Source organism: Pseudomonas sp. 10C3 (genome assembly GCF_036346185.1).
In the GTDB taxonomy this organism is placed as follows: domain Bacteria; phylum Pseudomonadota; class Gammaproteobacteria; order Pseudomonadales; family Pseudomonadaceae; genus Aquipseudomonas.
On the sequence record NZ_JASJVE010000005.1, the window covers coordinates 57,672 to 115,342 of the forward strand.

Genomic DNA, 57,671 nt, shown 5'->3' on the forward strand with positions numbered 1-57,671 from the left:
TACGGTCGTCGCTGGGTCCAGAGCATGCCCTGGCATCCAGGCTTTTAGTGCGTCGACCACCATGGGAACGAACTGATCCTTGATCGACCGCTCAACCAGCAACCGTGAACCCGCCGTACAGACTTCGCCCTGGTTGAAGGCAATAGCACTGGCCGCCGCCTGCGCTGCAGCGTGCAAATCGGGAGCATCGGCAAAGACGATGTTAGGGCTTTTGCCACCCGCCTCGAGCCACACCCGTTTCAGGTTGCTTTGCCCGGCATAGATCAGCAGCTGCTTGGCGACAGCGGTGGAGCCGGTAAACGCCAGTACATCAACATCCGCATGCAACGCCAGCGCCTTGCCGACCGTATGACCGAACCCCGGCAATACGTTGAAGACACCCTTGGGTATCCCCGCTTCCAGCGCCAACTGGGCAATCCTGATCGCCGACAGTGGCGACTTCTCAGACGGTTTGAGAATAAAGGAGTTACCTGCAGCCAGCGCCGGCGCAAACTTCCAGCTGGCCATGATCAACGGAAAGTTCCATGGCACGATGGCCGCGACGACTCCCGTCGGCTCACGGGTGATCAGCCCAAGTTGGTCCGCCGAGGTAGGTGCGACCTCGTCGTAAATCTTGTCGATTGCCTCTGCGTTCCATCGGATCGCGTTAGCAGTCGCGGGCACATCGATCGCCAGGGCGTCGCTGATGGGTTTACCCATATCAAGGGTTTCCAGCAGCGCCAGTTCCTCTCGATGGGCGAGGATCAGGTCGGCGAAACGGATAAGAATCCGCTTGCGCTCTACCGGCGCGAGCCGTGACCACACGCCCGATTCGAACGCCCGACGAGCGGCCTGTACCGCGATGTCGGCATCGGCCACGTCGGTGCTGGCGACGTTCGCCAGAAAGCGCCCGTCGACCGGGCTGTTACTGGCGAACGTTTGGCCGCTGGCGGCCCAGCAGTATTGGCCGTCAATGAATGCCCGACCTTCAAGGGTGAGTGACTGGAAGTACTGCTCCCAGTCGCTACGATTTTTGACCATATTTAAAACTCAACGCAGAGAATGTTGGCGAGCGTCAGACCGTGTGCAAGTACCAGTTGTACTCAAGGTCTGAAATGGAGTTCTCAAACTCGGCAAGCTCGCTCTCCTTGCACGCAACAAAAACGTCGATGTACTTGGGGTCGATGTAGCGCGCCAAAATCTCGCTGTCATCCAGCTCGCGCAACGCATCGCGCAGGTTGTTGGGCAGGCTTTGCTCGTTCTGTTCGTAGGAGTTGCCTGCAACAGGCTCCCCCGGCTCGATCTTGTTGGTCAGGCCGTGATGCACACCGGCGAGGACCGCCGCCATCAACAGATACGGGTTGGCGTCCGCGCCCGCCACCCGGTGTTCGATACGCACCGCATCCGGGGACCCGGTCGGTACTCGAATCGCCACCGTCCGGTTATCGATCCCCCAGCTAGGAGAGTTCGGTACATAGAACTGCGCGCCGAAGCGACGGTACGAGTTTACGTTCGGGCAGAGGAAAGCCATCGAGGCCGGTAAGGTTTCCAGCACACCACCAATGGCATGGCGCAGGATCTCGCTTTTTTCCGGGTCGTCGCAGGTAAAAATGTTTTTGCCGTCTTTGTCCAAAATAGAAATATGCACGTGCAGCCCGTTACCCGCTTGTCCGGGATACGGTTTGGCCATGAAGGTGGTGTCCATTTCATGGTCATAAGCGATGTTCTTGATCAGGCGCTTGAGCAAGACCGCGTAATCGCACGCCTTGATCGGATCAGCGACGTGATGCAGGTTCACCTCGAATTGCGCGGGCGCACTTTCCTTGACGATGGCATCCGCGGGGATACCTTGCTCCTTGGCACCTTCAAGAATGTCTTGCAGGCAATCGACGTATTCGTCCAGATCATCGATCAGGTACACCTGAGTCGAATGCGGACGTTTGCCGGAGATTGGCGAGCGTGGAGACTGCGGACGACCGTTCACGTTCTCCTGGTCAATCAGGTAGAACTCCAGCTCGAAGGCGGCGCAGATGGTCAGCCCCATCTCATCGAATTTGCTGACGACCTGACGCAATACTTCGCGAGGGTCGGCGAAAAACGGCTGCCCTTCGAGTTCGTGCATGGTCATGAGCAGTTGAGCAGTCGGACGTTTTTGCCAAGGTTCGTCGCAGAGGGTGTCAGGGATCGGATAACAGATTCGGTCGGAATCACCGATATCCAGACCCAAGCCTGTGCTTTCCACTGTAGAGCCGTTGATGTCCAGGGCAAACAGGGAGGCAGGCAGGTTGATACCTTTCTCGTAGACCTTGTGGAGACTGGTGCGCTCGATGCGTTTACCACGCACCACGCCGTTCATGTCCGCAATCAGCAGGTCAACGTACAAAACCTCAGGATGTTTCTTAAGGAATGCGTTCGCTTCATTGAGCTGAACGGCACGCAGGGGTACCGACATGTTGGAAGACCTTTATTGTTAATAATAATATTCACCGCCCTTTCACACCCCCAGTCAATCCGAAAGGATTTAGGAAGTCAACGGGTATTATTTGCGCAATATCGAACAGTAAGGATCTTTTGTGCGAAATCTTTTACAGAACGGTTGTTAATTAAAATCAACATGGCTAAGCTCCGGAAAAGCTCGTTCAAGTGCATTTTTCGAGGTGATAAAAATGGCAATCAAGCCATTGGTTGGTGTGACTGCGTGCGTCAAAGACATTGGGTTGCATACCTACCATGTGAGCGGGGACAAGTACTTGCGTGCTGTGTGCGTCGCCGCGCAAGGGATTCCCGTCGTTATTCCGTCCCTGGCGGAACTGACTGATATAGACGGGTTGCTGGAACATTTGGACGGCCTGTTGTTTACCGGTTCGCCCTCAAATGTTGAGCCGTTCCACTATCAGGGCGCGGCAAGCGAAGCGGGCACCGCCCACGACCCCCAGCGTGATAGCACCACCCTTCCCCTGTTACGCGCAGCGGTGGCTGCTGGCGTTCCAGTGCTCGGCATTTGTCGGGGTTTCCAGGAAATGAACGTGGCGTTCGGCGGCAGCCTTCACCAGAAAGTGCATGAGACCGGCACGTTCATGGATCATCGCGAAGCCGACGATTCAAGCCTGGAAATCCAATATGGTGCCGCCCATACCGTGCATGTGCAGCCTGGCGGCGTATTCGAAGCACTCGATCTGCCTCCTGTTATCCAGGTCAATTCAATTCATTCCCAAGGCATTGAACGGCTGGCACCCGGCTTACGGGTCGAAGCCACCGCCAGCGATGGACTGATCGAGGCGATCTCAATCGAGGGCAGCAAGACCTTTGCCGTCGGCGTGCAATGGCACCCTGAATGGCAGGTGCTATCGAACCCTCCTTACTTGAGTATTTTCCAGGCGTTTGGCGACGCGTGTCGGCAGCGTGCTGCGCGTCGAAGCGTGCGCTGACGGCTCGATTTCAAGCGCACACGACAATATCCAATGATCCAGACGTCACTGTGAAGTGGACTGTGCATCTGCACGTCCCTCACAGCGGCCACCCCGGTATTAACGACAAAACAAGATGCAGCATTGGGCGGCAGGGACAGCTGCGCCGGATAAACCCGCCTCAAGCGGGTTTGTCATCAACCCATTAAGTCCGGCCGTATTGGCCAGGCTACTAACACCTGTTGGGAGTTTCACATGGCTAACGCCTCCAGCATTTACAGGAAGGCTCTTGAAGGCAATCCGCGCCCTAAAAAGGTGCTGGTTAAAATTGATCGCGTAACCAAGAAGTTTGACGAAACGATTGCGGTGGACGATGTGTCCCTGGAAATCCATCAGGGTGAAATTTTCGCCTTGCTAGGCGGTTCAGGCTCAGGCAAATCAACGCTCTTGCGCATGCTGGCAGGCTTTGAGCGACCGACTGAAGGGCGAATCCACCTTGATGGTGTGGACATCACTGACATGCCGCCCTACGAGCGGCCAATCAACATGATGTTTCAGTCTTACGCGCTGTTCCCGCACATGACGGTGGCGCAGAACATTGCCTTTGGGCTTAAGCAGGACCGACTTCCCGCAGTTGAAATCGAAGCCCGCGTAGAAGAAATGCTCAAACTGGTTCATATGAGCCAATACGCCAAACGCAAGCCCCACCAGCTCTCGGGGGGACAACGTCAGCGTGTTGCCTTGGCTCGCTCACTGGCTAAAAGGCCCAAACTGCTGTTGCTCGACGAGCCAATGGGCGCGTTGGACAAGAAGCTGCGCTCGCACATGCAACTGGAGCTGGTTGAAATCATTGAGCGGGTCGGCGTGACCTGCATCATGGTGACCCACGATCAGGAAGAGGCCATGACCATGGCCCAACGTATCTCCATCATGCACCTGGGCTGGATCGCTCAGACCGGTAGCCCGATCGACATCTACGAAGCACCCGCCAGCCGCCTGGTGTGCGAATTCATTGGCAACGTGAATGCGTTCGACGGCGTCGTAATTGAAGACCAGGAAGGCTACGCGGTCATCCAGTGCCCGGATCTTGCGCAGAACATATACGTCGGCCATGGGATCAGTACATCGGTCGAAGACAAGACCATCACCTATGCCCTTCGCCCGGAGAAGCTCCTGGTGACGACGATAAAACCCGACGCCCGGTATAACTGGTCCGAAGGCAAGGTTCACGACATCGCCTATTTGGGCGGGCACTCGGTGTTTTACGTAGAACTGCCCAGTGGCAAGATCGTTCAGGCATTCATGGCCAATGCTGAACGCAGAGGCGCGCGTCCGACCTGGGATGATTCGGTCTATGTCTGGTGGGAGGATGACAGCGGCGTGGTATTGCGCTCATGAGCACTATCAAGCGGCTAATACCCAGCGGACGCCAAATGGTTATCGGCGTCCCCTTCATATGGCTATGCCTGTTTTTTGCGCTGCCGTTCTTCATCGTGATGAAGATCAGCTTTTCCGAAGCAGCGTTGGCCATTCCACCCTACACAGATATTTACACCTTCGCCGAGCAGAAGTTTCAACTGCTCCTGAACATGGGCAACTATGCCCTGTTGACCAATGATGAGTTGTACCTCTCGGCGTACCTGGGCTCATTGAAAGTGGCCTTTTTCAGTACGCTGATGTGCCTGTTGATCGGCTTCCCAATGGCCTATGCCATCTCCAAAGCCCGAAAGGAAGCACAGACCGTATTGTTGCTGCTGATCATGATGCCTACCTGGACGGCGATCCTGATCAGGGTTTACGCCTGGATGGGCATCCTGAGCAATAACGGTCTGTTGAATGCGTTTTTGCTTTGGACCGGTCTGATTCAAGAGCCGATAGAAATATTGAACACCAATATCGCTGTGTACATAGGCGTGGTGTACGCCTACCTGCCCTTCATGGTCCTGCCGCTGTTTGCCAACCTGGTCAAGCATGACCAGAGCCTGCTCGAAGCCGCCTCGGACCTGGGCTCAAGCACGCTCAACAGCTTCTGGAAAATCACCCTGCCCTTGGCCAGGAACGGCATCATCGCCGGCTGTATGTTGGTGTTCATTCCTGTGGTCGGTGAGTTCGTCATTCCCGAACTACTGGGCGGGCCGGAAACCCTGATGATCGGCCGTGTGTTGTGGCAGGAGTTTTTCAACAACCGTGACTGGCCTGTCGCCTCTGCACTCGCAGTGATCATGCTCGCCATCCTGATCGTGCCCATCGTGCTCTTCAACCGTAGCCAAGCCAAAGAGATGGAGGGACGGGCATGAACCGTTTCGGATTTTCAAGACTGATGCTGGTGCTTGGCCTGATGTTCATTTATCTGCCAATGCTGATTCTGGTGATCTTCTCGTTCAACGCCTCCAAGCTCGTCACTGTCTGGGGTGGATGGTCCATTCATTGGTACGCGGGCCTGCTCGACAACAAGCAATTGATGGGGTCCGTCGCCCGGTCCCTTGAAATTGCCTGCTACACCGCAGTCGCCGCCGTGATCCTCGGAACCCTGGCCGCCTTTGTCCTGACGCGAGTGACTCGCTTCAAGGGCCGCACGCTGTTTGGTGGTCTGGTAACGGCGCCACTGGTCATGCCGGAGGTGATCACCGGCCTGTCGTTGCTGCTGCTGTTCATCGCGATGGCCCAGATACTGGGGTGGCCGCAGGAGCGCGGCCTGATGACAATCTGGATCGCCCACACCACCTTCTGCTCCGCTTATGTAGCGGTGGTGGTTTCGTCACGTCTGCGTGAGTTGGACCTGTCGATCGAGGAAGCGGCCATGGACCTGGGCGCGCGTCCCTGGAAGGTGTTTGCGCTGATCACCATCCCCATGATCGCGCCGTCACTGGCAGCAGGCGGCATGATGTCCTTCGCCTTATCGCTGGACGACCTGGTACTCGCCAGTTTCGTTTCCGGCCCAGGCTCGACAACGTTGCCAATGGAGGTTTTCTCTGCGGTACGCCTTGGGGTCAAGCCCGAGATCAACGCCATTGCGAGTCTGATTCTGCTGACGGTCTCTTTCGCCACGTTCCTGGTCTGGTATTTCGGTCGCAGGGCCGAAGCCAACCGCAAAGTCGCGATTCAGGAAGCCATGGAGCAGACCGCGAGCGAATCGTGGAAACAACCGGAACAGAAAATGGCAGAAGCGGTTGCCTAGGCAGCCGCAGTTCTATGAACCGCCGCTGGACACGCGTAAAACCCGGTAAGTAAATAGAACGCCACCTTGAATACAACCATAGGCGCCTTCGGGTGCCTTTTTTTTGAGGTGGATGTCGACCTGAGGAGTAAAACAACAGAGGGGCGATGATTCAAGCCAGATTAAAACGCCAGCTTGTAACCAATGAAAACCAGCATTATTGCCAGGCAAGGACGCAGTGCCTCGTCAGACACTCGACCCGTTAAATGGCTCCCCATGTAAATCCCTGGAAGTGAACCTATCAACAGGAAACCTAATACGTGCCAATCCATATTACCCATACTCGCATGCCCCAAACCCGCAACCAGCGTCAGCGGGACCGCGTGTGCGATTTCGGTACCGACTAAGCGCTTGGTGGCCAGAAAAGGGTACAGGATAAAGAGTGCTACGGTGCCTAATGCGCCAGCGCCAATGGAGGTCAATGCCACCATGGTGCCCAGTATCAACCCCGTGAGTACCGTCAGCAGATTCAAGCGCGAGCCGCTGAGGTTATAGCTGCCGCCAGCACGTTTGCGGGCAAATTCAAGCAGCCTTTTCTTGAAGAAAACGGCGAGTGCTGTCACCAGCAAAACAAAGCCCAATGTTTGCTTAATCACCGCATTCATTGCTTCAGGGGCATGCAGACTGCTCAAAAACCACAGCGTCAGCGCCACCGCCGGCACACTACCAAGTGTCAGCCAGCCGGTGATGGCCCAGTCAATATTTTTGTTCTTTCGGTGAACCAGTACGCCGCCCGACTTCGTGATGGCCGCATACAGTAAGTCCGTGCCTACTGCGGTGGCCGGGTTAATTCCAAACCAAAGTAAAATCGGCGTCATTAAAGAGCCGCCACCCACGCCTGTCATCCCTACAACAAACCCGACAACCAAGCCTGCAACGACCAATCCAGCACTGCCAAAATCCATTACCACATCCCACAAATCAAGCGCGACTGCATGAAAAATATGGCCCGCAGCATAGCGACCTTTCTTAATAACCAGTTATATCGATATGGTCTATCTTTATGCTTTTCTCTACTGAATGGACTACACCTACACGTCCTTGCGCCAGGCCATGATTCGTTCAAGACTCATGGCCGCCAGATCGTCCCGCGCCCTCTAGCGCAGTAGATGCACGACCATACCAATAAGCGCACAGGCCATCAGTACCTGAATGACCCCGCGTTTGAAGCGAAACAAGGCAATAGCCGCTGCAATCGCGATCAGCGCAGAGGGCCAATCGAGATTGCCATTGAACCCTTTGGGCCAAAGCACGTGGTAACCGAAGAAACATGCCAGATTGAGAATCACACCAACCACCGCTGCTGTAATCCCGGTGAGCGGCGCGGTGAACTTGAGTTCGTTGTGAGTCGACTCCACTAGCGGGCCGCCAGCGAGGATGAACAGAAACGAAGGCAGGAAGGTAAACCACGTCACCAGTGTGGCCGCGACGGCGCCCGCAAGAAACACATGATCGGCACCGAAAACCTGCAGGACATAAGCACCGATGAAACCGACAAAGGCCACCACCATGATCAGCGGCCCAGGCGTGGTTTCCCCCAGCGCCAGACCATCGATCATCTGTGTCGGGGTCAGCCACCCAAAGTGACCGACCGCACCCTGGTAGACATAGGGAAGCACTGCATAGGCGCCGCCAAACGTCAGCAACGCGGCCTTGGTAAAGAACCAACCCATCTGGGTCAAGGTGCCTTCCCAGCCAAAGAGCACAGTCAATACCCCCATCGGCAACGACCACAGTACAGCCCCTACGAGCATCAGCATTGCCAGTTTAGACCAGCGAAATCGGGCATGGTCAGGGGATGGGGTGTAGTCATCAATCAATGCCGGGCCGAAGGACTTTTGAGCTGCGCTATGGCCTCCGGTCCTGAAGGTCTCGGGAGCCAGGCGTCCACCGATATAGCCGAGCAACGCAGCACCCAGCACGATCAACGGGAACGGGACATTGAACGCAAATATGGCGATGAATGAAGCTGCCGCTATGGCCCACAGCCAATTGTTGTTTAGCGCTCGCGAGCCGATTCGATGAGCAGCCTGTACCACGATGGCCGTCACGGCGGGCTTGATGCCATAGAAAAGCCCAGCCACCACGGATACTTCGCCAAAGGCGATATACAGCCAGGATAATGCGATCAGGATGAACAGCGAGGGCAACACAAACAGCACACCTGCGATCACGCCTCCCCAGGTTCGATGCATCAGCCAACCAATGTAGATCGCCAACTGCTGCGCCTCGGGTCCTGGAAGCAACATGCAGTAGTTAAGGGCATGTAGAAATCGCCTTTCTGAAATCCAGCGCCGACGCTCTACCAGCTCCTGGTGCATGATCGATATCTGCCCCGCAGGCCCACCGAAGCTGATGAAACCTAATTTCAACCAGAACCAGAACGCCTCACGGAAACTGATGGCGTCAGGCCGTGGCAGCTCCTGTTCAACGGCTGAGGGGGTGACGTCACTCATGGGGATGTTCCTTTTTCACACGCTCGGCGAGCGTGAGCAATAGCCTTCAGGGGAAACGGATTCGCGTAAGGCCGCCAGTATACGTTCGATGCCAGCAGGTTCTACCGGTTGAATGGCCCTCTCATTGGCGAGCCTGCTTATTGACTGAACCCGACCAAACAATTTGACATTTATCAAGAAAATCCATGTCTCATGACCTATGTTTTAGCCATTCGAGCAAACGGGGACAGTCTCAACTAGCCTCTCTTTATTGCAAGAAAAAAGACCTCGGGACAAGCATAAAATCCCGGGTTCTATAGCTACAACTCGCGCTTAATAGCGCCCTTGAAGAGCGATGACTCATGAGCCTATTCCGCACATTGACCGTTGGTGTTGCCATGAGCTGCTGGTTAGTGGCTGGCTGCACCTCCAAGATTACAGAAAAGGAACAATATTCCGGTTTTATTTCGAATTACGACGGGTTGCAGGAAACAACCTTGCCCAGCGGTCAAACGGTGTTGCGTTGGGTAGCGCCCAGTTTTAAACCTTCGGCTTACTCTGTTGTTGTTTTTCGCCAACTCGAATTGTACCCAGCTCCCAAACCGAATGAACGCGTGAGCATGCAGACGTTGCAGTCATTGCAGTCGTTCGCCAGCTCTAGCGTAAAAACCGCTTTGGCTCAAAAGTACCGCGTCGTCACGACCCTGAAAGAAGCGCCTGCAGGTTCTCGCGCAATGATCTTGCGCTCGGCCATCACCGGAGTAACAGCGTCCAACGAAGGCATGCATTGGTACGAAGTGGTACCTGTGGCTGCTGTGGTAGGCGGTGTCACCGCAGCCTCTGGGAGTCGTGATCAAGATACGGAACTGTACGTCGAGTCCGAGCTTATCGATGCAACGACAGGTGCTCCCTTGGTGAAGGCGGTGCGAAAGGTGTTTGGTAAAACCCTCGAAAATAATCGCCAGGCTGTGAGTGCAGATGACTTCAAAGCCGCGATCAAGATTGTCACTGATGATATGAAGGCCTTTATCAAGTGATCGTCGTAATGGCTATCCTTTATGACCTGTAACTTCTGAAGTGAGTGGTCAGCACAACGGATACCGTGCCCGTTCTACAGACAACGGGCACGCATAAAGAATGACGGCGGTTGAGTATCGGCATTCAAGCTCAGGGACTGACAACGCAATCAACCCATGGGGTTGCTCATGAGTATTCGCTCAGCCAGACATTCGCGCCGGACACTAGCGGCTTTAACCATGGCCTTGGTGGCCGGTGTTCTCAGTCTGCTCTTCGGCTGTGGTAAAGAACCTGTTTCATCCTCTCGCCCCCCCACGGATGTAACCGTCATGACGGTTACTGCTCGCGACACGCCCGTGGTATTCGAATTCGTTGCTCAAACACAGAGTTCTCGCGAAGTCGAAATTCGTGCGCGAGTCGCCGGCTTTCTGGAAAAAAGGCTGTATACCGAAGGTCAGCTGGTAAAGGCCGGGCAAGTGTTGTTCCAGATGGACCGTCGGCCTTTCGAAGCAGCATTGCTGTCGGCCCAGGGACAATTGGCTCAGCAGCAAGCGCGTTGGGAAGTCGCCAAAGCCACGTTGGCGCGTGTCCGTCCACTGGCACAACAAAATGCAGTCAGCAAGATGGACCTGGACAATGCCGTCGGCAACGAGCGACAGACCCAGGCCGCCGTACTTGCCGCGCAAGGGCAGGTGCGCACCGAGCAACTGAATCTGGGTTACACCACAATTGCGTCGCCCCTTACCGGCCTGTCGAGCTTTGCCAAGAAACAGGAGGGCAGTTATGTGACGCCTGGGGAATCAGGGCTCTTGACCTCGGTATCACAGATGGACCCGATCTATGTCAATTTCAGCCTTTCGGAAAACGAAACGCTGAAACACCGTAGCGAAATTGCCGCGGGTCAGCTCAAGTTCCCACCCAACAGTAACTTTGAAGTCGAAGTGGTACTGGCGGACGGTTCGATCGTGCCCGATAGAGGTCGCCTTGACTTTGCTGCCCCCTCCTTCAGCCCGGAAACCGGTACATTTTTAGTCCGTGCGGTGGTGGCTAATCCAAAAGGCATGCTGCGCCCCGGCCAGTTCGTTCGCGCGCTGGCGATAGGCGCGTCTCGACCAAACGCCATTCTGGTCCCGCAGCGTGCAGTTCTGGAAGGCGCACGAAGTCACTACGTGTGGGTCCTCAATGGAGAAGGAAAGCCCGAGCAGCGCATTGTCGAAGTCGGCGACTGGCATGATGCCGACTGGTTTATTACCCAAGGCTTGCGGGTGGGCGAACGAATCGTGGTCGACGGCGCGCTCCGGGTAGCCCCTGGCGCGCCGTTGAATATCGTCGACAACACTAATACGGCACCACCCAACACCGCCGTGGCGGCCGAGCGTCCCAAGGCTGCATCTTTACCGGTTCAAAAAGACCCGCAGAAAGCTGACCTGCCAGGCAATGAAAGTCGGCGGCAACCATGAGCATTTCTCATTACTGCATCGACCGGCCGATCTTCGCTTCGGTGATTTCCATCGTCATCACCCTGGCGGGGGCTGTCGCGATGTTGAACCTGCCGGTGGCCCAGTATCCGGAGATCACGCCACCACAGATCACCGTGTCGGCTACTTACCCGGGAGCTGATGCTCTGGTCGTTGCCAACAATGTGGCTGCGCCCATCGAGCAGCAGGTGAACGGCGCCGACAACATGATCTACATGAACTCGTCGAGTTCTGCGACGGGCAACATGACCCTGAACGTGTTCTTCGAAATCGGTACTGATCCTTCCCTGGCACAGGTCGACGTGCAAAACAGGGTCAACCTCGCCCTCCCCCAACTGCCCTCTGCGGTCCAGTCGCAGGGCATACAGGTTCAGAAAAAATCATCGGCCTTCATGATGGTCATCGCGGTGTATTCCCCCGATAACCGCTACGACGCCACCTACATAGCCAACTACGCCAACCTCTATGTGCTGGATGCGATCAAGCGCATTCCCGGCGCCAACCAGGCCAGTATTTTCGGGACACCCGACTATGCCATGCGGATCTGGCTGAAACCCGACCGGATGGCCCAGCTGGGGATCACGGCTGCCGATGTACAGAAAGCGGTGGCCAACCAGAACCAACAGTTCGCGGTTGGCCGCATAGGCCAATCCCCCACGGGCAAATCGGTGGAGCAGTCCTTTGCAGTCACGACCAAGGGCAGACTGACCGAACCCGCGGAGTTCGAGAACATCATCCTGCGGGCCAGTGGCGAAGGCGCCGCGATTGTTCACCTCAAGGACATCGGGCGGGCTGAGCTTGGACAAAAAGATTACTCATTGCGCAGCACGTACCAGGGAAGGCCCGCGACTTTGATGGCTGTTTATCAGCAGCCCGGCGCCAATGCGCTGGATGTCTCCAATGCGGTCACGGCGACCTTGGCGCAGATGAAGAAAACCTTTCCGGAGGGCATCGAATACAAGGTTGTGATGGACACAACCGCCTTCACCCGAGCCTCCATTACGGAGGTGGTGCGCACCTTCTTCGAGGCGCTGGTACTGGTCGTGATTGTGGTTTACGCCTTCCTGCAAAGTCTGCGCGCCACCCTGATCCCGGTGCTGGCTGTGCCTGTTTCCATCGTGGGTACATTCATCGGCATGACCGCGCTGGGCTTCTCGGTCAACATGCTGACCCTGTTCGGCATGGTCCTGGCTATCGGTATCGTGGTGGACGATGCGATCGTGGTGATCGAAAACGTCGAGCGCAACATGCACGTCCACAAAATGAACCCCAAAGATGCCGCCAAGCGAGCCATGGACGAGGTGGCCGGACCCGTGGTGGCAATTGTGTTGGTGCTGTGTGCGGTGTTCGTTCCCGTAGCGTTCATGGGCGGCATCACGGGCCAACTCTACAAACAGTTTGCAATCACGATTGCTATCTCCGTCGTGATCTCCGGTCTGGTGGCCCTCACCTTGTCACCCGCCCTGGCGGCCCTCCTGCTCAAACCCCACGTGGGAGAAAAGCGCGGATTCTTCCGTTGGTTCGATCGTAGCTTCGAGCGAGTGACCGAAGGTTACTCCCGCGCAGTCGCCTTCATGATCAAGCGCTTCATACTCGCGCTACTGCTCTTTGCCGGCATGATTGTACTGATCGTATTGATCATGCAAAGGGTACCAGGCGCCTTCCTGCCCCCGGAAGATCAAGGTTACTTGCTCGGCGCGGTGATCATGCCTGACGCTGCCAGCCTGGATCGCACGGGTGAGGTCGGTAAGGTTGCCAGTGACTACTTCATGAACAACGAGGCTGTCGAGGGCGTGGCCATCGTAAACGGCTACAGCTTGCTGGACAGTCAGAACAAGAACAATGCGGGCGTTTTCTTCGTCGGCTTCAAGGATTTTGAAGAACGTTACAAGAATTCAAAAACCATCGAAGCCCAGAGCGCCCCTGCCGTGATCAAGGCTGCGACCAAAGCATTCTCCCAAGTGCAGGAAGGCATCATCCTGCCAGTCAATCCGCCCTCCATTCCTGGTCTGGGGACTACCGGCGGTATGGAACTGTGGATTCAAAGCAAGGGGGACGCCACCATCAGCCAATTGGCCGAGGTAGTGAGTAGCTTCAAAGCCAAGGCTGAACAGCGCCCGGAAATCGGCAGCATGACCAGCACGTTCAATGCGTTTTCTCGGCAGTTGCTCGCTGACGTTGACCGCGAAAAGGCCGAGACGTTGGGCGTGCCGGTGGAAGATGTGTACAGCACCATGCAAACCATGTTCGGCTCGCTGTACGTTTCCCAGTTCAACAAGTTCAGTCGTCTGTGGCAGGTGATTCTCCAGGCCGAGCCCACTTACCGCCTCAGGGTCGAGGACTTGCAGCAGATCTATGTGCGTAGCACCAACGGTCAGATGGTTCCCCTCAAGGCCCTGCTGACCACCCGCTACGTGACGGGCCCCGACCTGCTGACGCGCTTCAACAACTTTCCGGCGGTCAAGATGACGGCCAATGCCGCACCGGGATTCAGCTCCGGCCAGGCACTCAAAGCGCTTGAGGAAGTCGCCGCGCAAAGCATGACCGGGGACTATGGCGTGGCCTGGAGCGGCGAGGCTTTCGAGGAGAAAAAGAGCGGAGGTACGTCTTCCAAGGTTTTCGCCTTCGGTCTGATTATGGTGTTCCTGATTCTCGCGGCCCAGTATGAAAAATGGTCGCTGCCTGTGGGTGTACTGCTGGCGGTCCCGTTCGCATTGTTCGGTGCTTTGCTGGCGGTCCTGATGCGTGGTTTGGCGAACGACGTCTACTTCCAGATCGGCCTGACCATGCTTGTCGCGCTGGCGGCCAAGAATGCCATTTTGATCTTCGAGTTTGCCGTACTGAACCGTGAGTCCGGCATGTCCGTCTTCGACGCCGCGATGACCGCCGCCAAGGAGCGTCTGCGGCCCATCGTGATGACCTCTTTGGCGTTCATCCTCGGCTGCGTACCGCTGGCGATTGCCGTCGGCGCCTCCGAGAACAGTCGCCACTCCATTGGTACCGGTGTGATCGGCGGGATGCTCGCGGCGACGGTGATCGCAGTTTTTTTCATCCCGCTTTTCTATTACCTGGTGGAGCGTATTTCCGAGAAAAGCGGAAAATCCAAAGAGGCTGCGCAGCCTGATGACGGGGCACCTGTGGGCGGCGGCCCCGTTCATGCCCCGCAACAACGACATGAGGGGGATTAAGGTGCTCAGACCCCCGCTATTTCTGCTGCTCGGCCTCGCCCTCGGTAGCTGCACCGTGGGCCCCGACTATGAGCGCCCCAAGGTCGAGATACCCGCGACTTTCAGGTACGCGGACCAAGAGGCCAGACAGGTATCCAACACACTGTGGTGGGAACAGTTTCAGGATTCGGTGCTAAACGACTTGATTCGCACGGCGCTTAACGAAAACAAGGATGTCAAGATCGCCGCCGCACGGGTCGAGGAGTATCAGGGGCGCTACGGCGAAACGCATTCACGTCGGTTTCCTCAGATAGGGAGCGGGCTCCAGGGACAGCGGGCCAAGGCCCCGTTGAACAGTGGACCGGTACCTCTGACATCCGGTACCAACCCCATCTATGAGAACTATCAGGCCGTTCTTGGGGTGAGCTGGGAGCTTGATATATGGGGACGTCTACGTCGCCTCGACGAAGCTGCCCGCGCCGAGCTTCTGGCAACGGAAGAAGGCCGGCGCGCAGTCATCTTGAGCTTGGTATCGGCAGTGGCCACAAGCTACGTGAACTTGCGGGATCTGGACCGGGAGCTGGAGATTGCCCGGGCAACTGTCAAACTGCGCAGCGATTCCTACGAAATATTCAAGCTACGCTACACCGCCAGTGTCGTTTCCGAAATGGAGCTGGCACAGAGTCAATCCGAATACGAACGTGCTCTGTCTACCGTACCGAGACTCGAATCGCTGGCTGCTCAACAGGAAAATGCGCTGGCCGTACTCCTGGGACGTAATCCGGGGCCGCTGGTGCGCGGGCGTGCGTTAGGGCAATTAACCCTGCCGTCGGTCCCCAGCGGATTACCCTCAGCCGTACTGGAACAGCGGCCGGACCTGCGCCAGGCCGAATTGAACCTGATTGCAGCGAATGCGCGTATCGGTGCAGCCAAAGCCCTCTACTTTCCGACGATTTCCCTCACGGGGCTGGTGGGTTCAGTCAGCAATCAACTCTCCGACCTGTTTACCGGGCCAGCTGAAACCTGGTCTTACGCTGCAGCGGCCTCCCTTCCGATCTTTACCGCTGGGGGCATCGCCGGGCAGGTGCAACAAGCAAGAGCCATCCAGCAACAATATCTGCTGACCTACCAGCAGGCGATTCAGTCGGCGTTCAAGGATGTTGAAAATGCCTTGATCGCCTCGCAAAAGTCTCGTGAGCAGTTGGCCACACAGGCACGCCAGATAGACGCGCTGCGTACCTATGCAAGGCTGGCGAATCTGCGCTACGACAATGGCTACACCAGTTATATCGAGGTACTGGATGCCGAGCGCACCTTGTTCGATGTCGAATTAAGCTACGCCAATACTCAGGGCGCGGTACTCACCGCAATGATCGATCTGTACAAGGCCACCGGAGGCGGCTGGGTGGATGAGGCGGATAAGCTGACCAGGCTTGAGCCCACCCCGTTAGCCGATAAAGACAAGGGCGCGCCATGAGCCAGGCACAAAGTGGCCTGATCGCGTGCCATGAGTGCGATCTTCTGCAACGAGAACCCCGCCTGCCCAATGGTGGGGTTGCTCGCTGTTGTCGCTGCGGTGCAACACTGTTCCGCCGTCATCCACAAGGCTCGGAGCGTGCCCTGGCCTTTTGCCTGGGCGCGCTGATCTTGTTTGTGATTGCCAATGTGTTCCCCATCGTCGGTCTCACGATCAATGGCGAGTTTATTCAGACCACCCTCGTGGGGTCTGCGCGAGTCATGTATCGCGACGACATGGCCATGGTTGCCGGGCTCGTGCTGGTGACCACCTTCATTGCCCCGCTGATCCAGATGCTGACCATGATCTATCTTCTGCTACCGGCGTACTTCAGGCGTTGTCCGCCCCACGCGCAGCTGGCATTTCGCAGCATGGTCATGGTCCAGCCCTGGGGCATGGTGGAGGTTTTTGTCCTCGGCGTGCTGGTGTCCCTGGTCAAGCTTGCCCACCTCGCTACCGTGATTCCAGGAGTAGCGTTGTGGTGCTTTGGCGGCGTGATGCTGCTGATGGCGGCAGCGGCTTCGTCATTCGACACTCATGACCTATGGGCACGGCTGGGGTCGCTGCGGTGAAGGGCCCGAAGACCGCAGTTCGCTTCGGTCTGGTGACCTGCCATGGCTGCGGGCTGTTGCTGAAGTCGGACCACGGTGGAGGGGCTCGCTGCTCGCGTTGCGGCTGTACGCTGCATGATCGAAAACCCAACAGCCTGGCGTCCTCCTGGGCCTTTGTGATCGCCGCGGTGATCCTTTATATACCCGCCAACCTGCTGCCTATCATGGAAACCAGCTCTCTGTTCGGCTCCCAGGCCGACACCATCATGAGTGGCGTGGTGTATTTGTGGCGGTCCGGTTCATGGTACCTGGCGTTGGTGGTGTTCATTGCCAGCATCCTCGTACCGATGGCCAAACTGATCGCATTGATCCTCCTTCTGGTGTCGGTGCAACTGCATTCCCGCTGGCAGCCCCTGCAACGCGCAAAACTCTACCGAATGGTTGAACTGGTGGGCCGCTGGTCGATGCTCGATGTGTATGTGGTGACCCTGTTGGTGGCCCTGGTGCAGCTCGATGCACTGGCGACTATCAGACCAGGCCCCGGGGCGCTGGCCTTTGGTGCGGTGGTCGTCTTGACCCTGTTTGCGGCAATGAGTTTCGATCCACGCCTGATCTGGGATTCCTTGGAGCAAGACCATGACTGAAACGTCCCTGCCCTCCGATCTATCCACCGTGCCTGAAGCCGAAACAGCCCGAAAATCGCGATGGTCGCTGCAGTTAGTGTGGCTCGTGCCCTTGATCGCGGCGCTGATCGGGGGCTGGCTGATGGTCTCGTCGATTCTCAATCAAGGCCCTGTCATCAGCATTGTCTTCAAGAACGCTGAGGGTCTTGAGGCCGGCAAAACCAAGCTCAGGTACAAGGATGTGGAGATTGGAAAGGTCACTGAGGTGACCTTGTCGCGTGATCTCAAGCAAGTGGTCGCCACTGCCGAACTGACCAAGGATTTCAAACCCTATCTGGTTAAGGACACTGCATTTTGGCTGGTGACGCCACGAATTTCCGGCGGCAACGTTTCAGGGCTGAGCACGGTTCTATCTGGCGCGTTCATCGGGGTCGGTGTGGGCAAGTCCGATCAGGCGCAGCGGTCTTTCAATGCATTGGATGTGCCGCCGGTCATTCAGGTCGATACCCCCGGTCGTGAGTTCGTTCTGCGCAGCAACGACTTGGGTTCACTGAGCGCAGGGTCACCTATTTTCTTTCGTCGGGTACAGGTAGGTCAGGTGGTAGCGTTTGATCTCGACAAGGATGGTCAGGGATTGAGTATGCGAATCTTCGTAAATGCCCCCTACGACCAGTTTGTCACCGACAACACGCGCTTCTGGAATGCCAGTGGCATAGATATCAAGCTCGGCGCCAGCGGCATTGAGGTGAACACGCAATCGCTCGCCTCAATCCTCCTGGGCGGCATTGCCTTCGAGACGCCTGCGGATTCAGTCGAACGCCCCGCTGCCGCTGCAGACAGCCTTTTTGAATTGTTCAACGGGCGCACGACGGCGATGCACAATCCTGAACGTGACGTCTTGAAGATGGTCATGCTGTTCAACGAGTCCCTTAGAGGCCTGACGCCAGGATCGCCGATCGACTTTCAAGGCGTTACGCTGGGTGAAGTCTCGGATATCCGGGTGGAGATGGACCCGAGCAGCCACAGTATTGTCATGCCCGTCGAAGTGAGCCTGTATCCGGAACGCCTGAGGTTGCGCTCCCGAGACAAGAACAGGGCCAAGCTTTCAGATGAGGCGCGCAAACAGTTCTTGGAGGGGATGGTGGCAAACGGTATGCGTGCTCAGATGCGCACCGGAAATCTGCTCACAGGGCAGCTCTATATCGCTCTGGATTTCTTCCCGGACGTGGACAAGGCCACCATCAACTGGGGTAGCGACCTGCCCGAGCTGCCCACCGTGCCCGGGCGAATGGAAGAAATACAAGCTTCCCTGAAAAGCATCGCCAGCAGGCTGGAGAAACTACCTATCGAACAGATTGGCACTGACCTGCGCCAGACATTGCAGGCGGCCAGCGGTTTGTTGAATCGACTGAATACGCAGGTAACGCCGCAAATCGTGGCGGCCCTGACCGAAGCGCGTCAAGCGGTGGGTTCAGCCCAAGGACTTATATCGGCCAATAAACCCTTGTTACAGGACACTCACGAAGCCATTCGGGAATTAGGGCGCACGGCAAAGTCGTTACGCAGCCTGGCCGATTATCTTGAGCGCCATCCCGAAGCGCTGATTCGGGGCAAGCAGGAGGATCAACGATGAAACTGAGCTCGATAGCGCTTCTGGCCAGCTTGATAGCTGCGGCCCTCAGCGGCTGTGGCAGCGCACCAAAAGAGCATTTCTATACGCTACGGGCGGTTGCCGAGCGCGACCCGGCGGCATCCAATACGGCGTATTCAGTCAACGTTGGCCCGGTGACCGTACCCGAGCTGGTAGAGCGGCAGCAGTTAGTGTTGACGCGTAACGACAATCAGGTTGAGATTCTGGAGCAGACGCGCTGGGCGGCCTCGCTGCAAAGCATCATCGGCCATGTTATCGCGAGCAATCTGACACAGTTGACTGGCAACCCACGGATGGCGGTCTATTCCCCAGACACAACGGTCGATGCCGATTATCACGTGGCCGTGGACGTTCTGCGTTTCGAGTCGGTCCTGGGTACAGCGGCGAGTCTGGATGCCCGGTGGACAATCCGTACCGCCGATGAACAGGTGCTGAAATCGGGTCGAACGATCATCAGCGAACCCACCCGTGGTCAGGACCTGACTGCCTTGCTTGCGGCCCATGATCGCCTCCTGGCAACACTGAGCCGCGACATTGCCCACGTGCTCATCAATCGTAAGCCATCTCGATGAGTCCCCATGGGGCAGCGAGCGCTCAGCGCGGGCTGCCCCGATATGTTTCATGGGAGTGCATAGAGTTTGAAGAGCATGGCATTGACTTCGTTCGTCCCTCCAAAGTACTTGGCGTAGATATTCAATATCTCCCCTGATCGATACACACTGCTCAAGGCACTGTCTACCATGAGGCGAAAGTCTTCATCTTGCCGATCTACAGCCATGGCGATTGGCGCGAAGTCGTACAGGGTATCGAGCACTTGCAACTCATTGGCGGCGTTACTTTTCGCCGCGTAGCTGAGCAACACCCTTCGGTCCGCAAAAAACGCACTGGCTTTTTTCCGCGCAATCAAATCAATACCTTCGGCAAAGTTCTTCACTGTAATCACGTCGGCAATCACGCCGAGGGTTTTGATCCGCTCATGTATCCACTGTTCGGTAACACCTCCTACCATGACCACGTAGGTGTGATGAGACAGTCCCTGATTGATCGTTCCGCGCCAAGTGGGACCCGAATGGGCGACTTCACCATTGAGTACGCGTATTAAATCATTCGGGGCGTCCTTGCGAACCACCGCCGTCAGGCCTGCAGTAAATACAGGCACCGAAAAACTGACGGACTTGCGTGCTGCCAGGGTTTCAACGCCAGGTGTACACAGCAGATCGATCTTGCCCTGGCGCACGTCGTCAAGCCCGTTGCCCTCAGCGACTTCGACATAGTGAACGGCCAGACTGCTCAGTTGGGTCTGGGCTTTGACACGCTCGGCAATCAGGTTGCACAACTCAATCGCATAGCCACTGGCTTTCCCGTCCACGTTGGACGTGAAGGGGGACGCGTTTGGCAGGTACCCCAAGTTGATGGCCGAGCTGCCGCGAATCCGCGACAGCGTGTCGGCACTGCTCTGTAGGGGTGTCATTCCTGCCAGACACAGGAGGGTGATGGTGACGCCATTCAACAGTCGCTGCTTCATATTCTGCTCCCCGCATTATTCCGAATTCCGAGACCCATGTTTCATCTGCAATGGCTCACGCCTGGCCGGAACCCGGTGAGCTGACCGGTTGCGCTTTGACGAAGCCCTTGGCAATGAAGCCGTAGACCAGATAGCCGATGGCCAAAACGATGAACGCGCCGAATACCGCGTCTTTACCGGAGGCGTAAATGGCGTAGAACGAATAAGCCATCGCAACCATCAACACCGCGATATTTCGGACATAGATGCTGTGGCTGACTTGAGCCTTGAACATGATCACCAGCAGGCCGGACAGGGCCGTCACGTAGGGCAATAAGTTGGTCACCGCCGCCAGGTTAACCAGCTTGCCAAACTGCTCGCTGGCATTGGGTGAGATCGTCGATAACGCTAATAACGTCTGCAATACCCCACAGGCGATCATGCCAACCACCGGCGCGTCTGCGGCCGTCACCCTGCAGAACAGCTTCGGAAACATGCCCTGATCAGCAGTGACCTTGGCGGTTTGTGCCAGTGTGAACTGCCACCCCAGCAGTGAACCTATACACGCCATCACCGCCAACGCCATGATGATCTTGCCGATTAACGGGTTGAACATATGTGCATAGACAAAGGCGAAGGGTGCACTTGAGCTAGCCAACTCCGCATTCGGAATGATCCCCTGGATAACCGTGGTCGACAGCACATACACAACGGCGGCACCCAGCGTGCCAAAAAGGCAGGCCAAAGGCACGTTGCGTTTAGGGTCATCCACGGCATCCGAGTTTTGCGCGGCAGACTCCATCCCCAGAAACGCCCACAGCGTCAGCGGAATACTCTGTGTGATTGCGTCTTTTACCGGGATAGCATTCGGATTCCAGGCGTCCGAGAACACCTTCGGCTCGAACCAGAACCAACCAATAACGCTCAGTCCCGCGACCGGAATAATCACGCCCCAAACCGTAATAGCCCCCAACCGTCCCGTGATGCTCGCGCCACCGAAGTTGGCCGCAGTGGTCAACCAGATCAAACCCACACAACCGATGAATAGCGGGATAGCGCCAGAACCGAGCCAGGGGAAAAATGGCGTCAGGTAACCTACCGCCGAGATGCCAATGGCAACGTTACCGATGGCCAAGGAGAGAAAATAAAGGAATGAACAGAGGAAGAACGCCGATTTGCCATGCGCCTCCTCGGTATAGGCTGACATGCCTCCCGAACGCGGACAGTAGACGCCGCACTGAGCAAAACAATACGCGATGGCCATGGACCCAATGGCCGTGATGATCCAGGACAGCAAGGAGACAGCACCCAGGCGCGCCATGCTGGAAGGAAGCATGATGATTCCCGAGCCCATCATGTTCACCGCTACTAGGGTGGTGAGGCCCATGAGACTCATTTTTTTGTTTGACTCAGCCATTGCAGACTCCTCGTGCCCGATCTGCGCACGGAGCATTCTCCGAACGCGGGAGAATGAAGCATCATTGTTTGACAACATAAACCTTGTAGGTCAGCCCGTGATGAGCGTCGCGCTCGATCTCGATGCCATGGTTGTCATGCTCGAAGCCCGGAAAGCAGACGTCGAACTGCTCCATCGCCAACAGGTAGTCGATGATCGCCCTCTTGTCGGCGCCGACGGCTTCACCCGGCATCATCAACGGAATGCCGGGTGGATAGGGCACGACCTGTACGGCCACGGTTCGGTCTTGCAAATCGCGCACGGCAATTTGCTCTACGTTGCCTTTGACCAGTTTGGCGTAGGTGGCGCGTGGCGTACTCACCGGGTCCGGCAACAAAGTGAAGGCCTTGTCCATGTTGCGCAGCAGGCCACTTCTAACGATTTCGTCGTGCATGCGCTGCGCAAGATCCTGCAGCCCCAACCCCTCATAACTGTCAGGATACGCTGCGACCAGATCGGGCATTACCTCTTCCAGTGCGGTGTTGGCGTCGTAGTGCTTCTTGAATTCCATCATTGCGGCGACTAATGAACCCCATTTGCCTTTGGTCACGCCGATGCTGAACAGCACCAGGATGGAATAGGGCTCGGTCTTTTCCACGACAGTGCCGCAGCTGGACAAGAAGGAAGACACCAACGGTGCAGGAATCCCCCAGGCCTGTAGCTGACCTTGCGAATCCAGACCGGGCGTCAAAAGGGTGACTTTGATCGGATCGAGCATGCAGTAGTCATTGCCCAAATCACCGAAACCGTGCCATTGAGCACCGGGTTTGAGCACCCAGGCATCACTTTGATGCAGGCGTTGCCGATCGACCTCGGCAAAGGGCGTGCCGTCTACGTCGTCCGGTTGCCAGACGCCAAACCACCAATCGGTCGCGTTGCGCTGCACCACTTGCTGAGTCAAGCGAACCATGGCCTGGCGAAAGGTGATCGCCTCGTCGATCGATTCATCGGTGAGGTATTCGCCAGCGTCATCCATCATTTTTGCTGACACATCCGTGGAGGCGATGATGCTGTATTGCGGCGACGTCGAGGTGTGCATCATGAATGCTTCATTGAACAGTGCCGGCTTGACCGGCACTTTTCCTGAACGAATATGAATCATCGATGCTTGTGACAGGGCCGCCAGCAACTTGTGGGTGGAATGGGTCACGGTCACGGTGGCATCGTCGGCGTGCCGCTCACCCCGGTGCATGCCGTAACGATTTTCGTAAAGCGAGTTGAAGCGGGCATAGGCATACCACGCCTCGTCGTAATGGATGCGATCCACGCTTTGGCTCAGTTCGCGCGTGGTGGTCTGTACGTGGTAGCAAAGACCGTCATAGGTGGAGTTGGTCAACACTGCAAGCACGGGCCGGATCTGTTTATCCGTAATCAGCGGGCTGGCGGATATCTTCCCCGCGATGGCTTCTGGCGTCAGCTCACTGAGCGGCACAGGGCCAATCAAACCCCGCGTATTACGGCGAGGCAGCAGGTACAACGGAATAGCGCCAGACATGTTCAGCGCGTAATTCAGTGATTTATGGCAATTGCGGTCAACTAACACGGCATCGCCATCGGTCACTGCTGAATGCAGAATGATTTCGTTACTCGCCGAGCTGCCTCCGACGGAGAAGAATGTGTAGTCCGCCCCAAACACCCGCGCCGCATTTTTTTCTGCCGCCGCTACAGGTCCGGAATGATCGTTTAGCGAACCTAGCTGACCGACTGAAACGCTCAGGTCGGACCGGAGCATTTGCTCACCGTAAAAATCGAGAAAGGTACGGCCCACGGCAGTTTTCATGAAGGCGGTGCCGCCGGTATGGCCTGGGGTGTGCCATGAATATTCATGGGTCTCGGCGAAGTTCACCATCGCACCGAAGAATGGCGGCAGGATCGTGTCGAGGTAACGACGTGCTGCGGCCTCAATCCTGCCGGCAATGAATGCCGGACTGTCTTCAGGTTGCCAGATGAAACCATCGATTTCCTCTACGAACGCCAGCGGAACATGACTGCTGTTCTCACTGGTCATTCCCAGCATGATCGGCAACTTGCTGGTTCGGCGACGGATCAGGCGAATCACTTTTTCAGCCTGCTCAATATTCGCGATACACAATCCCCAACCCAAGATCACGCAACAATAAGCAGGGTCTGCAGTAAACGCGATTTCGGCATCTTCAAGCGACATTACTGTTTCTATTTCAAGGTCCAGCGCCCTTAGTGCGTCAGAAACTTCCAAGGCGCTGCGAACAACGACGCTGTGGTCCGACAGCTGAGGGTTGACCACAATCATGACGGGATAGCGGTGGGCGAGATAGGCAGGTAGAGGGTTTCGAACCGTACTCATTGCACACTCCATTTCAAGTCGTGAAACGGGTTATAAGCGCTAGTTAACGCCCTTGATAAGGGGCGCGCAGCAAGGAGTGCAGCCGGTCGCCGACTTCAACTAATAACAATAAAAACGCGGTTTTTTTTGATTTAGGTCAGATAACTCAGGTTATTGAAATAACTCGTTCGCGGGTGACATCGGCGCCCTCTTCTTTTATTTAATGGAAGTCCCGACTGCGCACATCGAGTCCGGTCAGTAAGGGCGTCAAGTCTTGCAGGCGACCGGCGATCAAATGACGCACTCCGTCTTTGGATTCCAGACGTCCATAGACCTGCAGCAGTTGCGCTCCCACCAGCACCCGGCGTTGGCGCTCGGCCAGATCACGCCAAACCACCACGTTGATCATCCCGTGTTCGTCCTCCAGCGTAACGAAGGTCACGCCGCTGGCTGTCTGCGGACGTTGTCTGCCGGTGACCAGACCAGCAACGCTTACGTTGCGCCCGTGTTCGATACCGACCAGCTCCTTTGAACTTCGGCAGCGCCGGGCATTGAGCTGACGACGCAACAATGCCAGCGGATGCGGACCCAGGGTCGTGCCGACGGTTGCGTAATCGGCATACAGGTCTTCGCCTACGGTGGGCAGTGGCAATGCCACGTAAGGTTCCTCGGTTGCGGACTGATCCGCGAACAATGGCCGTTGTGCCTCGACGCCGGCCACTTCCCAACGTGCGCGGTGTCGATGCCCGAGCAGGCCGCGCAAAGCACCGGAATCGGCAAGTAACCCTCGGGCCCGTGCATCCAGTTGTCCGCGCAGGCTGAGGTCGCTGGCATCGACAAACGCGCTGAGCGCTCTGGCTTTTTCGATGTGCAGCGCGTCCTCCTCGCGAAACCCACGCACCATGCGCAAGCCCAAACGGATCGCAAAAGCATCGATGCCACACGGTTCTAGCGAGCAGTCCCACTCGCTGTAGCGCACATCCACCGGACGAATCTCGATGTGATGACGACGAGCGTCCTGCAAAAGTTGGTCGGGGCTGTAGAAACCCATCGGCCAGCTATTGATCAGGGCGCAGGCAAAAGCTGCGGGCTCATGGCATTTGAGCCAGCAACTGGCATAAGTCAACAGGGCGAAGCTGGCAGCGTGGGACTCAGGGAAACCATAGCTGCCAAACCCTTTGATCTGCTCAAAAATCTGCTGGGCGAATTCAGCGGTGTAGCCGTTTTTGAGCATGCCTTGGGTCAGGCGCACTTGGTGAGGTTCCAGGCCGCCGTGACGTTTCCAGGCGGCCATCGAACGGCGCAACTGATCAGCCTCCCCCGGCGTGTAATCGGCAGCCACCACCGCCAGGTGCATCACTTGCTCCTGAAACAACGGCACGCCCAATGTGCGCTCGAAGACCGCCTTTAGTGCTTCGGAGGGATACGTCACCGGTTCTTCTTTGTTACGCCGACGCAGGTAGGGATGCACCATATCTCCCTGAATGGGGCCGGGACGGACGATAGCGACCTCGATCACCAGGTCATAGAAGTTCGTGGGTTTCAGGCGTGGCAGCATCGCCATTTGCGCCCGTGATTCGATCTGGAAGACGCCTACGGTGTCGGCGCGGCTGATCATTTCATAGGTCTGTTTATCCTCGGAGGGCACCGTAGCCAGAGTCAGGTCGTAACCCCGATAGCGGCGCACCAGATCGAAAGTCCTGCGCAGTGCGCTGAGCATGCCCAGCGCAAGGATATCGACCTTGAGCAGCCCGACCATGTCCAGATCGTCCTTGTCCCACTGGATGATGGTGCGATCAGCCATGGCGGCGTTTTCTACCGGGACCAACGTGTCCAGCGGCTGTTCGGAGATGACGAAGCCCCCCGGATGCTGTGACAGGTGCCGAGGAAAGCCGATCAGTTCGCCAGTCAAGGTCAAGACCCTATGCAGTATCGGGCTGTCCGGCTCAAAACCGCACTCACGCAGGCGCTCTTGCGGTGGCAGTTTATCGCTCCAGCGGCCAAAACAATCGGCCAACGCGTTGATCTGATCCGTTGGCAAACCCAGTACTTTGGCCACATCCCGTACCGCGCCTGCACCGTGATAGGTGCTGGCCACCGCAGTAATCGCTGCCCTGCCCCGGCCATAACGCTGAAACACGTACTGCAACACCTCTTCCCTGCGTTCATGCTCGAAATCCACGTCGATATCCGGCGGTTCGTTGCGCTCCCTGGAAATAAAACGCTCGAACAACATGTTCATGCGTGCCGGATCGAGCTCAGTAATACCCAAGGCATAACACACCGCCGAGTTGGCCGCCGAACCGCGACCCTGGCAAAGAATATGGCGGCTACGGGCAAATTGGACGATGTCATGAACCGTCAGGAAATAGCTTTCGTAACCCAGTTCGGCAATCAACCCCAGTTCGCGTTCGATCAGCTCTCGTGCCTTGTCGGGGGCACCTTTGGGCCAGCGTCGGCCCAGGCCCTGTTCGGTCATGTGGCGTAACCAGGACGTAGCGGTTTGCCCCTTGGGCACCAGTTCGTGAGGGTACTCGTAGCGCAACTGGCCCAGATCGAAAGTACATCGCTGGGCTATGTGCACGGATTCCGCCAACAGCGCTGGCGGGTAAAGCTCAGTCAGCGTCGCTACAGGCCGAAGATGGCGCTCACCGTTGGCGAACAATCGATGCCCTGCCTCCGCCACCGTGGTGTGATGACGGATCGCAGTCATGGTGTCTTGCAACGCGCGACGGCCACGGGCATGCATGTGCACATCGCCGCAGGCCACGGTCGGGATGCTCAATGAGTGGGCCAATGCCTGAAGACTTATCAGCCGTTGGCTATCATCGGGACCACGATGCAGCTCGACGGCAAGCCACAGACGCTCCGGGAACAGGCCGCGTAACCATAACCCCTGCTCATGATGGGTAACGGACTCGCTTGATGGCTCTGGCAGCCACAGCGCCAGCAACCCGGCCAGCGGCTCGCAAAAATCCTCACGCAGCAGGCGGTATTCGCCTTTCTTCGCTCGGCGTCGGCCCAGAGTTATCAGTCGACACAACGCCTGATAACCGCAGAGATTTTCTGCCAGCAGTACGATATTCGGGCCGTCTTCAATCCTCATTTCACTGCCGACGATCATGGGCAATCCCACCTCGCGGGACGCCTGCCAAGCACGTACGATACCGGCCAGGGTGCACTCGTCAGTGATCGCCAGCGCGTGATAACCCTGGCGTTTGGCGCGCTCGAACAGCTCCCGCGCGCTGGATGCCCCGCGTTGGAAGCTGAAGTTGGACAGGCAATGCAATTCTGCATAGCCAGCATCGTTGGCAGACGCGCAAGGGGTCATGCAAACCACCCCTGTAGCAGTAGACTGTCGCCCTCTCCAACCGTTTGATAAGCCCAGGCCCGCTGACCTGAGCGGGTTTCGATCAAGTAATAGTCACGTCGCACGTCGCCGCCGTCCCACCAGCCTGATTCAATGCGTTCAGGCCCGGCGAGGATGCGCATGCCTGATTCGTGCATAGGGACAGGCTCGCGCAACAACCAGCCGGGGCGCGGAGACAGAGACAACGGGCTACCAGACGTTTGTCCATTGCCCGTTTGCCAGGCGCATTCGGGACGGTGGTCCGCATGGGCGTATACGCCATTGACCGCCTCATCGCCAAGACGGGCACGCAGGCGTTCACGCAGTTGCTCCCAAGGCAGCGCCTGGTGCGGACGCTCCTCGAACAATTCGCGGTGGGTCGGGACGAACCGGGGCAGATCGCGGGCTAACAAGCGCACCGCTCGCACTGGAGAAGGAACCTGAATCTGCTCCAGCCGTCCACGCGCCAACTCAAACAACATGGCAGCATCGCGCTCGGCGCTGAGCAGTCCGACCGGCAGCAGCGTGTCCTTGCCTTCCATGTGTTCCAGATGAATAGTAAAGCGCTGGACACCACTGTCGCGCCCGGCCAGAAATGCTGCCAGGTCCGAGATCAAGCGCTTGAGTGGGAACAGCAATGCCTGATGAGATTCGACGTCGAAATTCAGCTCAATGCGCAGATCGAAATAATCAGGCGGCAGATAACAATCCAGCGCCAAGGCACGCTCGCCGAGCAGAGAGTCCAGATGCTGCAACACTTGTGCAGGGAACCGCCGGGCCAAGGTGTTGCGCGGCAACGCCAACACGGAGTGCAGGGTATGCAGGCCCATGCGCGAAAAAGCAGTGGCCACCTCGCGGCTCAGCCCCACACGATCAATGGGCATCTGTTGCAGTGCCTCGCGTAAAGTTTCGCGGCACGTCACCGCGAGACCGTCGTGCACGTTCACCAACACTCGCGCCGCCGCAGGATTAGGCGCGACCACGATCCGATGACTAAATCCCAAGGCGGTCAATTCTTCGCGCAGGCGGGCTTCAAATACGGGCCAAGGCCCGAACAGGCTGAGGCTGGATCCGACTTCCATCATCAGTACCCGGGGGTATTTCAAGCTGACCTGGGAGCTGAATCGATAAGCCCAGGCCGCCAATAAACGATGCCAGCGTTCGACCTCGGCCGGATCGTATTCGACCGTTGCAAACTGGCGTACCAGGGCTTGTGCTGCCGTGAGCGATTGACCGGGACGCAGACCGAGGGCGCGTGCAGCCGGGTTGACCGTCTGCACTACACGGCGGTGTGCGGTGCCCGTCAGCAACGCCAAGGGTTCATCGGGATCAGGACGACGACGCATGACGCCATCAAGCGCCAATTGCGGCAGCACTACACAGGCCCAGAGCATACGAACCTCAAGACCCGAAGGGAAACGGGATCGGTGCCGGCGGTACCAGACCACCCCGGCATTTGAGCACGCGTAACTGCCGGGGACGCACATCAATGGCGATACGCAGCGCAGCTGGCGAAGGATTGATCGCCGCTTGCGCGGGGCGGCAGGCGAAAGCTAGGGTCTGGCCGGTTTCGGCAGCGACTTGCAGGCGACGCAACGCCCGGTCATCCACGTGCTTCGGCCAGCACAATACCGCGCCACAATTGCCAGAGCGCAAACATTGCTCGGTCGCCCACAAGGCATCCCGAGCGCTCGCATCGACCATCACCAGCCAACGCAGATCGATGCCTGCGGCCTGCCAGGCTTGCGGGTAGGGAACATAAGGCGGCGCGACCAACACGATGCGTTCGCCGCTGTCAGCCAGTCGGACCAAGGCCGGCCAGAGCAACTGCAACTCGCCACTGCCGTCGGCAGCCACCAGAATTTCACTCAATGCCGCCGCTGGCCAACCGCCCGTAGGCAATGCTGCATCCAGCGCCGCGTGCCCGGTAGGGTGCGCGCTGACGGGCTGCGCCGCTGGTCGGCCTTTCCAGACCCGGCGCTCATCAAGCAGCGCGTCCAGGCTGACGACCGCGCCCATCATCCGCGCCTGACCAAACCACAGAAGACACCTTCGATGGCAAAGTCCTGATCAGGATGAACGATGATCGGCGCATAAGCCGGATTTCGCGGCAGCAGACGGAATTCGCCCGGCCGGGTTTCCAGACGCTTGATGGTGACCTCGCCGTCGAGACGCGCGACGACGATTTGCCCGTCCTGGGCCTCGGCACTGCGGTGCACGCCGACCAGATCGCCGTCGAGAATACCGTCTTCGATCATTGAATCGCCCTGCACACGCAGCAGGTAATCCGGCACCCGGGAGAACGTTGCGCGATCCAGCAGCAAAGTGTCATGCGTACCGACATCAGGACCAATCGGCGCACCGGCGGCGACACGCCCCAGCACGGGAATTTCTAGCAGTTCGGGTTTTCGTACGGCGTCCATCAGACGAATACCGCGAGCCTGATTAGGCGTGACCTCAATCAGCCCGGCCTCGGTCAAGGCCAAAATGTGTTTGCGCGCCACACTGCGCGAAGCAAAACCAAAGGCCTCGGCGATTTCAGCCAGGCTCGGCGGTTGGCCTTGCTGCGCGATACGGTCGCGGATGAAGGTCAGGATGGCAGCACGTCGGGGGCTTAATAGGCTCATGGAGTACATTTGTACTCCTTTCAGGCTTTTCTGACCAGCGCCTCTTGTCGGGCCTGGCTATCGCCGATGCGGTATTAGCTCAAGACGGGCACGTTGACGAGCCGCCATCCAGGCCCTGCCTGGATTTTTTGTAATGGAGGGTGGCCCTGCCGTCATGCCAGAGCACGGTCAGCACGTAGATAGAATCGAAGTCTTCCTTGTCCCAGTCATCCGCAATGGTCTGCTTTTGCCCGGTTGCCTCCTCGGCGACCTGATTGATCAGTTCTGGCAGATAGCCATTGGACCAGACGGTGTAGACCGTTGCGCCGTGGTACTTGTCGCGCAACAACTCATCTGCCAGCTCATGAATATCATTAGCGCCAAAGTCGATATTGATCGGCAGCCCCAACTTGATTGCAGTAGGACCGACAGTCAGCAGCGGACGCAGGTAACCGTAGGACTCATCGTTATCACCTTCCTCGACATGACGGCTGGGGTCTGCAGCGAAGATGAAGTTGGCGTTGCCGAACTCCCGGGGCAACAACGTGGACAGGGCAATGGCCCGGTTCAACCCTTGGCAATTGAGTTGCCCGAGACCCATGGCAGGCTTTTCAGCGTGACGAAGGAATACCAGGGTTTGCATTCTGTCTTCTGCTTGCGCTTGCGCTTGCGCACCCATGGAAACCCAGAAAACAGCAGAAATGATCAATAACGCGGGCAATAAAAAAAGTACGAAGGGCCGGACGTATTTGAAGGCAGCGATACGGTTGTAGTTATTCATTATTCTCAATCAGAGCCTGATGGCCGTAGGTTTCGTGTCGGCATGACGGTGCCAATCTGATTCGGTTTCAGTGTGAAGGCTGCGCAGTTGACCTTGATTTATTCATTTAATCGATCACGAGTGTGTAAGAGGATTTGTCTGACAAGAAAATCAGACATTACTTTCACCATAAACAGAAAATTGCACACAGCGCGATGGCAAATACCGCAAGGCGTACACCCGACGCACGCCTGGAGCGGCAGTGCGCAACGCTGCGGCATGGTGTTTCTAGAGCGACACTGATTCAGCAGAGTGTTGCGTGACAGGCAGACCCAATCACCGATAGACGCTCTTATCGCAGCATTACTGGAGGCCCCAACCGGCGGCGCAGCGGCGAAGATGGGGCGAAATCTCGTACATGAGATGAGCTTTAACCATGTTGCTCGACGAACCGTTCAGCGCGGTGGATGCCTTCACCCGCATGAAGCTGCAAGACCTGCTGCTGCAGTTGGCAGAACATCATGCGATTGCCTTGCTCCTGGTCACTCACGATGTCGACGAGGCGCTTTATCTGAGTGATCGCGTGATGGTGATGGACAATCGGCCGAGCAGCATTCGTCTGGAGCTATGCGTCGATCTTGAGCGTCCTCGAGATCGACGCGACCCGGCCTTGGCGTTGCTGAAAGCCCAGGCATTGACCGAGCTGCATTTGGCTCACGTTATCTAGCTGATTAGCGTTCGCTACGACCTTCACCGACACAAATCCCCACCGCTCATGCCATCAAAGGTTGACGGATGCAACGCTTTGGTGTTTTCTGAAACCGTTTTCAGAGCCTTTGCCTCAGCACCTGCTGATAACCCCTATAACTATAATCAGGGTCCAGGTCGTGAATAGTTTTCCTACTCCTATGCGGTCCCGCGTAACGATGAATGACGTGGCCACACTGGCTGGCGTGTCCAAAGCCAGCGTGTCGCGCTTTATTGGCGAGGATCGACAACTGCTTTCCGACGCCATCGCACTGCGTATCGAACACGCCATCGACACCCTCGGTTATCGCCCCAATCAAATGGCGCGCGGGCTCAAGCGTGGTCGCACCCGACTGATCGGCATGCTGGTCGCCGATATTCGCAATCCCTATTCCGTGGCCGTCATGCATGGCGTCGAAACCGCTTGCCGCCTACACGGTTATAGCCTGGTGGTGTGCAATACCGATCGCAACGACGAGCAAGAACGTGTGCATCTGGCTGCGTTGCGCTCCTACAACATCGAAGGCCTGATCGTGAATACGCTAGGTCATCACCTTGATGAGCTGCGCCAATTGCATCAGGAACTGCCCATGGTGCTGGTCGATCGCAAGGTCGAGCAACTGCACAGCGATCTGGTCGGGCTGAACAATGCCGACGCGGTGCTGCAAGCCATCAATCACCTCGATGAGCGCGGTTATCGCGACATTGTGTTGGTCAGTGAGCAACAGGACGGCACCAGCTCTCGTCTCGAACGTGTGACCGCGTTCAATAGCCTGATCGCCGAGCGTACGCATCTGCGAGGACAGGTTCTGGAAACCAGCGATCAACTGGGTCTACAGTTACAGGCCTTCCTCGCCGCGCCCGGCCCGGGGCCCAAAGCGCTGTTCACCGGTAACGGTGTCGCGACCTTGACCTGCACGCGCCTGCTCCGAGAGTTGGGTTGCCCGCTGTTCGATGACATCGGCCTGATCGCCCTCGATGAGCTGGACTGGTACCCCTTGGTGGGCAGCGGTATTACCTCACTCGCCCAGCCAACCCATGAAATCGGCGTCACCGCGTTCGAGTGTTTGCTCAACCGCTTGCGTGGCGAGCAGGAGCCGGTACGGTCGTTCGATTTCACCGCGCAGCTGATCGTGCGTGGCTCGACCCGGCCCAGGCCCTGACTCTGCAACTTCCCCCTTGATGGCGAGTACAGCGGCCTTGATGGCCGCTTTTTTTGAATCAAAATGAAACCGGTTTCAGAGGACGATAACAATGAACCTTTACCCTGTCTCCATCAGCCTTTCCAGCTACGGTGCCGACGTGGTCCGTGAACGTGGTCAGGCCAGTTTTATTCCGTTGCTGGCCCGTGCTGGCGCCTCGCGCATTGAGTTGCGTGAAGAATTGTTTACCGTAGAAAACCACGAGGCATTGTCGCTGGCCATCGAAGCACAGGGGCTTGAGTGCCTGTACTCGTCACCACTGGAGCTGTGGAATGAAGGCCAGACTCAACCGAACGCCAACCTTGAGGCTACGCTGCTGCGGGCCACGGCCTGCGGTGCGACGTGGCTTAAAGTGTCCCTTGGGCATTTCAACCAAAACTGTGACATGAACGCCTTGGCCAGTTGCCTGACGCGGCATGCGGTGCGCGTGTTGGTCGAGAATGACCAGACCGTTCAGGGTGGCCGGATTGAGCCGCTGAGTCGCTTCTTCGCCCGCGTCCAGGCGTTGGATCTTCCGGTGGGCATGACCTTCGATATCGGCAATTGGCAATGGCAGGACCAATCGGCGATCAGCGCAGCCAAGCAACTGGGTCGTTATGTCGAATACGTGCATTGCAAGGCAGTTGCGCGCAATGCCCTGGGCAAGCTGATCGCAACACCTCCCGAACCGAGTGACCTTCATCAGTGGGAACAGCTATTGCGCCAGATCGTGCCTGGGGTGCCGCGCGCCATTGAATACCCACTGCAAGCCGAGGATCTACTCGCGCTCAGCCAACAACACATCAGCACCCTCGCCCGCCTCGGCCAACCACAAGGGGCGTTCAGCCATGCGTGAGATCGACATCCTCTCGTTCGGTGAAACCATGGCCATGTTTGTCGCCGAGCAATCTGGCGAACTGGCACAGGTCAGTCACTTCGAAAAACGCATTGCCGGCGCCGACAGTAACGTCGCTATTGGCTTGGCCCGGCTGGGCTTCAACGTCGCGTGGCTGAGTCGGGTCGGCGATGACTCGCTCGGGCGCTTCGTGATCGACAGCCTGCAACGCGAAGGCGTGGACTGCCGTCATGTAGCCGTCGATCCTGCGTATCCCACCGGTTTTCAGCTCAAGTCCCGCGAGCTCGACGGCCGTGACCCCTGTGTCGAGTATTTCCGCCGTGGTTCGGCGGCCAGTCACCTGTCGGTCGCTGACGTCAGCCCGATACTGCTGAGCGCTCGTCATCTGCACGCCACGGGTATTCCGGCGGCGTTGTCGCTCAGTGCCCGAGAGCTGTCCTCTCATCTGATGACGGCCATGCGCGAGGCTGGGCGCAGCGTATCGTTCGATCCCAACTTGCGCCCGTCGCTATGGTCAAACCAGGCGCAGATGATCAGCGAAATCAACCGTCTTGCCGTTCTTGCGCACTGGGTCATGCCGGGGCTGACCGAAGGCGCACTGCTCACTGGCTACGAGGACCCGGAAGACATGGCGGCGTTCTATCTGGATCAAGGTGTTGAAGCGGTGGTGATCAAGCTCGGTGCCAAGGGCGCTTATTACCGCACACAGATGGATCAAGGATTTGTTGCGGGCGTGCCGGTGGTCAACGTAGTCGACACCGTCGGCGCCGGAGATGGTTTTGCCGTCGGCGTGATCAGCGCCCTCCTGGAAAATCAGGGCTTTACCCAAGCGGTGGCGCGCGGCAACTGGATCGGCAGCCGCGCCGTACAAAACCGGGGGGACATGGAGGGCTTGCCATTGCGGGCGCAGCTGCTTGCAGCCGAGCCTGCCGATGAGCCACGACGACGACCCGCCTGACCCCTCATTCGAATCACACATTCGTTACCTGCTGCGACAAAAACAACAAGATCAGGAGCATCGATATGGAAAAGGCACTCGACATGACAAAGCGACTCATCAACCGTCGCTGGTTGTACATCATGCCCATCGTTTTCATCACCTACAGCCTGGCCTACCTGGACCGCGCCAATTACGGGTTCGCTGCCGCAGCGGGGATGGCGGAGGACTTGCACATCACGCCGGGCCTCTCCTCACTGCTGGGCGCGCTGTTTTTCCTCGGTTACTTCTTCTTTCAGGTGCCGGGCGCGATCTATGCGCAAAAGAACAGTGTCAAAAAACTGATTTTCGTCAGCCTGATCCTGTGGGGTGGGTTGGCGACGCTGACCGGAATAGTTTCCAACGCCTACATGCTGATTGGCATCCGCTTCATGCTGGGCGTAGTCGAAGCGGCGGTCATGCCGGCGATGCTGGTCTATCTGTGTCATTGGTTTACCCGTGCCGAACGTTCCCGGGCCAATACCGTCCTGATCCTCGGCAACCCGGTGACCATGCTCTGGATGTCGGTGGTGTCGGGCTATCTGGTGTCGCACTTCAGCTGGCGCTGGATGTTCATCATCGAAGGCCTGCCCGCGATCATCTGGGCGTTTATCTGGTGGAGGCTGGCCGATGAAAAACCGGCACAGGCCGCCTGGATGAGCGAAGAAGACAAAATCGATCTGCAAAGGACACTGGATGCCGAGCAGGTCGGGATCAAACCGGTGAAGAACTACGCCGAAGCCTTCCGTTCACCCAAGGTGATCATCCTGGCGCTGCAATTCTTCTGCTGGAGCATCGGTGTCTACGGTTTTGTCCTGTGGCTGCCATCGATCCTTAAACAGGGTGCCCATCTGGACATGGTCGAAGCCGGCTGGCTGTCTGCGCTGCCCTATCTGGCCGCCGTGATCGCCATGCTGGCAGTGTCCTGGGGGTCTGACCGAATCCAGCGCCGCAAGCGTTTTGTCTGGCCGCCCCTGCTGATCGCCGCCCTAGCGTTCTACGGTTCCTATGCGTTGGGCAGCGAGCATTTCTGGTGGTCCTACTCCCTGCTGGTGCTGGCCGGCGCCTGCATGTATGCGCCTTATGGGCCGTTTTTCGCGATCGTTCCGGAAATCCTGCCGTCCAACGTAGCCGGTGGCGCCATGGCGTTGATCAATAGCATGGGGGCGCTGGGTTCTTTTGCCGGGTCGTACCTGGTTGGCTACCTCAATAGCGCTACGGGCAATCCCGGCGCGTCTTATCTGCTGATGAGCGGCGCGCTGTTGGTTTCAGTGGTGCTGACGCTCCTTCTCAACCCACGCACCGACTCAACGCCAGCCCACACTCCACGCCCCCAGCGCAGAGTCGCGGTGCACCATTGATCACCCGGGATGAATACGATGAAAAAACAAGTCGTTCTGTATAAAAAGCTATCGCCAACGTTGATGAGCCGCCTGCAACAGCATGCGGATGTCACGTTGATCGACGAACCAACCCGCGATGGCCTGGCCCGACTGCGTGCTGCCCTGCCCCACGCCCATGGTTTGCTCGGCGCCAGTCTCAAACTGGATGCGCCTTTGCTGGATCTGGCGCCGCACCTTGAGGCGGTGTCAAGCGTCTCGGTTGGCGTCGACAACTATGATCTGGACTACCTTGACCGGCGCGGCATTCTCTTGAGCAACACCCCCGACGTACTGACCGAAACCACGGCCGACACCGGTTTTGCGTTGATCCTTGCTACGGCGAGACGTGTGGTCGAGCTGGCCAATCTGGTTCGCGCCGGGCAGTGGAAGAGCAACATCGGCTCGCCGTATTTCGGCAACGATGTGCATGGTAAAACCCTGGGTATCATCGGCATGGGCCGGATTGGTGAAGCATTGGCACAACGCGGGCATTTTGGTTTCGGCATGCCCGTGCTGTATCACAGTCACTCACCCAAGCCCGCCGTGGAAGCGCGCTTCAATGCGGGTTACCGAAATCTGGAGGCGCTGCTGCAGGAAGCTGACTTCATCTGCCTGACGTTACCGCTGACGGCTGAAACCCAGGGTTTGATCGGTGCCAGGCAATTCGCACTGATGCGTCCGCAGAGCATCTTCATCAACATCTCGCGAGGCAAGGTGGTCGATGAGTCGGCCCTGATTGCCGCCTTGCAACAGGGCCAGATTCGAGCAGCGGGTCTTGACGTGTTTGAGCGCGAGCCGCTGCCCCATGACTCGCCATTGCTGCAAATGAACAACGTGGTCGCCACGCCCCACATAGGCTCGGCGACCCACGAAACCCGTGAAGCCATGGCGCAATGCGCGGTAGACAATCTACTCAGTGCCTTGGCGGGAGAGCGACCGCTGAATCTGGTTAATCCAAGTGCGTGGGAAATGCGGGTGTCAGGTTGACCGCGTTGGCCCCTTAACACACAAGCTGTGTGACGGGGCCTGACACACCACCTGGCTCTTAAATCACAAACCGCGCCACCATGCCGTTAAGGTCTATGGCCAGGCGTGACAGTTCATGGCTGGCAACGCTGGTCTGATTAGCGCCAGCAGCGGATTGGGTCGCCAGATCGCGAATATTGACCAGATTACGATCCACTTCGCGAGACACCTGGGCCTGCTCTTCAGAGGCACTGGCAATGACCAGGTTGCGCTCGTTGATTTGCGAGATGGCTGCGGTGATCTGCTCCAGCGCCACACCGGCTGAGCGGGCGAGTTCCAAGGTGGTTTGCGTGCGGTTGGTGCTCAGTTGCATCGACTGCACGGCTTCACCTGTACCGTTTTGAATGCCCGCGACCATTTGTTCGATCTCCCGGGTCGACTGCGCGGTGCGATGAGCCAGCGCGCGTACTTCATCGGCAACCACAGCAAAGCCCCTGCCCGCCTCGCCGGCACGTGCGGCCTCGATGGCCGCGTTCAAAGCCAGCAAGTTGGTCTGTTCGGCGATGGAGCGAATAACATCCAATACCTTACCGATATCACGTCCCTGCTCCGCCAGGCCTTCTACCAGATCCGATGTGGTCTGCACATCCTGAGTCATGGCCTGAATCGCTGAAACGGTCTCGACCACCCGATCACGCCCTTCACGCGCGGCTTGGGTGGACTGTTGCGACGCTTGGGACGTGGACACCGCGTTACGCGCGACCTCTTCTACGGCAGCGGTCATTTCATTAACCGCAGTAGCCGCTTGTTCGATCTCATTATTCTGTTGTTGCACGCCACGAGACGCTTCCTCGGTGACCGCGCTCAGCTCTTCGGCGGCAGACGCGAGCTGTGTAGCCGACCCGGAAATCTGTTCGATTGTCTTGCGCAGGTTCTGCTGCATGGCCACCAGTGCTTCGAGCAGGCGCGCCGGTTCGTCTTTGCCGTCGACTTCAATGTGTTTAGTCAGATTGCCACCCGCAATATCTTCTGCGGCACGGACGGCTCTCGTCAGAGGGTTGACAATGCTGCGTGTCAACAACAAGGCCAGCAACACAGTAAGTAAAGCGGCAAATACCGCGACACCCAGGATGGCGACTTTCGCCCCATCGTATTGTTGAGCGGCAATGCTGGATGATTCCTTTGCGCCATTTTTATTGATGTCAACCAACTTCCTGATTTGTTCACCCATCAAGTCAGAGGCGTCTTTCATACGGGAGTTGATCACGTTCCGCATGTCGTCGACCTTGTTTTGTCGCGACAGATCCAGCGCTTCGCCTTGCGCGTTCAAGTATTTATCAAGGGTGGCATCAAACTCTTTATATACCGCACGCTCTTCAGCTTCGGCGGGCAACGCAGCGTAGCTGGCCTTGGCTAACTGTAACTTGCTGACCAGATCACGGATTCGGACTTCGGTTTCCTGCAACAGTGCGGGTTCGCGATTGACCAGTATCCGGAAAGACGTGATACGCAGGCGCAGAACGCATTCAGCCGTCTCCCCCAGAAACCCTATGCTGGGGAGCATGTTGGTTTCCATCTCGACCGTGGCCTGCCGAATCACGCTCATGCGATTCAGCGCGAAAAAGCCCAGTGCAATCACCAACAAGGCAATAAACGCGAAGCCAAGAAAAGCGCGCGGCGCGATATTCATGTTTCGTAGCGACATGGAGTGCCTCTCTTAAAAGTATGACTAAAAGCATCCATGCCATCGGGTATTTTGAATAAAAGTGTACAGGTTCGTTCAAAACTGGAGTGTGACCCACTGCCAGGTCAGCGCACTCAATATGTATATCGGCCAGACTTTAGTTTTTATTCGCCCTGAAGAAAAATATATTTTAGGGATGACAATATGCGTACATATTGGATCCAACAAGTAACACTTAGCTTGCTATTTAAAGTGCATAAATTTGAGCGCTCCGCACTTAATAAAGTATCCGTTTAATAGGCCCTTGAAGGAAGTGAGGTAGACAAGTCTCTCACGCGTCCACACCGTAACTTGCCAGCTATTCACTAGAGTCTGCGGCAAAAAAAATATAGCCGAATGCCACCCTATGGGTGCTTTCCAAAATACGGCTATCCGGTGGGCAAACCACACAACAAGAGACGTGACCTGCATCAAGAAAACGTAAACGTTTTGTCAGGTAAGTAGAAAATCGTTCCTGCTGATCGCTACGGGTGCTACTTTATTTCTCGAAGGGTCAATGCAACTGACCCGTCCCCTGCGCATTGGAGCCAATGGAAGTGCTCGATTGAATAAGGTGGGCCGCATGAATCAAGTCACGTTTCCCAATGCATGCCAGCTGATGCGCTGGCATTTTCATCCGGTCGGTTTCGAGGCTACTATGGACGCGCCCAGCAGCATGATCGCCCGTCTGTTTGATCGCGCCAGTGGCGAAACGGTCATCGCTATCGCCGGTATCCCTTGCTCGACAGTGATGAATGCGACAGACGTCGAGCGAATCATTGAGGCCATCGAGGCTGAGCTGGAGTCGTTCATTCCACCGCAAGTGTCGGGTTTTTTGTAACACCCTGCCCGCGTCTATCGTCGAAAAACGGCTTGTCTCCTGCGATCCTGTCGGAAGCTTTGGGGACAGCCGCGTTTTCGCTGCCACTGCTGTCGATGTACCAGTAGCAATGACGCACCGCCCGGGTAATGGCAACATACGCCAGGCGCAGGACTTCGTCTTTTTGTGCGGTGTCGAACGGGTCCGCATCACCGTCCTTGCCTAATCCAGCCATTCGATAGACCTGGTTTTTGTAGGGCGACAGGGTCAAATGTTGGCAATCCCCGAGCAGAAACACCGCGTCGGCCTGCAAGCCCTTTGAGCTGTGATAGGTCAGTTGCTTGAAGCGTCTCGATTCGGGTGGCAATCCAGAGTCTTCATTAACCAGTGCCTGTAATTGCTCGGAAAACCGGGCTTTTTCACTGCTCTTGCGGTACAGCAACAGGATCGAATCGCCATCGTTGTAGTGCTGAATCAAACGCTCGGTCAGTTCATCGTCGTCGCGATCCTGCACGGTCACCGGCAGCAGCTCTTGAACACCGCCGGCCGCTTTGGCCTTCTTGCCGGCAATCGACGGTGCGGCGCGGACGATATGCTCGGCCGCGTCAATAATGTGCTGGTGGCTGCGGAAGTTGTCGCTGAGCATCACCTTGGTGGTGGCAGGCGATGAGAACTCTTTAGCGAACTCCATGAAGTATTTTGGTGAACTGCCGCGCCACCCATAGATGGACTGCCAATCATCACCGACACACATCAAGGAAGAGCGCTGCGCAGCACGCCCAATGTGCATTGAGGGGCCACGGCTGCGAATCTCCCGCAGGCTGGCGCGAATCCAAGAAACAATTTGCGGAGAAACGTCCTGAAATTCATCGATCATCAGGTGCGACAGTGGCCTTAGCAGCTCATCATTGATCCGTTTCAAGTTCTCGGGCGAAGTCTCCCCAAACAGCGCAAACATTCTGTTGTAAGTCATCACCGGCGGGGTCTGGGTGAGTAGATGCGCTTCGAACGCTTTCCAGAACAAACTCAGGGCTTCGAAGAAAAACCGATCAGGGTCATTTTCGGCGAAGCTCATCTGAGCGACAGCGGCAGGAACGTCCAGCCCCAGGTTCTCGATGAAGCTGGCAGCCGTGACAAAGGCATCCAGCACAGGCGCGGCGCTCAGCTCGCCCTTCACCTTGTAATCGAAGCCCGGACCCGCGACGGCTGATCCTGCCAGCGACTGTAAAACTCGTTTGGCGGCATCATAGTTTTCTAGCCAAATCACAGGCTTGCGGCAGAAAGCTTGAAACAGGGTGCGCTTTATTACCCACTCGGCCCAGATCGGCAACTTGGCTGTTGATCGTTTCATCTGCTGGTTTTCAGAGGGATCGAAACCCAGCACCACCCAAGCATCCAACTCGGCAATGTAGCCATGAAAATGAAATGAAAACCCATTGATTTCAACGGTTTGCCGCATAGGCTCAATGCCTTTTATCGGCCACGCCTTGGCACGAAACCACAGGTCCTCAATAGTGTCGCACAGCTCCTCATCACGCTTGGCCGACAACTCGGTCACCGTGATACGTTTCTGTACGTCCGGATGATCGCGGTCCAGCTCCTTGAGCTGCAACGCATGGCGATACAAGGGGGCCATGACCTCGCGAAACCGCTCGCTGCTTGCGTACAGATCCCGATAGCAGAGATTCAGTTGCTGACGTTGCGCGTCGTTTATCCGCAAATCGAACGGGTTACTGTCGGCACCCTCTTCCCCGCTGAGTGCAGCCTGATTAGTCAGGTTCTCGAAGGCGCGTAACTGGCTGAAACCCGGCAGGCTGCGTACCCATGGCAGGATCCGCGAATGAAAGGTGCGCACCAGGTCGCGACCTTCTTTGAGGCTCAAGCTACGCCCCCACAGCGCCATAATCTGGATGAGCTTATTGATGAAGTCCTTACGCGACTCGCGCGTGAACGTCACCACGGTCATGGAACCGAGTTCAAAGCCGAGGTAATGGCTCAACAGGAGAATACGCAGCACCAGCGATGTGGACTTACCCGCACCGGCACCGGCAATGACATAGGTAGACGGTGTGTCGCTGAAAATCATCTTCCATTGTGCGGCACTGGGCTGGGCATGACTGGGCAGCTTTAGCGCGACATCGGCTTTGATGCGTTTTTTAAGGTCTGCAGTGAGCGCCAGGCGCCAGTCATCGAACAGGTGATCGTCGATGCGCGGGCCACGGTGTTCGGCGGGGCGGGTGTCGCGGATCAGCAACACGTGCTGGCTGTCCTCTACCGCGTCGAGCCGACCTTCTGCGTAACCTTCGTTCATGCCTTCAGCGTGGCCGTTGAGGTAGCCATCGGCATGCCCTTGCAACCAGGACGGCACATGCTGCGAGCGCAAGCCCGTCAGGCTATGGCCGACGAGTCGTGCCAGCAGGCGTTTGAAAAAGGGCAATTGTTCAGGCGGGGACAGATCGGCAGGCAATTGATGCGGCACGCAGGCTCCAGATGTCAGCTTGTGAGCGAAGAAGGGTCTATGGTGGCTGGAATTGTCGACCAGTTCTAGCGAAATGCTTTGCCATCAGCGCGTTAGCCGATCAACTGCAGGTGCAGTCGATCGAGAGACCAATAATACGCAGACCCGACAAATCGAATAAGTAGATTGTTTTGGCGCGATTTTTCCGCTTATTTTCGATGAATAATTGATAGATGATGCTCGCCATCACCCATTGATTTATCGTTCAGCAGTACTGGTGCGAACAGCCCGGCTCTGCTTTGGAGGCCACAATCATGCTCGAATTAAGACCCTTTAACACGTTGGGCGGCGCAAACCATGGCTGGCTGAACGCACATCATCACTTCTCTTTCGCGGAGTATTACGACCCTAAGCGCATGAATTGGGGCCAGCTGCGGGTATGGAACGATGATGTCATCGCCCCGCAGACCGGCTTCCCGAAACACCCGCACCGCGACATGGAAATCATCACATACGTCCGTGAAGGTGCGATCACCCACGAAGACAATCTGGGCAACAAGGGCCGCACGGAGGCGGGTGATGTTCAGGTCATGAGCGCCGGAACCGGTATAGCCCACAGCGAATACAACATGGAATCGACTGCGACCAAGATCTTCCAGATATGGATTGTGCCTGATGAGACCGGCTCAGCGCCTTCATGGGGTGCCAAACCATTCCCTAAAGGTCAGCGTGAAGGTTTCGTCACGCTGGCCAGCGGAAAGGACGGCGATGACCAAAACCTGCGCATTCGTGCTAACGCACGTTTGGTAGCCGCCAACTTGAAGGCCGGTGAAACCGTTGAGTACCGCCTGGACGCGGGTCGCCGAGCCTATCTGGTTCCGGCTACAGGGATCATCGAGGTCAACGGTTTGCGTGCAGCAGCACGTGATGGCGTTGCGGTAGAGGATGAGCATTTGCTGCGCGTTACGGCCATTGAGGACAGTGAAGTTATTCTGGTGGATGTGGCCTGATTCCGCTTCACTCAGCAGAGCCATGACCTGAGCTGGATCGAAGACAAAGCGCGACGTCAGCAGGCCGGCCGAAGCCGGCAGCATTCGCGACTGCTACATAACAGTTATTTGCCCAGGCCATACTCTTGGACATCATCACCTGCTTTGGCCGGGTACATATAGCCTTGGCACCGAACAATCAACTCGGCCCCTTTCATTGCGTAGTTGCACCAGATCTCCGGGTAGTTGCCGTCATCACAGATAATCAGGCTGATCTTCATGCCCTTTGGACCATCGCAAACATAAGTACGGTCTCTTGGATACCAGCCCTCTATGGGGACCAAGGAATACATTTGCGGTATTTCTGGACGATTTCGCCTTGATTATCGATTACTACCAACGTGTTGTAGGGAGCTTTGTGCGGATGTTCCTCATGACGTTCACCAGTAAGTGAAAAGCCCCCACGTGTTGGCCACACTGCACGCGGCAGAAAAGATCGGAGTCTCCACCCCCGGAATGCTGAATGCAGTTGCCATCATCTCGTCGTGGTCATACATGATGCCCATCTCGTGAGTGGATTAACTGCTCAGGCCACTAGGTCAAAGTGAGCCTGCTAGCAGTAATGGTGCTGCTCTTCTGGAGCATGGTTGGCGCATTGCAGTTGATGCTGGCACGGGTGTCGATACTGATGTTCAACAGGTGCACCCACTAGAACGCCGAGCAATAAAAAGCCCGCAATCCTTCAAGGGGATAGCGAGCTTTTCTGTTTCTGGCTTTACGATGCTTCGGGCTTCGCGCTCGCCAGCTGTTCACGGGCAAACGCGCCCAAAGCGTTCAGTGCCTTGGCCGCCGAACGCAGGTAAAAGGCTTGCAGTTGAAAGACGTGCCAACGTCCGGCGTACACCTCCAGACGGCAATCCACCCCGCTGTTGACTGCGTGTTCGGCCAAACGTGTGGAATCGGATAACAGCAGCTCATGGTCGCCAACCTGAACCAGCATTGGAGGTAGCCCATACAGATCCACCTGCAACGGACTGTGCATCGCCTCGTTGGAGGCATACCAACCCAATCCCTGCTCAAGCCAACCGCGACGAATCATCGGGTCATCCTTGAGTCGCGAGGTCATTGAGGCGCCGGCAAAGTGTTCGTCGGTGACCGGCGACATTAGCAGCAGCCCTGCGGCAAAACGCTCGTAACGGTCCCGGAGCTTGAGGGCCAAGGCCAACACCAACGCAGCCCCCGCCGAATCGCCTGCCAGAAAAATCCGGTTGGCCGCATAGCCTTGGGCACGCAACGCCTCATAACAGGCCAACGCATCGTCCAGCGCCGCAGGGTAAGGATGTTCCGGCGCCAATCGGTAATCCGCTACCCACACCGACATCCCGGACGCCCTGGCCAGACGACTGGTGACGCTCCAATGTGTGTCCGGCGAGCCCAGGCAAAACGCCCCACCGTGCAGGTACAAAATGACGCCGTCATTTTCGCCTTGTTTGGGGGCAACCACCTGCACGGGGACGCCATTGACCTGCTGGCGATAACGGCTAACACCCGCGATGCCAAGCATCAGCCCGGAAAGCGCGCGGACCACCCTTCTCTGTGCGACGACGCCCAATCCAGGCCCGATCAACGACCGAAACGTGGCACGTAAAAAGCCCCGCAAAATAAAGGCATTCAGCACTTCCGGCCAATCGCGAGATTCGGCAATCGTGGTGCCGCCTTCGAACTGACGGGAAAAGCGATACGCGTGCAAGCCCGAGAATCGCGTCAACCAGCGATAGCTCAAAGTGAAACCCGGCCAATTGGTACTGTTGTTGCCAGCATCATCGACGTACCAGCTCTTGCAACCGTTCCACACGGTGTTAGCCAGGCGTTTCTGGGTCTGCCCGTGGAAACGGTCATAAACGCCTTGATCGACTTCAACCGTGTTCGCCCCCGTTGCGTTCAGCGTGCGCCAGCAGCGCATGACGTGAGCGATCTGGCTTTCCAGCATGTACACGATGGAATTGTGGCCCAAGTTGGTATTCGGGCCGTAGAGCATGAAGAAATTGGGGAAGTTTGGAACCGTCAGCCCCAGATAAGCACGGGTGCCGTCGCGCCAGGCGTGGTTAAGGTCCACACCGCCGCGCCCGACAATGCGCATCGGTGACAGAAACTCGGTGGCCGCGAACCCGGTGCCGTAGATGATCGCATCAACCTCATGCTGCTCACCATCAGCGGTTTCAATCCCGTTCTCGGTGACCAGCACAATACCGTCGGTGATCAATTCCACGTTGGGCCGGTTCATGATCTTGAGGTATTCGCTGGACAGCAGGATGCGCTTGCAGCCGAAAGGATAATCCGGGGTCAGCTTCTCCCGCAGCACGGGGTCAATCACTTGCTCGGTCAGCAGCTTGCGAAACGGAACACCCACCGCCCACTTCATCAACCCCTTGAACCGGGTAAACGCCAGCGCCCTTGATTCATACCGCATGTAGATCGAAGCTCGGTACGCCGTCATCGTCCAGGGGATATTGCGTAGCAGTGATTTTTCCCGCTCGGAGTAGGCGCGGTCTGGACGCGGTATCATGTGCGCGGGCGAGCGCTGGAACACCTTCAGGTGCTCGACCTGTTCGGCAATGGCCGGCACGAACTGGATCGCTGAAGCGCCGGTACCCACCACCGCCACCCGTTTACCCGCCAGCGAGTAACTGTGATCCCAAGTGGCCGAGTGAAAAACATGACCTTTGAAAGTATCCATGCCCGCCAGTTTAGGAAACGCCGGGCGGCTGAGCTGTCCGGTGCCACTGATCAACAAGGACGCGCTCAGTACGCTCCCGTTTTTCTGGGTGACCTGCCACAGTGAAGTGACTTCGTCGAATTCAGCGGACGCGACTTCGGCGCCAAAACGAATGTATTTACCCAGTCCATACTTGTCAGCACAGCGCCGCAGGTAGGCATGAATCTCACCCTGGGGTGCAAAGACTCGGCTCCAGTCCGGATTCAGTTCAAACGAAAACGAATACAAGTGCGAAGGCACGTCACACGCTGCGCCGGGGTAGCTATTATCCCGCCAGACACCGCCGACGTCGTGCTTTTTCTCCAGAATCACGAAGTCTTTCACGCCGGCCTTTTGCAGCGCAACGGCCATGCCGATGCCAGCGAAGCCGGTACCGATGATGATCGCAGTCAGCGGCGTTGCCGACTCAAGGTGGACATCAAAATCATGCAACGACATAAGGTGCCTCGTTCTTGTTATTGGCAGTGGTCGAGTCTTCAAATTTGAATGCCGCGACCCTGTCCTCCAGATCTTGTGGGTCCTGAAGAAAAGCCGGATCAATCCAGGGTGCATCCTGCGGGTCTTTACTCGCCAGCGACACCGCGCCGCGACTGCGTGGACGCAGCAGACAGACATGGCAGGAAAGCCCATGACCAAGGCGAAATTTGCGGGCATGGTCCTCGACTGGGGCGACGACGAAATGCAATTGAATATCCGGTTTATCCAGATCCTCGCGGGTTTTGAGAAACGCCCCGCCCTCGGCAAAATTCGAGGTCAGCATGCCCCGGCGCTCCCGGCGGAAACGACAGACCTCTTTGAGCCCAATTGTTCACCGAGGTCGCCACCATGGTCACCATGGCGGCCGGGATATTGATCAGACTGGATTGGCCGCCACCGCCCGCCTCCAAAATACAAACGCTGACATCCGGATTTTCGGCCAGCCGCCCGGCGACCAAACACCCAGCAGAACCACCGCCCACGACGATGTAATCGAAGGTCATTTTCATTGTTATTTCCCCATGCGCAAGGCAGTACAAAATGCCCAAGCATCTGCTCAGGAACATTCAATCGGGCCTTCTGACTCACCCAAGTGCCGCGACAGCCTTTTATTGTTATTAAAACGGCGAACCGTGCATGGATGATGGTGAGGCCCATCAGTAAAGAGACCCATGCTGGAAAGGGACAACTGTTTTATTATTCGGGCCAATCTTTCGCGACAGGCACACAGGCATGAGCTTTCGGGATTTTAGGCGCGGCCCGGCCAGCGCTTTGCTACTGGTGGAGTTCGGCCGCGAAAAGGGCCTGTCGGCCACCGCAGTGCTGGCCGGCTCGGGGCTGACGCAGGCGCAACTGGCCGATCCTAACGTAGAGCTGACCGCCGACCAGGAGCTAGGCGTGACCGGCAATCTACTGCAATTGCTCGGGCAGCCGCCGGGGTTAGGTTATGAAGTGGGATCGCGCTACCACTTCTCCATCTATGGCCTGTTCGGCTACGGTCTGATCAGCAGTGCTACCACCGGTGATGCACTGGCCCTGGCTCTGCGGTTTCTGCCGCTCACCTACGCGTTCACGGTTATTTCCTATGAAGAGCAAGGCAGTGATGGTGTGTTGACCTTTGCTGTGCCTGGGCTGCCGCCGGACTTGCAAGATTTTCTACTGGCTCGGGACATGGCTGCGGCGGCGGTGCTGCTCAACGAGTTGGGGGGCGAACACTTCTCGCTATCCCGTTTCACCCTCAAAGCCACTGCGCCAACGCAGCCTGGCAACGATCACGTGCTGGGCATCCCTCCCGCCTACTCGGCCAACTGCAATAGCTTGGCGTTCAATCGCGCGTTCCTGTCTCGCCCATTACCCCAGGCCAACGCCGTCACGGTGACAATGTGCGAGCAGATGTGCACGCAGTTGATGCAACGCCGAATCGCCCGCTCGGGCATGACTGCTTTGGTGCAGCACTACCTGACCAGTATCGACAATGCGCCACCGGACCTCACCTCCATGGCCCGTCTGACACACATCAGCGCACGCACCCTCAAGCGCCGATTGCACAACGAGGGCACCACCTTCCGGACACTCTTAGCCGAAGCCCGCAGCCGCAGCGCCATCGAAATGCTCAACGACTCCCGCCTGAGCCTGACCGAGATCGCCGAGCGACTGGGCTTCAGTGATCTGTCGAGTTTTTCCCAAGCGTTCAAGCGTTGGCATGGGGTGGCTCCGAGCCAGTTTCTCGGCACTGTTGGCGCTGATGCGATTTTGACCTAGGCTACTGATTTTTACTGACCCGTATGCAGCCTCTGAAATCGGGGTGCGGTAGAAATCTTGGACTACCTGGAGGTAGTTCATGTATTCATACGAAGACCGCATCCGAGCGATCAAGCTCTACATCAAACTGGGGAAGCACACCGGGGCAACTATTCGTCAGTTGGGCTACCCGGCACGGGATTCATTGCGTGCCTGGATTCACCAGTTGCACCCCGAACTGCACACGCGCGTCATTGGTCGATCTGATGGACTAGCATGGCCTCCAGCGATGAAGCAGGCTGGGGTCATCGCGCTGTGCACGCGACAAGAAAGTACGAACGCCGTGGCTCAAAAGCTGGGCGTGTGCAGGCCAACTTTGTACAACTGGAAAAATCAGCTACTCGGCCCAGAGGCATCCGCATCCATGAAACGCCGACAAAAAACTCCATCGTCACCGGAGCGAGAAGAGTTGCAGCGGCAACTTGAATCTCTTCGGCTAGACGTGCGCCGTCTGCAACTTGAGCACGACCTGTTGATGAAGGCGAATGAACTCATAAAAAAGATACGGGCATCGACCGGCAAGTCCTGACCAATAGGGAGAAGACATTGCTGGCTGATGCCCTGAGGCCGACATACTCCTTGTCAGAGCTGCTTGAAGCGCTGGGCTTGGCCCGAAGCTCCTATGTCTATCATCGAGCCCGAATGCAGGTCGCGGAAAAATACACCGAAGTGCGTCGTGCCATGGCGGACATCTTCGAGCGCAATCATCGCTGCTATGGCTACCGCCGGATGCGGGTTTCGCTGAGCAGGCAGCGTGTGCGTCTGTCAGAGAAGGTGGTGCAGCGCTTGAATGCAAAGCTGATTCGTTCGATGTCGCGCAAGGGATGCTCGCCTGACAACGCGGCTTGTGAAGGCTTCTTCGGCCGGCTGAAAACGGAGCGGTTCTATCCTCGCAACTGGCAGTCAACGAGCATCGAGCAGTTTATTCAGGCCCTGGATTTATATATTCGCTGGTACAACGAGAAACGAATCAAGATTTCTCTCGGCGCTCTCAGTCCTGTTGAGTATCGTGAGAGCCTGGGCCTCGCGGCATAACCAGTCCAAGTTTTTTGCCGCCCCCCCCCAGCACGGCGCTGCTGTTTTACGGCGCTCATAGGGATTGATGCCTTGGGCAACCAAGGTACGCGCTTCTTTGAGGCTAATTTGCGGGTAACAACCCAAGGACATGCGCTTCTGCTTGCCCGTCCAGTAGTAACGGAAAAGCCAGATCTTTCCACCGCTGGCCGTCACATTGAGCGTGAGGCCGTCACTGTCATCGAGCGTGTAGTTAATACCAGTGATTCGGGCGTGCCTAATAGACATTTCTGAGAGTGCCATCGCAAGCTCCTGAACAGAGTCAGGGCCAGATGCTCATCTCGGTACGCAAACTGCTCCAGCAACAAACCGATTTAGTACGCATCAAAATCCTGGACTTAAACGCACCGGATGGTGCTGGATTCCAGTGGTTCCCGCCGGAACGAAAAAAGGACCCGAAGGTCCTTATTTCAATCGTCACAGAATCCAATGGAATTCTGCAGCGCTATATTTGGAGCGGGAAATGAGACTCGCATCTGGCGTCCGACCCTTTGAAATCTAAGGGGTTTCTTTTCTTGCCGAAGCAGGAAAAGACTCAATTCTGGACTTGTTTTTGGGGTGTTTCAAGAGCGAAAAAAGGGGTGATTCTAAGCAAGGCTATTGGGTTCTACCCAAAGCCAATGGACGAACGATCATCAAGCTGGCAGTGTCATTTTCACAGGATCAACAGGTATGAGTCCCCCCCGAAAAGACGTCCCAACCTCCCCCGCTCACCAGGCAACTCACAACCGACGAATATCGACCACCGCAGGCAACTCTTCGGGCTGGTAGACCATGAGCAGATGTTCTGGAGCCCTCTCCCGCTCAGGATAGATGGCCGCTCGGAAGGATTGGATTAAATACTTGGCGATGGGGGCGCGGACGTTAAAAACCGTTGCTGCAGTACCCCCCATGTATTCCTCACGGACCATACGGGCCTGCTCGGCCGACAGATCCCTGTGTGGCACCAGACGCACTGCAACTATCCTGTGCCAATCTACGTCTCGATCCAGCCTTGGGAGGACGGCGTCTTCAGATGCACTTACCGCCGTAATTCGGCCAAGATTTAGGTTGCAGAAGTGCTGATGTTAGACCTGCGACAGTAAGAGCTGCCGGAAATGCCGTGAGCATAAGTTGCCTTGGGGCCTTAGAGCCCCAGGCTTCACTCGCCGACGCCTGAAAACACCTCGACAATCGTATCAATCACCGCATATACCCTCGCGGTATGCGGCAGATCTGCACGGGGAACTCCGGCACGACGCATGCCGCCTGCGGTTCAACAGTTCCGGGACCAGAGGCATGCCCTTGTCACCTTGCACAGTACCTGCACCAACTAATGGGTTTCCAGCAAGCGGCGAAAAGGCAACAGGGCGGTGGGGAATACCAAGGTAAATTCGTATACCCTATCTAAAATTCATTCCAAACGATCGCCACCGTGACCCTACCAATGCTCAATGCTCCAGACCTTGGCAATACGCCGTCGACTTCAGAGATCATCACCCGTCATTTACGTGACGCCATCGTCGCCGGACATTTCGCCGAGGACGAGCCGATTCGCCAGGACGACATCGCCCGCCAGTTCAACGTCAGCAAGATTCCGGTGCGCGAAGCCCTTAAACGCCTGGAAGCAGAAGGGCTGGTGATATTTCAGCGCAATCGCGGGGCCATGGTCACGCGTATCTCCGAGCCGGAGCTGGCGCAAATGTTTGAAGTGCGCATGCTGCTCGAAGACAAGGTGCTGCGCCTGGCTATTCCGAATATGACCGAGGAAACCTTCACCCGGGCTGAACGTATCTGCCAGGAGTTCATCGGCGAAAACGATGTGGGCCGCTGGGCCGAGCTCAACTGGGAGTTGCACGCCTGCCTGTATGAACCGGCGCAACGCCCGTTCCTGGTAAGCATGATCCGTTCGGTCAACGACAAACTGGAGCGTTACTTGCGCATGCAGATGAGCCTCTCGGCGGGCAAGGAGCGGGCCGACCATGAGCACCGGGAAATCCTTGAAGCCTGCCGCGCCGGTGATGTGGATCGCGCCGTGGTGCTGCTTGACGAGCACATTGCCGGTGTCTGCAAAACCTTGCTGGAACATCTACCCTGCGCTAAATAGCCGCCAGCCCCACTGTGCTGATTTCGTCATCGAGTCTTGGTAAATCCATCAAGCCGCCCAGCCCCCGCATGGGCCACTCTTTCGCTCACTCATCTGAACGGACGTGGCCCCCATGAAGCGCATCACTGTGATCGACTCCCACACCGGCGGCGAACCGACCCGCCTGGTGACCGACGGCTTTCCTGACCTGGGCAACGGCAGCATGGCCGAGCGCCGGCAACGGCTGGCCGAGGAGCATGACCAGTGGCGCGCCGCCTGTATGCTCGAGCCACGGGGCAGCGACGTACTGGTGGGGGCGTTGTTGTGCGAGCCGGTCGACCCTACGGCCTGTGCCGGGGTGATTTTCTTCAACAACGCCGGCTATCTGGGCATGTGCGGCCACGGCACCATTGGCCTGGTGGCCTCACTGGCACATGCGGGCAAGATCGGCGCTGGCGTACACCGTATCGAAACCCCGGTGGGCACGGTTGAAGCAACGCTGCACCTCGACCGCTCGGTGAGCGTGCGTAACGTCCCGGCCTACCGTTATCGCAAAGCCCTGGCGCTGCACGTGCCCGGCATCGGTGAAGTGGTGGGTGACGTCGCTTGGGGCGGCAACTGGTTTTTTCTGATTTCTGACCATGGCCTGGAAGTCACGGGGAGCAATCTCGATGCCTTGACCGCCTACACCTATGCCGTGCAACAAGCTCTGGAAGCCCAAGGCGTTCGCGGTGAAGATGGTGGTCTGATCGACCACATCGAACTGTTTGCCGACGACCCGCAAGCCGACAGCCGCAACTTCGTGCTGTGCCCCGGCAAGGCCTACGACCGCTCACCGTGCGGCACCGGCACCAGCGCCAAACTGGCGTGCCTGGCCGCCGACGGCAAGCTACAACCGGGCCAGATATGGCGCCAGGCCAGCGTGATCGGCAGCGAATTCGAAGGCTCTTACGAAACCCTGGGTGAGTGCATCGTGCCGACCATTCGTGGCCGTGCCTATATCAGCGCCGAAGCCACCCTGCTGATCGATCAGGACGACCCATTCGCCTGGGGCATACGCCCGTGAGCGAGGACCCAGTGGCCGATGTGATCGTGATCGGCGCCGGGATCATCGGTGCTGCCTGTGCTCAGGCGCTAGCCCGTCGCGGTTTGCGGGTGCTAGTGCTCGACGCGGGCCTGCCCGGCGCCACAGCCGCTGGCATGGGCCATTTGCTGGTGCTGGACGATAACCCGGCCGAACTGGCCTTGAGCCAATACTCCCTGCAACGCTGGCGTGAAACGGCACCGGCCATGCCTGAAGACTGCGCCTATCGCCGCAACGGGACCCTATGGCTGGCCGCCAATGCCGAAGAAATGGCCATCGCCCACAGCAAATACCTCAATCTGCAAGCACAGGGCGTGCCTTGCGAATTGATCGGCAGAGCCGAACTGCGCACGCGTGAACCGGCGTTGCGCGAAGGTCTGGAGGGTGGATTGTTGATCAATGGCGACGGCATTCTCTATGCCCCCGCCACCGCCCGCTGGATGCTTGAAAACCCGAGTATCCGTCAGCGTCAGGCGCGGGTTGTGGAAGTGGACGGCAGCCGTGTACGCCTCGACGATGGTCACTGGCTAAGCGCCGAAGCGGTGGTGCTGGCCAACGGCATTCAGGCAAACGAGCTGTGCCCTGAGCTGCCCATCGAACCGAAGAAAGGTCACTTGCTGATCACCGACCGCTACCCTGGCACGGTCACCCACACCTTGGTCGAACTCGGATACGTCACCAGCGCCCACAATGCCAGCGGGCCGTCGACCGCTTGCAATATCCAACCGCGCCCCACCGGGCAATTATTCATTGGCGCCTCAAGGCAATTTGGCACCACTGACCCACAGGTCGAAGGCTGGATGCTGGCCAAAATGCTCAAACGTGCCACCGAATACATGCCGGGGCTGGCCCAGCTCAACGCCATCCGCGCCTGGACCGGATTCCGCGCTGCCAGCCCCGATGGCATGCCGTTGGTGGGCCAACACCCACAACACAAAGGCTTGTGGCTGGCGGTCGGTCACGAGGGGCTGGGCGTCACCACTGCGCCCGGCACTGCGGATCTGTTGGTTGCGCAGTTGTTCGATGAACCGCCGCCTTTAGCCCCGCAACCTTATCTGCCACAACGTTTTCTCGGAGAGCCCGTCTATGCCTGAATTGACCCTGGACGGCCGCGCCCTATGGGTAGCCGAGGGCACCAGTGTCGCCGCCGCACTGGCCTTGGGCGGGGACGGCAGCAGCCGCACTTCGGTCAACGGTCAGCGCCGCGCGCCACTGTGTGGCATGGGTGTTTGTCAGGAATGCCGAGTGATCATTGATGGGCGTCGCCGCCTAGCCTGCCAGACCCTGTGCCGTGATGGCATGCGCGTGGAGACTCGAGGATGAGCGAATACACCGACCTGCTGATTATCGGCGCCGGCCCCGCTGGCATGGCTGCCGCTCTCTCCGCCGCGCCCAGCGGCGCGCGCATTGTGCTGCTCGACGACAACCCTTGGACCGGTGGACAAATCTGGCGCGACGGCCCGCGCGCCAGCCTGCCGTCCCAGCCTCGGCGCCTGCGTGAACGACTGGCGGCCTGCGCCAACATTCGCCACTACCCTGCGACGCGGGTTATCGCCAACGTCGGCGTCAAGACTCTGTTAGTGGAAGACAACGAACACGGCTGGTGCATCGGGTACGACAAACTGATCTTGTGCACAGGTGCCCGCGAATTGCTCCTGCCCTTCCCCGGCTGGACGCTGCCCGGCGTTACGGGTGCCGGGGGCTTGCAGGCGCTGATCAAGGGCGGCCTGCCGGTGCAGGGTGAACGTCTGGTCATCGCTGGCAGCGGTCCGTTGTTGCTGGCCAGTGCCGCCACCGCCAAAAACAAAGGCGCTCAGGTACTGCGTATCGCCGAACAAGCCTCCCGCGCCGCCGTCGCCGGTTTTGCCGCCCAGCTACCGCGTTGGCCACACAAACTGCTGCAGTCCTTCGCCTTGTTCGATGCGCAGTACCGCCCCCAGACCCACGTTCTCGCCGTTTTAGGTCACAGCCGCGTCGAAGGCGTACGCCTTCGACAGCAGGGCAAGGTCGTCGAAATGGCCTGCGATCGACTGGCCTGCGGTTTTGGCCTGATCCCCAATACCCAACTCGGCCAGGCCTTGGGCTGCGCCCTCAATGGCCAGACGATCGCCGTCGATCAATGGCAGGCAAGCAGTCTCGCCGACCACTACGCGGCAGGCGAATGCACCGGTTTCGGCGGCAGTGAATTGGCGTTGGTCGAAGGGCATATCGCGGGGCTGGCCGCCGTTGGAGAGCAAAAAGCCGCACAACGACTTTGGTCACGCCGGACTCGCTGGCAAGGTTTTGCCAAGGCACTGAACCACACGTTCGCCCTGGACCCAACGCTCAAAACCCTGGCCGAACCCGATACCCTGGTCTGCCGTTGCGAAGATGTGCTCTACTCGGCGCTGACCGAACACCGCCACTGGCGCGAAGCCAAACTGGCGACCCGCTGTGGCATGGGTGCTTGCCAGGGACGGATTTGCGGTGGCGCGTTGCACCACCTGTTTGGCTGGCAGGCTCCGGCACTGCGTCCGCCGTTCAGCCCGGCGCGTATCGAGACCTTCTTGTGCCTGGACGACAACCCGCCCGCGTGAATCATGCGCCGGGACTTTCGGGCACGGCGCCGAGTCTCTATGATCCCAAAGATCGCCACCAGGCCTTCAACGCCATGTATGTCTCGCTTAACAGCCTTAAGCCCTGCGATTTGCCCTCTTTGCTGAGCAGCCTGCAGCCGATCGCGCCGCTGCTCGACACCCTCTCGGACGTGGTGTTTTTTATCAAGGACGGTGAAGCCCGCTACGCCTTCGTCAACCAGACCCTGGCCAGGCGCTGCGGCTTCAAGCACAGCCACGAGCTCCTGGGACTCACCGCCGACAACGTGTTCCCCGAACGGTTCGGCCCGCTCTACGCCGAGCAGGATCGCCGGGTTCTAGCCAGCGGCCGAGAACTGGTAGACCAGCTCGAGTTGCACCTTTATTACGGTAACCAGCCCGTGTGGTGTCTGACCCAAAAACTCGCCCTGCTCGATGCCCAAGGCCATGTCGTCGGCCTGGCCGGTATCTCCCGCGATCTGCAATTACCCCAGTCCACTCACCCCGCTTTCCAGAAACTGGCGGCAGTGGATGCCCATATCCGTAACCACTTCGCCCACCCTATCAGCCTCGCCGAGCTGACTGCGATCGCCGGGCTCTCGGTGGCGCAACTGGAACGTCACTGCAAGCGCATCTTCCACCTCACCCCGCGGCAGATGATTCACAAGGTACGTCTGGAAGAAGCCTCGCGCTTGTTGCTGGACAAAGACCTGCCCATCACCGACATCGCTCTGCGCTGCGGTTACACCGACCACAGCGCGTTCAGTCGCCAGTTCCGCGCTTTGACTAGCCTGTCGCCCAGCCAGTACCGCGAAACCCATCGCTGAAAGACTCACCATGAGTGCTCCCATAAGAGGCGCGCACGGGGCGATTCGCTCCCTTATGTAACACCCGTCTGATCCACGCCGTTGCGATTTATCTCTGCCTCTTCTACATACGCATCGTGTGAGACAGATACCGCAAGGCCTCGTAAATAATTCCCAGCCAACATCAGAAACAGGCACGCCGATTGCTAACTAGATATCGTATACGAAATAACATAGACGATAAGCAGCAGCAATTTTCCGATAACGAGGCCTCTATGAAAAACCCTGCATTTGCCGTAGCCCTCAGCGCTGTTCTCAGTACCTCTTTCATCGCCACAGCTCAGGCCGACAAGCTTGATGACATCATCGGTTCAGGCAAGCTGCGCTGCGCCGTGACCCTGGACTTCCCCCCCATGGGTTTCCGTGACGAAGCCAACAAACCTGTCGGTTTCGACGTGGACTATTGCAACGATCTGGCGAAGATCCTAGGGGTCGATGCCGAAGTGGTTGAAACGCCGTTCCCGGACCGCATTCCGGCGCTGGTTTCCGGGCGTGTCGACGTGATCGTTGCCTCGACCTCCGACACCCTCGAACGCGCCAAGACGGTGGGGCTGACGGTGCCTTACTTCGCCTTCCAAATGGTCGTACTGACCCGCGACAACACCGGCATCAACAGTTTCGACGACATCAAGGGTAAGGCCCTGGGCAATACCAGCGGCACCTTTGAAGCCATCGCTCTGGAAAAAGACGTGAAGAGCTGGGGCACTGGCAGCTTCCGCGCCTATCAGTCGCAAAACGATACCCTGTTGGCCGTTGCACAAGGCCACATCGACGCCACCGTCGTCACCAATACTGTTGCGGCCGCGACCATTAAATCGGGCAAGTACAAGGGCCTGAAAATCGCCGGTAACGCACCCTATGTGATCGACTACGTATCCTTGGGCGCCAAGCGCAGCGAGTACGGCCTGATCAACTACCTCAATCTGTTCGTCAACCAGCAAGTGCGTAGCGGTCGTTACAAAGAACTGTTCGTCAAATGGGTCGGCACCGAGATCCCTCCGACCGACTTGACCGTGCCAAAAGTTTACTACTGAGGTGTCCGGTATGCCTGGCAAGCCCACTTCCCTGACCGGGCGTAGCCTGGTCGCGGGTGCCGCCGAAGGTGCTCTGTTGTTCACCGACGTCGGCTTGAGTTTTTGGGGCGGAGTCGACGCTCTCAGCGGCGAGGTGATCGACCGTCACCATCCCCTCAGCGGTGAACACCTGGCCAACTGCGTGCTGGCCATTCCTAGCGGCCGTGGCTCCTGCACCGGCAGCAGCGTGATGATGGAGCTGATCAGTAATGGCCACGCGCCGGCGGCACTGGTGTTGGCCGAAGCCGATGAAATCCTGACCCTGGGCGTGCTCGTGGCACAGACCCTCTTCGAACGCTCCCTGCCGGTGCTCTGCATCGGCAGGGAGGCCTTTGCCGCCTTGCGGGGCCAGGCCTTTGCGCGAGTCGACGACACCCGTCTGACGCTGTTCGACCAGCCCCCTACCGATGCCTCGCAAGGGCACGGCACGGCTGTACTTGAGCCTGAGCCAGCAGATGCAACCTCTGTCGAACTCACCACCCACGACCAGCAACTACTGGCAGGCGAACATGGCAAAGCGGCCCGGGTGGCGATGCACATCGTTCTGCGCATGGCCCAGTTGCAAGGCGCGAAAAGCCTGATAGATGTCACCCAGGCCCACATCGACGGCTGCATTTATACGGGACCCGCGAGCCTGCGCTTTGCCCAACAGTTGGTGCAGTGGGGCGCGAAAGTACGGGTGCCAACAACCCTCAATTCCATCTCCGTTGACCAGCGTCGCTGGCGCGAACTGGGCATCGACCCGGCACTGGGCGAACCCGCCAGTG

At 57.7% G+C, this 57,671-nt stretch carries 47 protein-coding genes and 4 pseudogenes (2 of these 51 cut by a window edge); 31 read left to right on the forward strand and 20 right to left on the reverse strand.

The window, feature by feature from the left end; translation table 11 throughout:
- Both QN399_RS06210 and QN399_RS06215 read right to left on the reverse strand, forming a co-directional pair.
- Positions 1–1,020 carry the 5' portion of an aldehyde dehydrogenase gene (locus QN399_RS06210; RefSeq protein WP_330200706.1) on the reverse strand. 471 nt of this gene lie to the left of the window's left edge, so only the first 1,020 of its 1,491 coding nucleotides appear in the window; its start codon is at positions 1,018–1,020; the stop codon falls past the left edge of the window.
- Between the two features lie 34 nt (positions 1,021–1,054).
- The gene (locus tag QN399_RS06215; RefSeq protein ID WP_322179337.1) at positions 1,055–2,431 is read right to left on the reverse strand and encodes a glutamine synthetase family protein; all 1,377 of its coding nucleotides are present in this window, start codon (positions 2,429–2,431) and stop codon (positions 1,055–1,057) included.
- 214 nt (positions 2,432–2,645) lie between these two features.
- Here QN399_RS06215 and QN399_RS06220 point away from each other — a divergent pair, with 214 nt between their 5' ends.
- From QN399_RS06220 to QN399_RS06235, 4 genes are all read left to right on the forward strand, one after another.
- Positions 2,646–3,407 carry a gamma-glutamyl-gamma-aminobutyrate hydrolase family protein gene (locus tag QN399_RS06220; RefSeq protein ID WP_322179338.1) on the forward strand — a complete coding sequence of 254 codons (762 nt, stop codon included), beginning with the start codon at positions 2,646–2,648 and terminating at the stop codon, positions 3,405–3,407.
- A 234-nt stretch (positions 3,408–3,641) separates the two neighbouring features.
- Positions 3,642–4,784: a polyamine ABC transporter ATP-binding protein gene (gene potA / locus QN399_RS06225; protein WP_322216141.1), complete on the forward strand. Its 1,143-nt coding sequence runs from the start codon at positions 3,642–3,644 to the stop codon at positions 4,782–4,784.
- Between the two features lie 17 nt (positions 4,785–4,801).
- On the forward strand, positions 4,802–5,683 hold the full coding sequence (locus tag QN399_RS06230) for an ABC transporter permease subunit (protein ID WP_322182696.1): 882 nt from the start codon (positions 4,802–4,804) through the stop codon (positions 5,681–5,683).
- On the forward strand, positions 5,680–6,564 hold the full coding sequence (locus tag QN399_RS06235; RefSeq protein WP_322179340.1) for an ABC transporter permease subunit: 885 nt from the start codon (positions 5,680–5,682) through the stop codon (positions 6,562–6,564). The genes QN399_RS06230 and QN399_RS06235 overlap by 4 nt, the downstream gene beginning before the upstream one ends.
- Before the next feature lie 161 nt (positions 6,565–6,725).
- On the opposite strand, the gene QN399_RS06240 is transcribed toward QN399_RS06235, so the two are convergent.
- Complete coding sequence (locus QN399_RS06240; protein ID WP_330200707.1) at positions 6,726–7,508, reverse strand: sulfite exporter TauE/SafE family protein; 783 nt, start codon at positions 7,506–7,508, stop codon at positions 6,726–6,728.
- Positions 7,509–7,700: 192 nt separating this feature from the next.
- Positions 7,701–9,059 (reverse strand): chromate efflux transporter, encoded by a 1,359-nt coding sequence (chrA, locus tag QN399_RS06245; RefSeq protein ID WP_330200708.1) that lies wholly within the window; start codon positions 9,057–9,059, stop codon positions 7,701–7,703.
- Positions 9,060–9,400: 341 nt separating this feature from the next.
- On the opposite strand from chrA, the gene QN399_RS06250 reads away from it, so the two are divergent.
- The 8 genes from QN399_RS06250 to QN399_RS06285 all read left to right on the forward strand — a co-directional run bounded on the left by QN399_RS06250 (position 9,401) and on the right by QN399_RS06285 (position 19,613).
- Entirely contained in the window at positions 9,401–10,075 is a 675-nt protein-coding gene (locus tag QN399_RS06250; RefSeq protein WP_322179343.1) for a DUF3313 domain-containing protein, read from the forward strand.
- Positions 10,076–10,384: 309 nt separating this feature from the next.
- The gene (locus QN399_RS06255) at positions 10,385–11,515 is read left to right on the forward strand and encodes an efflux RND transporter periplasmic adaptor subunit (protein ID WP_330200709.1); all 1,131 of its coding nucleotides are present in this window, start codon (positions 10,385–10,387) and stop codon (positions 11,513–11,515) included.
- Positions 11,512–14,721, forward strand: coding sequence for a multidrug efflux RND transporter permease subunit (locus QN399_RS06260; protein WP_322179345.1), 3,210 nt, complete (start codon positions 11,512–11,514; stop codon positions 14,719–14,721). The genes QN399_RS06255 and QN399_RS06260 overlap by 4 nt, the downstream gene beginning before the upstream one ends.
- A 1-nt stretch (position 14,722) precedes the next feature.
- The gene (locus tag QN399_RS06265; protein ID WP_322179346.1) at positions 14,723–16,177 is read left to right on the forward strand and encodes an efflux transporter outer membrane subunit; all 1,455 of its coding nucleotides are present in this window, start codon (positions 14,723–14,725) and stop codon (positions 16,175–16,177) included.
- The gene (locus QN399_RS06270) at positions 16,174–16,788 is read left to right on the forward strand and encodes a paraquat-inducible protein A (protein WP_322179347.1); all 615 of its coding nucleotides are present in this window, start codon (positions 16,174–16,176) and stop codon (positions 16,786–16,788) included. The genes QN399_RS06265 and QN399_RS06270 overlap by 4 nt, the downstream gene beginning before the upstream one ends.
- Positions 16,785–17,411 (forward strand): paraquat-inducible protein A, encoded by a 627-nt coding sequence (locus QN399_RS06275; RefSeq protein WP_322179348.1) that lies wholly within the window; start codon positions 16,785–16,787, stop codon positions 17,409–17,411. Before QN399_RS06270 ends, QN399_RS06275 begins: the two co-directional genes overlap by 4 nt.
- Positions 17,404–19,023 carry an MlaD family protein gene (locus QN399_RS06280; RefSeq protein WP_322179349.1) on the forward strand — a complete coding sequence of 540 codons (1,620 nt, stop codon included), beginning with the start codon at positions 17,404–17,406 and terminating at the stop codon, positions 19,021–19,023. The genes QN399_RS06275 and QN399_RS06280 overlap by 8 nt, the downstream gene beginning before the upstream one ends.
- Positions 19,020–19,613, forward strand: a complete 594-nt coding sequence (locus tag QN399_RS06285) for a PqiC family protein (protein ID WP_322179350.1) — start codon at positions 19,020–19,022, stop codon at positions 19,611–19,613. Before QN399_RS06280 ends, QN399_RS06285 begins: the two co-directional genes overlap by 4 nt.
- A 47-nt stretch (positions 19,614–19,660) precedes the next feature.
- On the opposite strand, the gene QN399_RS06290 is transcribed toward QN399_RS06285, so the two are convergent.
- The 8 genes from QN399_RS06290 to QN399_RS06325 form a co-directional block, all read right to left on the reverse strand.
- Positions 19,661–20,566 (reverse strand): amino acid ABC transporter substrate-binding protein, encoded by a 906-nt coding sequence (locus QN399_RS06290; RefSeq protein WP_330200710.1) that lies wholly within the window; start codon positions 20,564–20,566, stop codon positions 19,661–19,663.
- A 55-nt stretch (positions 20,567–20,621) separates the two neighbouring features.
- Positions 20,622–21,962 carry a putrescine-ornithine antiporter gene (gene potE, locus QN399_RS06295; RefSeq protein WP_322179352.1) on the reverse strand — a complete coding sequence of 447 codons (1,341 nt, stop codon included), beginning with the start codon at positions 21,960–21,962 and terminating at the stop codon, positions 20,622–20,624.
- 61 nt (positions 21,963–22,023) lie between these two features.
- Complete coding sequence (locus QN399_RS06300) at positions 22,024–24,324, reverse strand: Orn/Lys/Arg decarboxylase N-terminal domain-containing protein (protein WP_322179353.1); 2,301 nt, start codon at positions 24,322–24,324, stop codon at positions 22,024–22,026.
- 199 nt (positions 24,325–24,523) lie between these two features.
- Entirely contained in the window at positions 24,524–27,634 is a 3,111-nt protein-coding gene (locus QN399_RS06305; RefSeq protein ID WP_323565817.1) for an error-prone DNA polymerase, read from the reverse strand.
- Positions 27,631–29,046 carry a DNA polymerase Y family protein gene (locus tag QN399_RS06310; RefSeq protein ID WP_330200711.1) on the reverse strand — a complete coding sequence of 472 codons (1,416 nt, stop codon included), beginning with the start codon at positions 29,044–29,046 and terminating at the stop codon, positions 27,631–27,633. Before QN399_RS06310 ends, QN399_RS06305 begins: the two co-directional genes overlap by 4 nt.
- Before the next feature lie 7 nt (positions 29,047–29,053).
- Entirely contained in the window at positions 29,054–29,671 is a 618-nt protein-coding gene (imuA, locus tag QN399_RS06315) for a translesion DNA synthesis-associated protein ImuA (protein WP_322216127.1), read from the reverse strand.
- Complete coding sequence (gene lexA, locus QN399_RS06320; RefSeq protein WP_322179357.1) at positions 29,671–30,288, reverse strand: transcriptional repressor LexA; 618 nt, start codon at positions 30,286–30,288, stop codon at positions 29,671–29,673. The genes imuA and lexA overlap by 1 nt, the downstream gene beginning before the upstream one ends.
- A 70-nt stretch (positions 30,289–30,358) precedes the next feature.
- On the reverse strand, positions 30,359–31,039 hold the full coding sequence (locus QN399_RS06325; protein WP_330200712.1) for a hypothetical protein: 681 nt from the start codon (positions 31,037–31,039) through the stop codon (positions 30,359–30,361).
- Positions 31,040–31,454: 415 nt separating this feature from the next.
- Between QN399_RS06325 and QN399_RS06330 the strand changes: the two are divergent.
- From QN399_RS06330 to QN399_RS06355, 6 genes and pseudogenes are all read left to right on the forward strand, one after another.
- Positions 31,455–31,745: pseudogene (locus tag QN399_RS06330) on the forward strand (ABC transporter ATP-binding protein); the annotation flags it as partial.
- 199 nt (positions 31,746–31,944) lie between these two features.
- Entirely contained in the window at positions 31,945–32,928 is a 984-nt protein-coding gene (locus tag QN399_RS06335) for a LacI family DNA-binding transcriptional regulator (RefSeq protein WP_322179359.1), read from the forward strand.
- Positions 32,929–33,019: 91 nt separating this feature from the next.
- Entirely contained in the window at positions 33,020–33,802 is a 783-nt protein-coding gene (locus QN399_RS06340; RefSeq protein WP_322216123.1) for an AP endonuclease, read from the forward strand.
- Positions 33,795–34,760, forward strand: a complete 966-nt coding sequence (locus QN399_RS06345; protein WP_322216121.1) for a sugar kinase — start codon at positions 33,795–33,797, stop codon at positions 34,758–34,760. The genes QN399_RS06340 and QN399_RS06345 overlap by 8 nt, the downstream gene beginning before the upstream one ends.
- A gap of 83 nt (positions 34,761–34,843) precedes the next feature.
- On the forward strand, positions 34,844–36,139 hold the full coding sequence (locus tag QN399_RS06350) for an MFS transporter (protein ID WP_330200713.1): 1,296 nt from the start codon (positions 34,844–34,846) through the stop codon (positions 36,137–36,139).
- 18 nt (positions 36,140–36,157) lie between these two features.
- Complete coding sequence (locus tag QN399_RS06355) at positions 36,158–37,147, forward strand: NAD(P)-dependent oxidoreductase (RefSeq protein WP_323565824.1); 990 nt, start codon at positions 36,158–36,160, stop codon at positions 37,145–37,147.
- 58 nt (positions 37,148–37,205) lie between these two features.
- Here the strand turns inward: QN399_RS06355 and QN399_RS06360 are convergent, their stop codons facing one another.
- Entirely contained in the window at positions 37,206–38,831 is a 1,626-nt protein-coding gene (locus QN399_RS06360) for a methyl-accepting chemotaxis protein (protein WP_323565825.1), read from the reverse strand.
- A 583-nt stretch (positions 38,832–39,414) separates the two neighbouring features.
- Here QN399_RS06360 and QN399_RS06365 point away from each other — a divergent pair.
- On the forward strand, positions 39,415–39,690 hold the full coding sequence (locus tag QN399_RS06365) for a DUF1652 domain-containing protein (RefSeq protein WP_322182698.1): 276 nt from the start codon (positions 39,415–39,417) through the stop codon (positions 39,688–39,690).
- On the opposite strand, the gene QN399_RS06370 is transcribed toward QN399_RS06365, so the two are convergent.
- Positions 39,659–41,980, reverse strand: coding sequence for a UvrD-helicase domain-containing protein (locus QN399_RS06370; RefSeq protein ID WP_330200750.1), 2,322 nt, complete (start codon positions 41,978–41,980; stop codon positions 39,659–39,661). The two genes, QN399_RS06365 and QN399_RS06370, sit on opposite strands and share 32 nt — an antisense overlap.
- 461 nt (positions 41,981–42,441) lie before the next feature.
- Between QN399_RS06370 and QN399_RS06375 the strand changes: the two genes are divergently transcribed.
- Positions 42,442–43,137 (forward strand): pirin family protein, encoded by a 696-nt coding sequence (locus tag QN399_RS06375; protein ID WP_330200714.1) that lies wholly within the window; start codon positions 42,442–42,444, stop codon positions 43,135–43,137.
- 73 nt (positions 43,138–43,210) lie between these two features.
- Here the strand turns inward: QN399_RS06375 and QN399_RS06380 are convergent.
- The 4 genes and pseudogenes from QN399_RS06380 to QN399_RS06395 all read right to left on the reverse strand — a co-directional run.
- Positions 43,211–43,679: pseudogene (locus QN399_RS06380) on the reverse strand (nitrilase-related carbon-nitrogen hydrolase); the annotation flags it as partial.
- Between the two features lie 212 nt (positions 43,680–43,891).
- The gene (locus QN399_RS06385; protein ID WP_330200715.1) at positions 43,892–46,330 is read right to left on the reverse strand and encodes an alpha/beta hydrolase fold domain-containing protein; all 2,439 of its coding nucleotides are present in this window, start codon (positions 46,328–46,330) and stop codon (positions 43,892–43,894) included.
- Positions 46,317–46,652 (reverse strand): GMC oxidoreductase, encoded by a 336-nt coding sequence (locus tag QN399_RS06390; RefSeq protein WP_330200716.1) that lies wholly within the window; start codon positions 46,650–46,652, stop codon positions 46,317–46,319. The genes QN399_RS06385 and QN399_RS06390 overlap by 14 nt, the downstream gene beginning before the upstream one ends.
- Positions 46,591–46,878: a lycopene cyclase family protein gene (locus QN399_RS06395; RefSeq protein WP_330200717.1), complete on the reverse strand. Its 288-nt coding sequence runs from the start codon at positions 46,876–46,878 to the stop codon at positions 46,591–46,593. The genes QN399_RS06390 and QN399_RS06395 overlap by 62 nt, the downstream gene beginning before the upstream one ends.
- A 223-nt stretch (positions 46,879–47,101) precedes the next feature.
- Here QN399_RS06395 and QN399_RS06400 point away from each other — a divergent pair, with 223 nt between their 5' ends.
- Together QN399_RS06400 and QN399_RS06405 are read left to right on the forward strand one after the other, a co-directional pair.
- Positions 47,102–48,130 (forward strand): AraC family transcriptional regulator, encoded by a 1,029-nt coding sequence (locus QN399_RS06400; RefSeq protein ID WP_330200718.1) that lies wholly within the window; start codon positions 47,102–47,104, stop codon positions 48,128–48,130.
- A gap of 79 nt (positions 48,131–48,209) precedes the next feature.
- Positions 48,210–49,204 (forward strand): annotated as a pseudogene (locus QN399_RS06405) (IS3 family transposase).
- A 45-nt stretch (positions 49,205–49,249) separates the two neighbouring features.
- Here the strand turns inward: QN399_RS06405 and QN399_RS06410 are convergent.
- A pseudogene (locus QN399_RS06410) lies at positions 49,250–49,486 on the reverse strand (Arm DNA-binding domain-containing protein); the annotation flags it as partial.
- Positions 49,487–49,515: 29 nt separating this feature from the next.
- Here QN399_RS06410 and QN399_RS06415 point away from each other — a divergent pair.
- Positions 49,516–49,710: a hypothetical protein gene (locus QN399_RS06415; protein ID WP_330200719.1), complete on the forward strand. Its 195-nt coding sequence runs from the start codon at positions 49,516–49,518 to the stop codon at positions 49,708–49,710.
- Positions 49,711–49,965: 255 nt separating this feature from the next.
- On the opposite strand, the gene QN399_RS06420 is transcribed toward QN399_RS06415, so the two are convergent.
- Entirely contained in the window at positions 49,966–50,199 is a 234-nt protein-coding gene (locus QN399_RS06420; RefSeq protein ID WP_330200720.1) for a hypothetical protein, read from the reverse strand.
- Positions 50,200–50,669: 470 nt separating this feature from the next.
- Here QN399_RS06420 and QN399_RS06425 point away from each other — a divergent pair, with 470 nt between their 5' ends.
- The 8 genes from QN399_RS06425 to QN399_RS06460 form a co-directional block, all read left to right on the forward strand.
- Positions 50,670–51,329: a GntR family transcriptional regulator gene (locus QN399_RS06425; RefSeq protein ID WP_322217761.1), complete on the forward strand. Its 660-nt coding sequence runs from the start codon at positions 50,670–50,672 to the stop codon at positions 51,327–51,329.
- A gap of 112 nt (positions 51,330–51,441) precedes the next feature.
- Positions 51,442–52,374 carry a 4-hydroxyproline epimerase gene (locus tag QN399_RS06430; protein WP_322216089.1) on the forward strand — a complete coding sequence of 311 codons (933 nt, stop codon included), beginning with the start codon at positions 51,442–51,444 and terminating at the stop codon, positions 52,372–52,374.
- Entirely contained in the window at positions 52,371–53,486 is a 1,116-nt protein-coding gene (locus QN399_RS06435; protein WP_322216087.1) for an FAD-dependent oxidoreductase, read from the forward strand. The genes QN399_RS06430 and QN399_RS06435 overlap by 4 nt, the downstream gene beginning before the upstream one ends.
- Positions 53,479–53,715 (forward strand): (2Fe-2S)-binding protein, encoded by a 237-nt coding sequence (locus QN399_RS06440; protein WP_322216086.1) that lies wholly within the window; start codon positions 53,479–53,481, stop codon positions 53,713–53,715. Before QN399_RS06435 ends, QN399_RS06440 begins: the two co-directional genes overlap by 8 nt.
- Positions 53,712–54,968, forward strand: coding sequence for an FAD/NAD(P)-binding oxidoreductase (locus QN399_RS06445; protein ID WP_330200721.1), 1,257 nt, complete (start codon positions 53,712–53,714; stop codon positions 54,966–54,968). Before QN399_RS06440 ends, QN399_RS06445 begins: the two co-directional genes overlap by 4 nt.
- 74 nt (positions 54,969–55,042) lie before the next feature.
- Positions 55,043–55,792 carry an AraC family transcriptional regulator gene (locus QN399_RS06450; protein ID WP_330200751.1) on the forward strand — a complete coding sequence of 250 codons (750 nt, stop codon included), beginning with the start codon at positions 55,043–55,045 and terminating at the stop codon, positions 55,790–55,792.
- A 254-nt stretch (positions 55,793–56,046) separates the two neighbouring features.
- Positions 56,047–56,865 (forward strand): transporter substrate-binding domain-containing protein, encoded by an 819-nt coding sequence (locus tag QN399_RS06455; RefSeq protein WP_322216083.1) that lies wholly within the window; start codon positions 56,047–56,049, stop codon positions 56,863–56,865.
- 10 nt (positions 56,866–56,875) lie between these two features.
- Positions 56,876–57,671 carry the beginning of an aconitase X gene (locus QN399_RS06460; protein ID WP_330200722.1) on the forward strand. Its footprint extends 992 nt past the window's final position, so the window shows 796 of its 1,788 coding nt (coding positions 1–796); the start codon lies at positions 56,876–56,878; the stop codon falls past the right edge of the window.

Coding starts and splice junctions, on each gene's coding strand:
- QN399_RS06215 (WP_322179337.1), bottom strand. CDS start 2,431: ATGTCGGTACCCCTGCGTGCCGTTCAGCTCAATGAAGCGAACGCATTC.
- QN399_RS06220 (WP_322179338.1), top strand. CDS start 2,646: ATGGCAATCAAGCCATTGGTTGGTGTGACTGCGTGCGTCAAAGACATT.
- potA (WP_322216141.1), top strand. CDS start 3,642: ATGGCTAACGCCTCCAGCATTTACAGGAAGGCTCTTGAAGGCAATCCG.
- QN399_RS06235 (WP_322179340.1), top strand. CDS start 5,680: ATGAACCGTTTCGGATTTTCAAGACTGATGCTGGTGCTTGGCCTGATG.
- QN399_RS06240 (WP_330200707.1), bottom strand. CDS start 7,508: ATGGATTTTGGCAGTGCTGGATTGGTCGTTGCAGGCTTGGTTGTCGGG.
- chrA (WP_330200708.1), bottom strand. CDS start 9,059: ATGAGTGACGTCACCCCCTCAGCCGTTGAACAGGAGCTGCCACGGCCT.
- QN399_RS06250 (WP_322179343.1), top strand. CDS start 9,401: ATGAGCCTATTCCGCACATTGACCGTTGGTGTTGCCATGAGCTGCTGG.
- QN399_RS06255 (WP_330200709.1), top strand. CDS start 10,385: ATGACGGTTACTGCTCGCGACACGCCCGTGGTATTCGAATTCGTTGCT.
- QN399_RS06260 (WP_322179345.1), top strand. CDS start 11,512: ATGAGCATTTCTCATTACTGCATCGACCGGCCGATCTTCGCTTCGGTG.
- QN399_RS06270 (WP_322179347.1), top strand. CDS start 16,174: ATGAGCCAGGCACAAAGTGGCCTGATCGCGTGCCATGAGTGCGATCTT.
- QN399_RS06280 (WP_322179349.1), top strand. CDS start 17,404: ATGACTGAAACGTCCCTGCCCTCCGATCTATCCACCGTGCCTGAAGCC.
- QN399_RS06285 (WP_322179350.1), top strand. CDS start 19,020: ATGAAACTGAGCTCGATAGCGCTTCTGGCCAGCTTGATAGCTGCGGCC.
- QN399_RS06290 (WP_330200710.1), bottom strand. CDS start 20,566: ATGAAGCAGCGACTGTTGAATGGCGTCACCATCACCCTCCTGTGTCTG.
- potE (WP_322179352.1), bottom strand. CDS start 21,962: ATGGCTGAGTCAAACAAAAAAATGAGTCTCATGGGCCTCACCACCCTA.
- QN399_RS06300 (WP_322179353.1), bottom strand. CDS start 24,324: ATGAGTACGGTTCGAAACCCTCTACCTGCCTATCTCGCCCACCGCTAT.
- QN399_RS06305 (WP_323565817.1), bottom strand. CDS start 27,634: ATGACCCCTTGCGCGTCTGCCAACGATGCTGGCTATGCAGAATTGCAT.
- QN399_RS06310 (WP_330200711.1), bottom strand. CDS start 29,046: ATGCTCTGGGCCTGTGTAGTGCTGCCGCAATTGGCGCTTGATGGCGTC.
- imuA (WP_322216127.1), bottom strand. CDS start 29,671: ATGGGCGCGGTCGTCAGCCTGGACGCGCTGCTTGATGAGCGCCGGGTC.
- lexA (WP_322179357.1), bottom strand. CDS start 30,288: ATGTACTCCATGAGCCTATTAAGCCCCCGACGTGCTGCCATCCTGACC.
- QN399_RS06325 (WP_330200712.1), bottom strand. CDS start 31,039: ATGAATAACTACAACCGTATCGCTGCCTTCAAATACGTCCGGCCCTTC.
- QN399_RS06335 (WP_322179359.1), top strand. CDS start 31,945: ATGAATGACGTGGCCACACTGGCTGGCGTGTCCAAAGCCAGCGTGTCG.
- QN399_RS06340 (WP_322216123.1), top strand. CDS start 33,020: ATGAACCTTTACCCTGTCTCCATCAGCCTTTCCAGCTACGGTGCCGAC.
- QN399_RS06345 (WP_322216121.1), top strand. CDS start 33,795: ATGCGTGAGATCGACATCCTCTCGTTCGGTGAAACCATGGCCATGTTT.
- QN399_RS06350 (WP_330200713.1), top strand. CDS start 34,844: ATGACAAAGCGACTCATCAACCGTCGCTGGTTGTACATCATGCCCATC.
- QN399_RS06355 (WP_323565824.1), top strand. CDS start 36,158: ATGAAAAAACAAGTCGTTCTGTATAAAAAGCTATCGCCAACGTTGATG.
- QN399_RS06360 (WP_323565825.1), bottom strand. CDS start 38,831: ATGTCGCTACGAAACATGAATATCGCGCCGCGCGCTTTTCTTGGCTTC.
- QN399_RS06370 (WP_330200750.1), bottom strand. CDS start 41,980: ATGAACGAAGGTTACGCAGAAGGTCGGCTCGACGCGGTAGAGGACAGC.
- QN399_RS06375 (WP_330200714.1), top strand. CDS start 42,442: ATGCTCGAATTAAGACCCTTTAACACGTTGGGCGGCGCAAACCATGGC.
- QN399_RS06385 (WP_330200715.1), bottom strand. CDS start 46,330: ATGTCGTTGCATGATTTTGATGTCCACCTTGAGTCGGCAACGCCGCTG.
- QN399_RS06390 (WP_330200716.1), bottom strand. CDS start 46,652: ATGCTGACCTCGAATTTTGCCGAGGGCGGGGCGTTTCTCAAAACCCGC.
- QN399_RS06395 (WP_330200717.1), bottom strand. CDS start 46,878: ATGAAAATGACCTTCGATTACATCGTCGTGGGCGGTGGTTCTGCTGGG.
- QN399_RS06400 (WP_330200718.1), top strand. CDS start 47,102: ATGAGCTTTCGGGATTTTAGGCGCGGCCCGGCCAGCGCTTTGCTACTG.
- QN399_RS06415 (WP_330200719.1), top strand. CDS start 49,516: ATGCTCATCTCGGTACGCAAACTGCTCCAGCAACAAACCGATTTAGTA.
- QN399_RS06425 (WP_322217761.1), top strand. CDS start 50,670: ATGCTCAATGCTCCAGACCTTGGCAATACGCCGTCGACTTCAGAGATC.
- QN399_RS06430 (WP_322216089.1), top strand. CDS start 51,442: ATGAAGCGCATCACTGTGATCGACTCCCACACCGGCGGCGAACCGACC.
- QN399_RS06440 (WP_322216086.1), top strand. CDS start 53,479: ATGCCTGAATTGACCCTGGACGGCCGCGCCCTATGGGTAGCCGAGGGC.
- QN399_RS06445 (WP_330200721.1), top strand. CDS start 53,712: ATGAGCGAATACACCGACCTGCTGATTATCGGCGCCGGCCCCGCTGGC.
- QN399_RS06450 (WP_330200751.1), top strand. CDS start 55,043: ATGTATGTCTCGCTTAACAGCCTTAAGCCCTGCGATTTGCCCTCTTTG.
- QN399_RS06455 (WP_322216083.1), top strand. CDS start 56,047: ATGAAAAACCCTGCATTTGCCGTAGCCCTCAGCGCTGTTCTCAGTACC.